At 71.7% G+C, this 57,671-nt stretch carries 40 protein-coding genes; 20 read left to right on the forward strand and 20 right to left on the reverse strand.

All coding sequences use genetic code 11. From position 1 onward, the window contains the following. Positions 1-372 precede the first annotated feature (372 nt). Positions 373-1,083 carry a response regulator transcription factor gene (locus tag ACFXHB_RS04825; protein WP_380572102.1) on the reverse strand — a complete coding sequence of 237 codons (711 nt, stop codon included), beginning with the start codon at positions 1,081-1,083 and terminating at the stop codon, positions 373-375. Between the two features lie 183 nt (positions 1,084-1,266). Between ACFXHB_RS04825 and ACFXHB_RS04830 the strand changes: the two genes are divergently transcribed. Next, on the forward strand, positions 1,267-1,851 hold the full coding sequence (locus ACFXHB_RS04830) for a TetR family transcriptional regulator (RefSeq protein WP_380572104.1): 585 nt from the start codon (positions 1,267-1,269) through the stop codon (positions 1,849-1,851). 53 nt (positions 1,852-1,904) lie between these two features. Here ACFXHB_RS04830 and ACFXHB_RS04835 read toward each other — a convergent pair whose 3' ends face one another. After that, the gene (locus ACFXHB_RS04835) at positions 1,905-2,639 is read right to left on the reverse strand and encodes an SDR family NAD(P)-dependent oxidoreductase (protein ID WP_380572375.1); all 735 of its coding nucleotides are present in this window, start codon (positions 2,637-2,639) and stop codon (positions 1,905-1,907) included. A 202-nt stretch (positions 2,640-2,841) separates the two neighbouring features. Further along, positions 2,842-3,471 carry a ScbR family autoregulator-binding transcription factor gene (locus ACFXHB_RS04840; RefSeq protein ID WP_380572106.1) on the reverse strand — a complete coding sequence of 210 codons (630 nt, stop codon included), beginning with the start codon at positions 3,469-3,471 and terminating at the stop codon, positions 2,842-2,844. A 115-nt stretch (positions 3,472-3,586) separates the two neighbouring features. Here ACFXHB_RS04840 and ACFXHB_RS04845 point away from each other — a divergent pair, with 115 nt between their 5' ends. Both ACFXHB_RS04845 and ACFXHB_RS04850 read left to right on the forward strand, forming a co-directional pair. Continuing rightward, the gene (locus ACFXHB_RS04845; protein ID WP_380572108.1) at positions 3,587-4,513 is read left to right on the forward strand and encodes a ScbA/BarX family gamma-butyrolactone biosynthesis protein; all 927 of its coding nucleotides are present in this window, start codon (positions 3,587-3,589) and stop codon (positions 4,511-4,513) included. 425 nt (positions 4,514-4,938) lie between these two features. After that, positions 4,939-6,384 carry a glyceraldehyde-3-phosphate dehydrogenase gene (locus ACFXHB_RS04850; protein ID WP_380572110.1) on the forward strand — a complete coding sequence of 482 codons (1,446 nt, stop codon included), beginning with the start codon at positions 4,939-4,941 and terminating at the stop codon, positions 6,382-6,384. A 154-nt stretch (positions 6,385-6,538) separates the two neighbouring features. On the opposite strand, the gene ACFXHB_RS04855 is transcribed toward ACFXHB_RS04850, so the two are convergent. From ACFXHB_RS04855 to ACFXHB_RS04865, 3 genes are all read right to left on the reverse strand, one after another. Continuing rightward, positions 6,539-7,807 (reverse strand): sugar ABC transporter permease, encoded by a 1,269-nt coding sequence (locus tag ACFXHB_RS04855; protein ID WP_380572376.1) that lies wholly within the window; start codon positions 7,805-7,807, stop codon positions 6,539-6,541. 59 nt (positions 7,808-7,866) lie between these two features. After that, complete coding sequence (locus tag ACFXHB_RS04860) at positions 7,867-8,646, reverse strand: ATP-binding cassette domain-containing protein (protein WP_380572112.1); 780 nt, start codon at positions 8,644-8,646, stop codon at positions 7,867-7,869. Positions 8,647-8,833: 187 nt separating this feature from the next. Further along, positions 8,834-9,946 carry a substrate-binding domain-containing protein gene (locus ACFXHB_RS04865; RefSeq protein ID WP_380572114.1) on the reverse strand — a complete coding sequence of 371 codons (1,113 nt, stop codon included), beginning with the start codon at positions 9,944-9,946 and terminating at the stop codon, positions 8,834-8,836. A gap of 458 nt (positions 9,947-10,404) precedes the next feature. Here ACFXHB_RS04865 and ACFXHB_RS04870 point away from each other — a divergent pair, with 458 nt between their 5' ends. From ACFXHB_RS04870 to ACFXHB_RS04885, 4 genes are all read left to right on the forward strand, one after another. Continuing rightward, the gene (locus ACFXHB_RS04870) at positions 10,405-12,111 is read left to right on the forward strand and encodes a glycosyltransferase family 2 protein (RefSeq protein ID WP_380572116.1); all 1,707 of its coding nucleotides are present in this window, start codon (positions 10,405-10,407) and stop codon (positions 12,109-12,111) included. A gap of 15 nt (positions 12,112-12,126) precedes the next feature. After that, the gene (locus ACFXHB_RS04875) at positions 12,127-15,180 is read left to right on the forward strand and encodes an acyltransferase family protein (RefSeq protein WP_380572118.1); all 3,054 of its coding nucleotides are present in this window, start codon (positions 12,127-12,129) and stop codon (positions 15,178-15,180) included. 204 nt (positions 15,181-15,384) lie between these two features. Next, on the forward strand, positions 15,385-16,149 hold the full coding sequence (locus ACFXHB_RS04880; protein ID WP_380572120.1) for a DUF5995 family protein: 765 nt from the start codon (positions 15,385-15,387) through the stop codon (positions 16,147-16,149). A gap of 114 nt (positions 16,150-16,263) precedes the next feature. Then, positions 16,264-16,980, forward strand: coding sequence for a flavodoxin family protein (locus tag ACFXHB_RS04885; RefSeq protein WP_380572122.1), 717 nt, complete (start codon positions 16,264-16,266; stop codon positions 16,978-16,980). Positions 16,981-16,999: 19 nt separating this feature from the next. Here the strand turns inward: ACFXHB_RS04885 and lanL are convergent, their stop codons facing one another. Beyond that, a complete protein-coding gene (lanL, locus tag ACFXHB_RS04890; protein ID WP_380572124.1) occupies positions 17,000-19,666 on the reverse strand; it encodes a class IV lanthionine synthetase LanL in 2,667 nt (888 codons plus the stop codon). Between the two features lie 2 nt (positions 19,667-19,668). Next, the gene (locus ACFXHB_RS04895) at positions 19,669-19,836 is read right to left on the reverse strand and encodes an SflA family class IV lanthipeptide (protein WP_380572126.1); all 168 of its coding nucleotides are present in this window, start codon (positions 19,834-19,836) and stop codon (positions 19,669-19,671) included. Between the two features lie 566 nt (positions 19,837-20,402). On the opposite strand from ACFXHB_RS04895, the gene ACFXHB_RS04900 reads away from it, so the two are divergent. After that, positions 20,403-20,897, forward strand: a complete 495-nt coding sequence (locus ACFXHB_RS04900) for a hypothetical protein (protein WP_380572128.1) — start codon at positions 20,403-20,405, stop codon at positions 20,895-20,897. A 66-nt stretch (positions 20,898-20,963) separates the two neighbouring features. On the opposite strand, the gene ACFXHB_RS04905 is transcribed toward ACFXHB_RS04900, so the two are convergent. The 5 genes from ACFXHB_RS04905 to ACFXHB_RS04925 form a co-directional block, all read right to left on the reverse strand. After that, the gene (locus ACFXHB_RS04905) at positions 20,964-22,202 is read right to left on the reverse strand and encodes a serine hydrolase domain-containing protein (RefSeq protein ID WP_380572130.1); all 1,239 of its coding nucleotides are present in this window, start codon (positions 22,200-22,202) and stop codon (positions 20,964-20,966) included. A gap of 464 nt (positions 22,203-22,666) precedes the next feature. Further along, on the reverse strand, positions 22,667-23,035 hold the full coding sequence (locus tag ACFXHB_RS04910) for a hypothetical protein (RefSeq protein WP_380572132.1): 369 nt from the start codon (positions 23,033-23,035) through the stop codon (positions 22,667-22,669). Positions 23,036-23,070: 35 nt separating this feature from the next. Beyond that, a complete protein-coding gene (locus tag ACFXHB_RS04915; RefSeq protein WP_380572134.1) occupies positions 23,071-25,392 on the reverse strand; it encodes a UvrD-helicase domain-containing protein in 2,322 nt (773 codons plus the stop codon). Then, positions 25,389-32,123, reverse strand: coding sequence for a DEAD/DEAH box helicase (locus ACFXHB_RS04920; protein WP_380572136.1), 6,735 nt, complete (start codon positions 32,121-32,123; stop codon positions 25,389-25,391). The genes ACFXHB_RS04915 and ACFXHB_RS04920 overlap by 4 nt, the downstream gene beginning before the upstream one ends. A gap of 341 nt (positions 32,124-32,464) precedes the next feature. Continuing rightward, positions 32,465-32,965, reverse strand: coding sequence for an ATP-binding protein (locus ACFXHB_RS04925; RefSeq protein ID WP_380572138.1), 501 nt, complete (start codon positions 32,963-32,965; stop codon positions 32,465-32,467). 258 nt (positions 32,966-33,223) lie between these two features. On the opposite strand from ACFXHB_RS04925, the gene ACFXHB_RS04930 reads away from it, so the two are divergent. Continuing rightward, on the forward strand, positions 33,224-34,105 hold the full coding sequence (locus tag ACFXHB_RS04930) for a helix-turn-helix domain-containing protein (RefSeq protein ID WP_380572140.1): 882 nt from the start codon (positions 33,224-33,226) through the stop codon (positions 34,103-34,105). Beyond that, positions 34,102-34,314 carry a DUF397 domain-containing protein gene (locus tag ACFXHB_RS04935; protein ID WP_380572142.1) on the forward strand — a complete coding sequence of 71 codons (213 nt, stop codon included), beginning with the start codon at positions 34,102-34,104 and terminating at the stop codon, positions 34,312-34,314. The genes ACFXHB_RS04930 and ACFXHB_RS04935 overlap by 4 nt, the downstream gene beginning before the upstream one ends. Before the next feature lie 73 nt (positions 34,315-34,387). Here ACFXHB_RS04935 and ACFXHB_RS04940 read toward each other — a convergent pair whose 3' ends face one another. The 5 genes from ACFXHB_RS04940 to ACFXHB_RS04960 form a co-directional block, all read right to left on the reverse strand. Then, on the reverse strand, positions 34,388-35,041 hold the full coding sequence (locus ACFXHB_RS04940) for a hypothetical protein (RefSeq protein ID WP_380572144.1): 654 nt from the start codon (positions 35,039-35,041) through the stop codon (positions 34,388-34,390). Further along, positions 35,038-36,318 carry an AAA family ATPase gene (locus ACFXHB_RS04945; protein ID WP_380572145.1) on the reverse strand — a complete coding sequence of 427 codons (1,281 nt, stop codon included), beginning with the start codon at positions 36,316-36,318 and terminating at the stop codon, positions 35,038-35,040. The genes ACFXHB_RS04940 and ACFXHB_RS04945 overlap by 4 nt, the downstream gene beginning before the upstream one ends. Further along, a complete protein-coding gene (locus ACFXHB_RS04950; RefSeq protein WP_380572146.1) occupies positions 36,315-41,768 on the reverse strand; it encodes a hypothetical protein in 5,454 nt (1,817 codons plus the stop codon). Before ACFXHB_RS04950 ends, ACFXHB_RS04945 begins: the two co-directional genes overlap by 4 nt. After that, a complete protein-coding gene (locus ACFXHB_RS04955) occupies positions 41,768-44,857 on the reverse strand; it encodes an SNF2-related protein (protein ID WP_380572147.1) in 3,090 nt (1,029 codons plus the stop codon). Before ACFXHB_RS04955 ends, ACFXHB_RS04950 begins: the two co-directional genes overlap by 1 nt. A gap of 168 nt (positions 44,858-45,025) precedes the next feature. Next, positions 45,026-46,132, reverse strand: a complete 1,107-nt coding sequence (locus ACFXHB_RS04960) for a serine/threonine-protein kinase (RefSeq protein ID WP_380572148.1) — start codon at positions 46,130-46,132, stop codon at positions 45,026-45,028. Positions 46,133-46,499: 367 nt separating this feature from the next. On the opposite strand from ACFXHB_RS04960, the gene ACFXHB_RS04965 reads away from it, so the two are divergent. After that, positions 46,500-47,186 (forward strand): Tat pathway signal sequence domain protein, encoded by a 687-nt coding sequence (locus ACFXHB_RS04965; RefSeq protein ID WP_380572150.1) that lies wholly within the window; start codon positions 46,500-46,502, stop codon positions 47,184-47,186. 145 nt (positions 47,187-47,331) lie between these two features. On the opposite strand, the gene ACFXHB_RS04970 is transcribed toward ACFXHB_RS04965, so the two are convergent. Further along, positions 47,332-48,231: a Gfo/Idh/MocA family protein gene (locus tag ACFXHB_RS04970; RefSeq protein WP_380572152.1), complete on the reverse strand. Its 900-nt coding sequence runs from the start codon at positions 48,229-48,231 to the stop codon at positions 47,332-47,334. A 139-nt stretch (positions 48,232-48,370) separates the two neighbouring features. Here ACFXHB_RS04970 and ACFXHB_RS04975 point away from each other — a divergent pair, with 139 nt between their 5' ends. The 7 genes from ACFXHB_RS04975 (at position 48,371) to ACFXHB_RS05005 (ending at position 54,899) form a co-directional block, all read left to right on the forward strand. Beyond that, positions 48,371-48,487 carry a TetR family transcriptional regulator gene (locus tag ACFXHB_RS04975; RefSeq protein ID WP_380572154.1) on the forward strand — a complete coding sequence of 39 codons (117 nt, stop codon included), beginning with the start codon at positions 48,371-48,373 and terminating at the stop codon, positions 48,485-48,487. A gap of 549 nt (positions 48,488-49,036) precedes the next feature. After that, positions 49,037-50,479 (forward strand): MFS transporter, encoded by a 1,443-nt coding sequence (locus ACFXHB_RS04980; RefSeq protein WP_380572155.1) that lies wholly within the window; start codon positions 49,037-49,039, stop codon positions 50,477-50,479. A gap of 152 nt (positions 50,480-50,631) precedes the next feature. Next, entirely contained in the window at positions 50,632-50,931 is a 300-nt protein-coding gene (locus tag ACFXHB_RS04985; protein ID WP_380572157.1) for a hypothetical protein, read from the forward strand. Next, positions 50,928-51,875 carry an acyl-ACP desaturase gene (locus tag ACFXHB_RS04990; RefSeq protein WP_380572159.1) on the forward strand — a complete coding sequence of 316 codons (948 nt, stop codon included), beginning with the start codon at positions 50,928-50,930 and terminating at the stop codon, positions 51,873-51,875. The genes ACFXHB_RS04985 and ACFXHB_RS04990 overlap by 4 nt, the downstream gene beginning before the upstream one ends. Positions 51,876-52,037: 162 nt before the next feature. Beyond that, complete coding sequence (locus ACFXHB_RS04995) at positions 52,038-52,433, forward strand: acyl-CoA thioesterase (protein ID WP_380572161.1); 396 nt, start codon at positions 52,038-52,040, stop codon at positions 52,431-52,433. 60 nt (positions 52,434-52,493) lie between these two features. Continuing rightward, positions 52,494-54,092, forward strand: coding sequence for an AMP-binding protein (locus tag ACFXHB_RS05000; protein WP_380572163.1), 1,599 nt, complete (start codon positions 52,494-52,496; stop codon positions 54,090-54,092). Between the two features lie 138 nt (positions 54,093-54,230). Then, entirely contained in the window at positions 54,231-54,899 is a 669-nt protein-coding gene (locus ACFXHB_RS05005; protein WP_380572165.1) for an enoyl-CoA hydratase/isomerase family protein, read from the forward strand. A gap of 111 nt (positions 54,900-55,010) precedes the next feature. Here the strand turns inward: ACFXHB_RS05005 and ACFXHB_RS05010 are convergent, their stop codons facing one another. Continuing rightward, a complete protein-coding gene (locus tag ACFXHB_RS05010; protein ID WP_380572167.1) occupies positions 55,011-56,336 on the reverse strand; it encodes a carbohydrate-binding protein in 1,326 nt (441 codons plus the stop codon). A gap of 482 nt (positions 56,337-56,818) precedes the next feature. On the opposite strand from ACFXHB_RS05010, the gene ACFXHB_RS05015 reads away from it, so the two are divergent. Further along, positions 56,819-57,019 (forward strand): hypothetical protein, encoded by a 201-nt coding sequence (locus tag ACFXHB_RS05015; RefSeq protein WP_380572169.1) that lies wholly within the window; start codon positions 56,819-56,821, stop codon positions 57,017-57,019. A gap of 105 nt (positions 57,020-57,124) precedes the next feature. Further along, positions 57,125-57,649, forward strand: coding sequence for a MauE/DoxX family redox-associated membrane protein (locus ACFXHB_RS05020; protein WP_380572171.1), 525 nt, complete (start codon positions 57,125-57,127; stop codon positions 57,647-57,649). Positions 57,650-57,671 lie beyond the last annotated feature (22 nt).

Genomic DNA, 57,671 nt, shown 5'->3' on the forward strand with positions numbered 1-57,671 from the left:
CCGTATAAGCCCGTGGTGGTCGGGGCCCGGCCGCCGGCTTGCCGGGGTTTGGGCGGGCGGGTCCTCCCGCTGCCCACAGCGGCCTGGGCCTCCCGCCCCAGGGGCGGGAGCCACTGCCGTCTGTCGAACCGTCCGGTCGTTCACGCCGGGTGTCGCGCTTTCGGGGGGCGCCTCGGCCTTCCGTCCGTCGACTGCCGGGGAAACAGCGGATGACGGTTGGTCGGCGGGCGGGTCGCGCTCACGGGGATCCGATCTCGGTGGGTCCTTGCGGGCTCTGTCCTTGTGAGGTCCGTCCTTGTGGGGGCGGTGCTACGGGGTCCGTCCTCCGGGGGCCCGTTCCTTGTGAGGCGGGCCCGGCCGGCGGGCCGGGCGTCAGCCGTGGCCGATGCGGTAGCCCACGCCGCGGACGGTGATGACCCAGCTGTTGGCGCCGAGCTTGGCGCGGAGGTTGCGCACGTGCGTGTCGATGGTCCGGCTGGAGTCCACCCAGTCGGTGTCCCACACCCGGGCCATCAGATCCTTGCGTGACATGACGTTGCCGGGGTTCGCGGCCAGGGTGTGCAGCAGCTCGAACTCCTTGGCGGTGAGGCTCACCCGCTCGCCGTGCAAGCGGACTTCACGCGTCCTTTCGTCCACGTGGAGGGGGCCGATGGATAATATGCGGATGGGCGCCGGTCTAGGATGAGCCCGACGAAGTACCGCCTCGATGCGCGCTGTCATCTCGCGTGGACCGCAGGATCGGACGACGCAGTCGTCCGCGCCCGCCTGGAGGGCGAGCACCCGATCCAGTTCGGTGTCGCGACCGGTGAGAGTGATAATGGGCTTGTCTCCGCTCGCCCGTATCGAACGGCATACTTCGAGGCCGTCGATGTCGGGGAGATCGAGGTCGAGCAGGATCATGTCCGAGTGCTCATGGGTTCTCAGCACCTCAGCGCCGGTGCTGACGAGTCTCGTGAAGTAGCCCTGTCGTCGGAGGTCGTGTGCCCTTCCTTCGGCGATGTCCTCGTCGTCGGCGACGACGAGGACGCGGATCGCCTGCGGCTCGGAGGTCTTCTCGGTCCGTCGGTACTGGATCGACACCACGGCCCGGGGTTGACCTGGTAGTTCGGTTCGAGAGGTTGCCGTCAGAGTCATAAAGTCCCCCCTGTACACCAGTTCTACACAGGATGCACCACGGGGAGGCGCCCCCGCTACAAAAATAGTGGCATTCTTTTTTTACACCTATGGTGCGGGTGTATGAACGCCACATCTGACAGGAGCATGATGATGCAAGAGAGGGCGGCCCGGACGCGACAGAACCTGGTCAGCGCGGCCGCTGGCGAGTTCGACCGCGACGGATACGCGGGGGCGTCCCTGGCACGGATCGCCAGGTCGGCCGGAATCACCACCGGAGCCCTGACCTTCCACTTCCAGAGCAAGGAGGAGATGGCCTCGGTCGTCAGGACCCAGGGGCACGCCGTGACCCAGGCCGTGGTGGGCCAGGTCACGGCGCGGAGCGAACCGCCGGTCCAGTCGGTCATCTCGCTGACCCTGGCGCTGGCCGATCTGCTGGAGCGGGAGGCCGTGGTCCGGGCCGCGGCCCGGCTCGCCAGGGAGCAACCCGGCGAGCCGGACTGGTCGTCGACCTGGGCCCCGGTGATCCATGAGCGTCTGCGGGAGACGCACGACGCCGAGTTGGGCCCCTACGGTGACCGGACCACCCTCGCCACCCTGGCCGGGTACCTGGTCACCGGCGCGGAGTCCTGCATCCGGCAGCGGGCCTGTCGTAAGGAGCCCCTGGACGGTCAGTCGGTGGAGCACATCAGCCGCATCTGGGAGCTCATCGGCTGCGGCGAGCAGTGTCTGACTTGAGCCCACGGGCGAGAGTCCCCCGGCCGGGGCCGGCCCCGGCCTCGCCGCCCCCGTCAGACGGCGCTGCAGCCGCCGTCTACGGGGACGGCACCTCCGGTCACGAAGGAGGCCTGGTCGCTCAGCAGCCAGGCCGCGGCGCGCGCCACCTCGACCGGTTCGGCGAGGCGGGGTTGGATGGACCGGGCCACCGCGAGCTGCTCCAGCTGCGGTACCTGCCGGATGGCGTCCTCGATCAGCTCGGTCCGGGTCGTCCCGACCACGAGCGCGTTCACTCTGATGCCGCGCCCCCCGTACTCGGCCGCCGCGGCCCGGGTCAGGCCGAGCACGGCGTGCTTGGCGGCCACGTAGGGGGAGACCGCGCCGGTGGCGAACAGGCTCGCGGTACTCCCGGTGTTGACGATCGATCCGCCCGACTCCTGACGCATCATCACCGGCACCTGGTGCTTCAGGCAGTTCCACACGCCGCGCACGTTGACGTCCATGATCCGGTCGTAGACCGCGTCGTCCGTTTCGTGCAGCTCTGATCCGATCGCCCCCCAACCGGCGTTGTTGAAGGCGCCGTCGAGGCCGCCGAAAGCCTCCGTCGCGGTGTGGACGGCCCGTTCGACGTCCGTCGTGGCCGTGACGTCCCCCGGGGCCACCTCGACCCGCCCGCCCGCGGCGCGGATCTCGCCGGCCAGCAGGTCGAGCAACTCCTTGCGCCGGGCGACGAGTACGACGGCCGCGCCCTCGGCGGCGAACAGCCGGGCCGCGGCCGCGCCTATCCCGCTGGACGCTCCGGTGATCATGACGGTCTTGCCCCGCAGCAGCCCCTGGCCGTGCTCCATGCGCTTCGCCCCCCTGCTCGCGGCGCCGACGGCCCGCGAGCCGGTCCTCGGTGTGATCGAACTCGGATGTGGATCATTGTCCGGTCCTGACGGGGGGCGCACCAGACGGGTCGGTCGACGATCCGGGAAACAGACCGGCGCGGCGGGCGGAACCGCCGGGGCGCTACTCCGGGCGTCCCCGGCACTCCGAGAGCTCGATCCGCCTGGCGGTGCTCGGCGTGGCCACGGCCGGCAGCAGGAGCTGCCAGAACTCCACGACGCGTGCCGGGAGATCGGCGCGCCTGGTCTCGATGAACGAGTGCATCTGGGCGCCGGTACACGCGTACACCACCAGCCGGGACAGGGCCTGGATGTCGGTGCCGGCCCGCAGCTCCCGCCGGCGCTGGGCGACGAGGAGGTCCTCCAGGATGATCTCGGCCCACTGGCGGTGGGAGTTCTCGTCCGGGGAGTTGAACTGCTCCTGCTCCCAGACCAGTCGGGCGCCCGCCTGCAGGATGGGGTTGTCGAGCAGCTGGCAGGCCCAGGTGAGCGACACGTCGACGACGCGCTGCAGGCCCTCCGAGGGGCGCGGGGTCACCACCCACTCGGGCTGCCGGAAGACGATCTCCCGGGCCAGTTCGCTCTTGTTGCGGAAGTGGAAGTACACCGCGCCCAGCGTCATGCCCGCCTCGTCGGCGATCTTCACGACGCTGGTCCCGGAGAAGCCCTGCTCCCCGAAGAGCTTCGCGGCGGCCTGGATGAGGGCGGCCCGCGTCCGCTCGGCCCGCTCCTGCTTCACTGGGCGTCCCACCATGCGACTACACCTCATGTTGCTTGATAAAGAAGAGTATTCTTCATTTTATAGGCTGGGGGGACGATTGCACCGCTCCCGTCCTCCGCCACACCGACTCCGGGGGGAGACGGCTCACATGGAGTCGCGTCCAACGATCCTTCAGCACGCGGCCACCACCCGGCCGGAGATACCGGCACTGGTCGGCAAGTCCGTGGCCGGCGAAGCACTCGTCACCGACTGGGGCGACGTCTCCGGCGCCACCCAGTGGGTCACGGTGCGATGGCCGCACGACCACCCCTTCTACGCCGAGGGCGGCCGCTACAGCCCCCTGCTGTTCGTCGAGAGCGCGCGCCAGGCGCTCTCCGTGCTGAGCCACGCCGTCCACGGCGTCCCGCTCGGGTACCGCTTCGGTCTGGAGCGTATCCGAACCTCCGTCAACTCCGACGAACTGTCGACCACTTCCGGACCGGCCACCGTCGACCTGGCCATCACCCACAGCTCTGTCCTGCGCCGGCGGCTCGGCTCCGCCCACGTCGTCTCCCAGGTCGAGGCCCGGCGCGCCGGACACCACCTGGGGACGGCCGAACTGCACTACACCAGCCACCCGCCGGCCCTGTACGAGCGCCTGCGCGGCCGCTCCGCCGACGCGCGCCAGGCCTTCGCCCGGGCGCTCCCGCCGCCCCCGCCGGCCCCCGCCGACCTGGTGGGCCGCCTGGACCCGCGGGACGTGGTCATCTCGCCGACGGACTCGCCGGGCCGCTGGCGACTGCGCACCGACACCGGTCACCGGGTCCTCTTCGACCACCCGCACGACCACGTACCCGGCATGGTGCTGCTGGAGGCCGTCGTCCAGGCGGTCCGCGCCGCGCTGCCGTACCCGACGGTGCCGGTCGGCTTCGACAGCACCTTCCTGCGCTACGTCGAGTTCGACCAGCCCTGCCTGCTCACCGTCACCCCCGAGCCCCCCGACACCGAGGGCCGCCCCCGCACCCGCGTCGACGCCACCCAGGAGGGCCGGCCGGTCTTCACCACCACCCTGACCACCGAGCCCTGCCGGGCCTGAGGCGGGCGGCTCGCGGCTCCAGCGGCGAGGAGAGCGGCCTGACCTCGGGGACTCGGGGGTCGAGACCTGGACCGACCGCACGGCCGTGACCGGGTCCGCGGCCCGGGGCGGCGATCCGGTCGCCACCTACGGTGACGACGGGTGGACGCCGGCGCTCGCCCGGCCCCGCCACGAGAGCCCGCCGTCCGGCCGGCCCGACCCGGTGCCCGGCTTCCGCGCCACCGCGGCCGGCACGGAGATCCCTCGGGCGCTGCCCGGTCTCGGGCGGCCCCGGAGCGGTGCGGATGGGCCCTTCGTGCGGGCGGCCGCGCGGGCCCACCGGGCCGCCGTGGAGGGCGAAGTCCCTGCTCGGGTGGGTCCGGCTGAGAGGCCAAAGTGGCCCAAAGCTAGCATGGAGGCATTCGCCTAGCTCGAAAGATGGACCTGTGACTGTCAACGAAGACGTGTTCACTAACTGGATGAACCGCGAGGAGATCGCGGAGTCGATGATCCCGATCATCGGGAGGCTGCAGCGGGAGCGGGACGTCACCGTTCTGCTGCACAGCCGTTCCCTGGTGAACAAGTCGGTGGTCAGCATTCTCAAGACTCACCGGTTCGCCCGCCAGATAGCCGGTGAGGAGCTCTCGGTCACCGAGACGCTGCCCTTCCTGCACGCGCTCACCGCGCTGGATCTCGGCCCCTCCCAGATCGACATCGGCATGCTCGCCGCGACGTACAAGGCCGATGACCGCGGTCTGTCGGTGGCGGAGTTCACCGCGGAGGCGGTGGCCGGCGCCACGGGTGCGAACAAGCTGGAGCGCCGCGGGTCGCGGGACGTCGTGCTCTACGGGTTCGGCCGGATCGGCCGGCTGCTGGCCCGGCTGCTGATCGAGAAGGCCGGCTCGGGCAACGGCCTGCGGCTGCGTGCCATCGTCGTCCGCAAGGGCGCGGGCGACGATCTGGTGAAGCGCGCCTCGCTGCTGCGGCGCGACTCGATCCACGGCCAGTTCAACGGCACGATCACCGTCGACGAGGCGAACAACACGATCATCGCCAACGGCCACGCGATCACGGTGATCTACTCCGACGACCCGACGAAGGTGGACTACACCGAGTACGGGATCAAGGACGCCATCCTGATCGACAACACCGGCCGGTGGCGCGACCGCGAGGGGCTGTCGAAGCACCTGCGTCCCGGGATCGAGAAGGTCGTGCTGACCGCGCCGGGCAAGGGCGACGTCCCGAACATCGTGCACGGTGTGAACCACGACACGATCAAGCCGGACGAGCAGATCCTGTCCTGCGCCTCCTGCACCACCAACGCGATCGTCCCGCCGCTGAAGGCGATGGCGGACGAGTACGGCGTGCTGCGCGGCCACGTGGAGACCGTCCACTCGTTCACCAACGACCAGAACCTGCTGGACAACTACCACAGCTCGGACCGCCGTGGCCGTTCGGCACCGCTGAACATGGTCATCACCGAGACCGGTGCCGCCTCCGCCGTCGCGAAGGCGCTGCCCGACCTCGACGCGAAGATCACCGGCAGCTCGATCCGGGTGCCGGTGCCGGACGTCTCGATCGCGATCCTCAGCCTGCGGCTCGGCCGCGAGACCACCCGTGAGGAGGTCCTCGACTACCTCCGGGACGTGTCGCTGACCTCGTCGCTGAAGCGCCAGATCGACTTCGTCACCGCCCCCGACGCGGTGTCGAGCGACTTCATCGGCTCGCGCCACGCGTCGATCGTGGACGCCGGCCCGACCATGGTCGACGGGGACAACGCGATCCTCTACCTGTGGTACGACAACGAGTTCGGCTACTCGTGCCAGGTCATCCGGGTCGTCCAGTACGTCTCCGGTGTGGAGTACCCGACCTTCCCGGCCCCGGCGCACTGAGCCCGGCGCACTGAGCCCGGTCCGTCGAGCCCGGCGCTCTGGCCCGGTCCGAAGGCCTCGCGGCCGGGCGCCCGCGGACGCGGCACGGAGGCCCGCTCCACCTCGGTGGAGCGGGCCTCCGCCGCAACGCGCGTGGGGTCGCGCCGCCCGGCGGTCAGGCGCGGCCGGCGGCCTTCTGGGTGCGGCGGGCGAGGGAGTCGACGACCACCGCGGCGAGCAGCACGGCGCCGGTGATCATGAACTGGATGGCGTTGCTCAGGCCCTCGATGTTCATGCCGGACTGGATCGAGCCGATCACCAGTGCGCCGAGCAGGGCCGACCAGGTCTTGCCGCGGCCGCCGAAGAGGCTGGTGCCGCCGATGACGGCCGCCGCGATGGCGTTCATCAGCAGGTTGCCGCCGCCGGAGGTCTGGCTGGCGGACTGGATCTGGGCGGCCAGGAAGAGGCCGCCGATGCCCGCCATGGTGGAGCAGATGACGAACACGCTGATCCGGATCCAGGAGATGTTGATGCCGGCGCGGCGCGCGCCCTCGATGTTGCCGCCGAGCGCGAAGATCTGGCGTCCGTAGGTGGTGCGGCGCAGGACGAAGTCCAGCACCACGATGAAGATCAGGAAGATCAGCAGGGCGAGCGGCAGCCCCTTGTACTGGTTGAGGGTGTACGCGGCGAGGAACGCGACGACGGCCAGCGCCGTCGTCCGCAGCACCAGGTCGGCCACCGGCCGGTACGGCACGCCGGCCGCCCGCCGCCGCCGGGTGTCGTACAGCGAGGCGGCGACGAAGAGCAGCACGCCGGCGGCGGCGGCGCCGTAGGCGGCGAGCTGCTGGCCGTAGATGGTGCTGTAGAGGCGGGAGACGATGTCCGTGCCGGGCAGGTTGACGGTGCCGCTCGCGCCGAGGATCTGCAGCATGGCGCCGTTCCAGCCGAGGTTGCCCGCGAGGGTGACGACGAAGGCCGGCACGCCGACCTTCGCGAAGAAGAGGCCCTGGACCAGGCCGACGACCGCGCCGCCGAGGACGGCGGAGAACAGCGCCACCCACTGGTTGACCCCGTGGGTGACGTCGAGGACGGCGTAGATCGCCGCGCACAGGCCGCTGACCGAGCCCACCGAGAGGTCGATCTCGCCGAGCAGCAGCACGAAGACCACGCCGATGGCGATCATGCCGGTGCCGACGATCTGCTGGGACAGGTTGGAGAGGTTCTGGGCGGAGAGGAAGGTGCTGTCCAGGCTGCCGAAGACGGCCCAGATCACGACCAGGGCCAGGACGACGGGCAGCGAGCCGAGTTCGCCGCTGCTCAGCCGCCGGCGGAACTCGCCCAGGTAGCCCTTGAGGCCCTCCTGGCGCACGATCAGCCGCGGGTCCACGGCCGGGGTCGCGGACGCCGCCACCGGGACGGGGGCGTTGACGCCGCCCTTGGGCATGCTGTCCTCGGGCAGGGGGTGGTGGTGGCGGCCGTCGTCGCCGCCCGGGATGTCGTCGGTCACTGGGAGCCCTCCGTGCCGCGGGCCTGTCGGCGGGTCACCGCGTTGTCCGTGGCACCGGTGATGGCCGAGATGATCTGTTCCTGGTTGGTGGCGCGCCGGTCGAAGACGCCGTTGTTGCGGCCGAGCCGCAGGACCGCGACGGTGTCCGCGACCGCCATCACGTCCGCCATGTTGTGGCTGATCAGGATCACGCCGAGGCCCCGGTCGCGCAGCCGCTCGACCAGGTCCAGGACCTGGGCGGTCTGCTCGACGCCGAGCGCGGCGGTCGGCTCGTCCAGCATCACGACCTTGGGCGACCCGATCAGCGCGCGGGCGATCGCCACCACCTGGCGCTGACCGCCGGAGAGCGAGGCGATCGGGATCCGCACGCTGGGGATGCGGATGGAGAGCGTGTCCAGCAGCTCGCGCGAGCGCTTCTCCATCTCGACCTCGTCGAGGACGGTGAAGCGCTTGATCTCGCGGCCCAGGAAGAGGTTCCCGACCACGTCGAGGTTGTCGCAGAGCGCGAGGTCCTGGTAGACGGTGGCCACCCCGAGGTGCTGGGCGTCCTGGGGGCGGTGGATGGACACCGGGCGGCCCTGCCACTCGATGACGCCCTCGTCCGGCTGGTGCACCCCGGCGATCGCCTTGACGAGGGTGGACTTGCCGGCGCCGTTGTCGCCGACCAGTGCGACCACCTCGCCGGTGCGCACCTCCAGCTCGATGTCGGTGAGCGCCTGGACGGCGCCGAACCGTTTGGAGACCCCGCGCAGGGCCAGTACGGTCTCACCTGCCACAGTGACCAACTCCCTTGCCCCGCCTCCGGGGAGAAGGCGGGGCGTGTTCGGCTTCGGGGTGCCCGGGGTTGCGGGCGACGACCGCGGCGGCCTTCGGCGGCGAGTGGGCGACCGGGTCCGACCGGTGCCGGGCCGCGGGCGGCGCCGGAGGTTGCGTGAGGCCCGGCGACCGCGTGAGGCCCGGCGACTACGTGAGGCCGGCGGCGGCGCAGGCGGCGGCGTAGTCGGGCGTGCAGATCTGCGCGACGGTGTAGAGGCCGTCGGCGACCACGGTGCTCTTGATGTTGTCCTTGACCAGCACCACCGGGGTGATCAGGTCGGCCGGCACCTTGTTGCCGCTGCCGTTGGTCACCGTGACGGGCACCAGCGAGGCCTCGGGGGACTTGCCCTGGGCGAAGGCCACCGCCATCCGCGCGGCCGCCTCGGTCTCCGGCTTGAACGGCTTGTAGATCGACATCGTCTGGGTGTTCACCAGGATCCGCTGCACCGCGTCCAGCTGGGCGTCCTGGCCGGTCAGCGGCACGCTGAGGCCGGCCGCCTTCAGCGCGGTCGCGATACCGGCGGCCATCCCGTCGTTGGCCGAGTAGACCCCGACGACGTTCGGCGCGCCGATCGCGGTGATCGCGGCGGCGGCCTCCTGGTTGGCGTTGTTCGGGTCCCAGTTCGGCGTGTCGTACTCCTTGCCGATCTTGAGCTTCCCGTCGATGGCGCTGTGCGCGCCCGCCTTGAAGTCGGCCGCGTTGGGGTCGGTCGGCGAGCCGTTGATCATGATGACCGACCCGGAGTTCGCCTTGTCGCCGACGGCCGCCACCAGGGCCTGCCCCTGCAACTCGCCGACCTTCTTGTTGTCGAACGACACGTACGAGTCGACCGGCCCCTGCGCCAGGCGATCGTACGCGACCACCTTCACGCCCGCGTCGTGCGCCTTCTGGACGGAGGACTGGATCGACTTGGAGTCCACCGCGTCCAGGATCAGGACCGTGTCGCCCTTGGTCAGCGCGGTGTCCACCTGGGTCTGCTGGGTGGTCGCGTTCTCGTTGGCGTTGTAGTAGTCGATCTGCGCGTTCGGTGCCAGTTCCTTGATCTTCTGCTCGATCAGCGGGCGGTCGAACTGCTCGTACCGGGTCGTCTTGGTCTCCGGCAGCAGCAGCCCGATCTTGACCGCCCCTCCCGCGCTCGCGCTCGCACTGCCCGAGGACGTGGTGCCGGTCGACTGCTTGGCGCTGCCGCACGACGCCAGGCCCATTCCGACGGTCACCACTGCGGCCACCGCGACGACGCGGCGTAGCCCGATGCTCATGAGGATGCCTCTCCGGTTGAGTCCACCCCCGCCTCCGAGTCTGGGAACACCGGGGTCCCGGCACGATCCGGACTGCGCCGAACGGGCGGCACGGCCGTCCGTCCGGGGGAGCGGGCGTCGGGGGTGCGGCGGGAGCGGGCGTCGGGGGTGGGCGCGGTGGAGCGGTCGGAGTGGGTGCGGTGGAGGGGGAGCGGTGGAGTGGGCGGCGGGAGGCCGCGGGCGTCGCGGCACGCCGCCGACGGGTCCGGAGGCGCGCACCCCCGTGGATGTTGGACGACTGTTAACCCCGCTGTGACCTGCTGCTTCCCGTCGCGCCCCGGCCGGGACGTTCGAATGATCAAGGGGTGGGCGCGGGGCCGGCCGGAGGGTGTCCCAGGTCACGGACGACCGGGGAAATGGTCTATACCAATGCGGTACTGTGGCCGTGGAGCTGTCAGAAACGCGGCTGTGGGGGCCTCATGACTGTCCAACATCTTCCTCAACCTCCTTCCGATCAGGAGCTGTACTGGTACTTCGGACCACAGCGCCGCTGGGTGCTCGTTCTCACCTCGCTGGCCTTCGTCTTCACTGCGGCGACCATGTTCACCTTCTCGCTGCGCACCCCGGCCCTCTGGGGCTTCCTCGCCGTCCTCGCGCTCAACGTGGTCGCGCTCGGGCTCTCCTCGGTCAACAGCCTCCGCCAGCGGCGGCTGACCAGGCAGTCGCACGAGGTCCTGGTGCACGCCTGGAACCCCGTTGAGCTGCCGACCGTCGACCTCTACCTGCCGACCTGCGGCGAGCCGCTCGACGTCCTGGAGAACGCCTACCGGGCGGTCCGGGCGCTCGACTGGCCGGGCGCGCTGACCGTCTGGGTGCTCGACGACGCCGACCGCGCCGAGGTCGCCGACCTGGCCGCCGCGCACGGCTACGCCTACGTGGTGCGCCCCGACCGGGGGCACCTCAAGAAGGCGGGCAACCTCAACCACGCGCTCACCCTGAGCCGCGCCGAGTACATCGCCATCCTGGACGCCGACTTCGCGCCCCGGCCGGACTTCCTGCGGCACCTGGTGCCGTACTTCGCCGACGCCCGGATCGGCATCGTGCAGAGCCCGCAGTGCTTCGACACCGACGAGTCGATGGGCTGGATCCAGCGCGCCGCCGGTTCGGCGCAGGAGTGGTTCTTCCGCTGGATCCAGCCCTCCCGGGACGCCAGCGACGCGGCGATCTGCTGCGGCAGCAACGCGGTCTACCGGCGCGCGGCGATCGACGCGGCCGGCGGCTTCGCCCGGCTCGACCACAGCGAGGACCTCTTCACCGGCCTCGGCGTGTACGAGAAGGGGTACCGGACGCTCTACGTCCCGGTGCTGGTCGCCAAGGGCACCTCGCCCGACAACCTCGCCTCCTACGTCAACCAGCAGTACCGCTGGGCGATGGGCAACCTGCACCTGCTCGGCTCGCCCGTCCTGAAGCGGATCCGGGCACCCTGGCGGATGCGGCTCTGCTTCTACGAGGGCGTCGTCGGCTACCTGGCCGCCGCGGTGAACCTCTTCGTGGCACCGCTGCCGCCGCTGGTGATGATGTTCTGGTACCCGGACCAGATCCGGCCCTGGCACGTCCTGCCGCTGCTCGCGCCGCTCTGGCTCTGGCACGTGCTGCTGCCCCGGATCAGCCGGACCCGCTGGCGGATCGAGGTGATCCGCTCCAACGTGCTGATGAGCGTGGCCGCCGGGGCCGCCTTCTGGCACACCCTGCGCGGCCGCAGCGCGGCCTGGGTGCCCACCGGCGCCGGCCGGGCGAAGCCGGGCGGGCTGGCCCGCCGGGTCGTCCTGGTCTCGCTCGGCTGGCTCTGCGCCTCCGTCGGCGCGGCCGCCGCGGGCCTCGCGCTGGCCGTGGCCCGCAACGGCTGGGAGCCCAACTGGGGCCTCGGCCTCTACCTGGCCGTGCAGTGCCAGATCGGCCTCCCGCTGATCCGCGACCTGGTCGGCGAACTCCGCCCGGCCGACGGGGGGAGCGCGGCCGCCCCGGCCCGCCCCGGCGTCCTGCGGCGGCTGCTGCCCCCGCGCGCGGCGCGGACCGGCATGCTGCCCAGGCGCTGGCCCGAAGCGCTGGCCGCCACCGCCACTCTCGTGCTCACCGCCCTGCTGGCCTCCGGCTGGGTCCGCCCGATGCTGCCCTGGCTGGGTTGAAAGGTCGTCACACCGATGTCCCCGACCACGGGTCCGGACCTCCTGCCGGACACCTACACCATTCCCGGTCCGCCGCGCGGCGGCTCCGGCTCCCGGGGCTCCGGCGCGCGGGCGTCCGGCAGCCCGGGGCCGGCCCCCCGCGAGGCCGGCTTCCGTCCCGACATCGAGGGCCTGCGCGCGGTGGCGGTCCTCGCGGTGCTCGCCTTCCACGCCTCCGTGCCCGGACTGGCCGGCGGGTTCGTCGGCGTCGACGTCTTCCTCGTCGTCTCCGGCTACCTGATCACCGGCCTGCTGGTGCGCGAGGCCGTCACCACCGGCCGGATCCGGCTGGGGGAGTTCTTCTCCCGCCGGGCCCGCCGGCTGCTGCCGTCCGCCGCGGTGGTGCTCGGCGCGGTCGCGCTGGCCGGCGCCTGGCTGACCGTCCCGCTGCGCCGCGCCGACCTGGAGCACGACGTGCTCGCCGCGGCGCTCTCCGTCGCCAACTGGCGCTTCATCTCCGAACAGACCGACTACCTCGCGGCCGGGCGCGACCCGAGCCCGCTGCTGCACTTCTGGTCGCTCGCGGTGGAGGAGCAGTTCTACCTGTTCTGGGCGCCGTTGGTCGCGCTGATCGTGTTCCTGGCGGCCCGGGCGGTCCGCCGCGGCCGGGCCGTCCGGACGACGGCGGCCGTGGTCGCCGGAGCGCTGACGCTGGCCTCCTTCGCCCTGTCGCTGCACTGGACCCGGGGCTCGGTCTCGCTCGCCTACCTCGGCACGCCGTCCCGCGTCTGGCAGTTCGGGGTCGGGGCACTGCTCGCCCTGCTGCCCTGGCACCGGCTGCGCGGACCGCGCCCGCTGCGCCTGCTCACCGGCTGGGCCGGCCTGCTGGCCATCGGCTGGTGCGTCCTCGCCTACGACGCCGGCACCCCCTACCCGGGGTACGCCGCGCTGGTGCCGACCGTCGCCACCGCCGCGATCATCCTGGCCGGGACGCCCGACCGGCGCGCCGGCCGGGGGGCGGCGGGCGCCCCTGGCCTCGGGGTGGACCGGCTGCTGGGCCTGCGCGCCCCGCGCGCGATCGGGCGGCTCTCCTACAACCTCTACCTGTGGCACTGGCCGGTCCTGGTGCTCGCCGAGGCCCGGCTCGGCACGCTCGGCTGGCCGGCCAAGGTGGCGCTGAGCGCGGCGGCCGCGCTGCCCGCCGCGGCGGTGCTGCGCTGGATCGAGCAGCCGCTGCGCCGCAGCCGGACCGTCTCCGAACTCCCCAGGCGCGGACTCTCGTTGGGATTGACCGCGGTGATCGTCCCGGTGGTGCTGGCGTTGGTCGTCGGCACCGGTACGCTGCGACTGCTCGGCCCGGCCGGGCCGGTGGACCTGCTCGGTCTGCCGCCCGGCTCGCCCGACGGCACCTCGCTGCTGGTCCGCACCGCCGCCGCGCCCAAGAGCGGACCGGTCGTCCCGGCCGCGGCGCAGGCGCGCAAGGACTTCCCGCCGGACGGCGAGTGCGAGGTGGCGCCGAGCGCCGTCACCAGCCCCGCCTGTCTGTTCGGCGACACCACGAGCCCGGACCGGATCGTCCTGCTCGGCGACTCGCACGCCGGCCAGTGGTTCTCCCCGGTGCTGGCCATCGCCGCCCAGCGTCACTGGGCGCTGGAGGAACTGGTCAAGCAGGGCTGCCCGCTGCCGGAACTCGACGTCGTCAACCCGCAGTTGGGGCGGACCTACTGGGAGTGCGACAGCTGGCGGACGGCCGCCCTGGAGCGGCTGAGGAACGGGCCGAAGCCCAAGCTGATCGTCGTCTCCGCGCTCAACCGCTACACCGACGACCGCCGGGTCCTGCTGGAGGGCTGGGAGCGGACGCTGGCGCCGCTGCGCGCGCTCGACGTGCCGATCGTCTACATCCAGGACACCCCGATCCCCGGGACGGACGTCCCGGCCTGCGTCTCCGGGCACACCGAGGACCCGGCCGCCTGCGAGTTCCCGCGCGGCCGGGCGCAGTGGCCGGACCCGCTCGCCGAGGAGATCGCGGCCGGACGGGTCCCCGGTGTCCGGTCGGTCGAGCTGAACTCCGTGCTGTGCCCCGGCGCGGGGCGCGGCTGCCCGGCCGTCCTGGAGCGCATCCTGCTCTACCGGGACGACGCGCACCTGACCAACGTCGCGGCCGTCGTCCTCACGCCCCGGCTCGACCGGCTGCTGACCGAGGCCGGGCTGGTGCCCGCCACCGGTGCTCCGAACGGCACCGGTACGGGGACCGGGGGCGCCGACGGCTGGACCCCGGTGCTGCGGGACGACTTCGACGGCCCGGCCGGCAGCCGCCCCTCCGCCGACCGCTGGCAGTACGACCTGGGCACCTGCTACCCGGGCTGCCCGGCCCCCCAGTGGGGCACCGGGGAGATCGAGACGATGACCGACTCGACCGCCAACGTCCGGCTCGACGGCCGGGGCGCGCTGGAGATCGTCCCCACCCTGGAGAACGGCCGCTGGAGCTCGGGCCGGATCGAGTCCCGCCGCTCCGACTTCGCGCCGCCGCCCGGCGGGGTGCTGCGGATCGAGGCCTCGATCGCCCTGCCCGACGTCACCGGGCCGGCCGCCGCCGGCTACTGGCCGGCCTTCTGGACCCTCGGCGGTGAGCTGCGCAACGGCTACACCGGCTGGCCCGCGATCGGCGAACTCGATGTCATGGAGCAGGTCAACGGCCGTGACTCGGTGTTCGGCACGATGCACTGCGGCACCCTGGAGGGCGGCCCCTGCCAGGAGCCGAAGGGCCTCGGCTCGGGTGACCAGCCGTGCGGCGCGGACTGCCGTACCGGCTTCCACCGGTACGCGGTGGAGGTCGACCTCACCCCCGGGGCCGAGCAGGTCCGCTGGTACCTCGACGGACGTGAGCACCACCGGGTGACGGCCGACCGGATGGACCGGGCGACCTGGGACAAGGCCGTCAACCACGGCCTGTTCCTGATCCTGAACGTCGCCGTCGGCGGCAACCTGCCCGCCGCGCTCGGCGCCACCCCCGGCCCGGCCACCGAGCCCGGCCACCCGATGCGGGTGGACTACGTCGCCGTCTCGACCCGGGGAGGCAGCCGCCCCTGACCGCCCCTGCCCGGCCGGGGCCGCCCCCGCCCGCCGGCGGGGGCGGCCCCGCGCGTTCCGAGCCCGGCCGCGACCGGGGCGGTGGGCGGTTCGGGTGACGGGCGGCGGTGTGTCCGGGCTGCGCGCGGGCCCGGCGGCGGTGGCCGCTGTGTATACGTGGCAGTCGGGTCCGACCCCGCACTGACCGCTTCGGAAGGGATGGCCATGACCCAGTCGCATGCCAGGGCCGCGAAGAGCATCGACGAGGTGATCGGGCGGATGCGGGCGATCGAGGCCCGGCTGGATCCGGCGGACGGCGTGGCCTGCTTCACCCGGATGTACCTGCGGGTCGCCGAGCTGACCGGCCGGCAGCTCGCCGCGGGCTCCTTCCAGGACCGGGCGTTCGTCGAGGACCTGGCGGTGTTCCTCGCCCACCAGTACGTCGACGCGGTGGACGCCGCCGACGCGGGCCGCCCGGTCAACGAGGCCTGGCAGCCGCTGTTCGAGGCCCGGGACGACCGGGCGGTCCGGCCGATCCAGTTCGCCTTCGCCGGGATGAGCGCACACCTGAGCCACGACCTGCCGCTGGCCCTGGTCGCCACCTGCATCGAGCGCCGCACCACGCCGGACACCCCGCCCGTGCACGCCGACCACCTCAGGGCCGCCGAACTGCTCGAAGAGGCCGAGACCGAGGCCCGCGCGTCCTTCGGGGCCGAACTCACCGCGCCGGACGCCCGGGCCGCCGAGTCGCTGCGGCACCTGGTCGGCAGCTTCTCCGTCGCCCGGGCCCTGGACGCCGCCTGGGCCACCACCCAGACGCTCTGGCACGAGCGCAATCTGCGCCCCTTCCACGACGCCACCCTGGCCGCCGTGACCGGCGGCGCGGTGCTGGCGGCGCGGCTGCTGGTCACCCCGGTCCTGCCGCCGGTCGAGCCGCCGGGTGGTTCGCCCGTCGAGCCGCCCGCCGAGCCGCCCGTCGCCGGGGACTGACCCCCGGCCCCGCACCCCGGCCGCCCGGCTCGCGCGGTCGGCCCAGCCCGACGGGCGGTGCCCCGGCCGGGCGGCTGGACTGGTGGGCGACCGCCTCCTCCGAAAGGGCCGCCGATGTCCGCCTCGCCCCGCACCTACGACGACCTGAGCGCGCTGGTCGTCAACTGCACCCTCAAGCGCTCGCCCGAACGCAGCCACACCCAGGGCCTGATCGACGTCAGCACCGGCATCCTGCAACGCCAGGGCGTCCAGGTCGACGTGCTCCGGGCGGTCGACCACGACATCGCCACCGGCGTCTGGCCCGACATGACCGAGCACGGCTGGGAGACCGACGACTGGCCGGTCCTCTACAGCCGGGTGATGGCGGCCGACATCCTCGTCCTGGCCGGACCGATCTGGCTGGGGGACAACTCCTCGGTGATGAAGCGGGTGATCGAGCGGCTCTACTCCTGCTCCTCGCTGCTCAACCCCGAGGGCCAGTACGCCTACTACGGCCGGGTCGGCGGCTGCCTGATCACCGGCAACGAGGACGGCGCGAAGCACTGCGCGATGAACGTCCTCTACTCGCTCCAGCACCTCGGCTACGTGATCCCGCCGCAGGCCGACGCCGGGTGGGTCGGCGAGGCGGGGCCGGGGCCGTCCTACCTCGACGCGGGGTCGGGCGGTCCGGAGAACGACTTCACCAACCGCAACGCCACCTTCATGACCTGGAACCTGCTGCACCTGGCCCGGATGCTCAAGGACGCCGGAGGCATCCCCGCCCACGGCAACCAGCGCTCCGAGTGGGACGCCGGCTGCCGCTTCGACTTCGAGAACCCCGAGCACCGCTGACCGGCCCGAACGGAGGCGGTCAGCCGATGAGGCCGATCCGCCGTCCGCCCCGCTCGTGCAGTCGGCGGAGGAAGGACAGCACGCCGGCCGAGCCGCCGGCCCAGGTGGCGCTCGACCCGGTCAGGCCGGCGTCCGGGAACACCGGGCGGGCCGGGGTGCCGCCGCTGCGGCTGAGGACGATGGAGGCGACCGTCCCGGCGGCGTCCCGGAACTCCTCCGGCCCGGACGCACCGGAGGCCCCGGACGCCCCGGCGACGTCCAGCAGCAGGTCGCCCACCCCCGACAGGCCGCAGCACTGGCCGGTCAGCGGCATGCGGGGGGCCAGCGCGAAGCAGGTCCGCGCGGCCCGACGGGCGAGGTCGAGGTGGCCGGGTTCGCCGAGGCGGTCGGCGGCCCGGACGAGCACCGCTCCGATCCCGGCCAGGCCCCGGCACCACGAGCCGTAGCGGCGGGTCGCCCCCGGGAGGCCCGCCGCCGCGATGATGCCCGGGGTGAGGGCGGCGAGGTGCGCGCAGGCCTGCCGGGCCCGGCGGGCGGCGGCGGGATCGCCGGTCGCGTCCGCGTACTCCAGCAGGAAGTAGGCGACGCCCGCCTCGCCGTGCGCCAGGCCCTCGCGCAGGGCGGCGCTGCCGCTCGTGGCGGCGCCCGCGGGCGTCAGCCGGGCCCGGCCGGCGGCCAGCATGCGGTCGCAGGCGGCGGCGACGGCGAGGTGCCGGTCGGCGAGCGGGGCGTCGCCGGCCGCGCGGGCGTGCCGGGCGAGCAGCAGCCGCCCGACGCCGATGCCGGCGACGCCCTCGATCAGGTCCGCTTCGGGCGGTCCGCCGTCCGGTCCGCGGGTGGGCAGGGTCGGGCGGCCGGCCGGTCCGGCGGTGGTGGCCGGGGCCGCGTCCGGGCTGTCCGTCGTCGTCGCTGCCGTCGTCGCTGCCGTCGTCGCTGCCGTCGTCGCTGTCGCTGTCGCTGTCGCTGTCGCCGTCGCCGTCGCGGCTTCGGCGAGGAAGAGGTCGACGCCCGTGCGGCCCGCGTAGAAGCCCGGGGACAGGCTCCGGTCCTGGCCCGCCGTCCACCGGGCCAGGGCGTCGACGGCGTCGCGCACCCCCGGTCGGTGGAGGTGGTGGAGGAGCTCCAGGCCGAGCCCGGAGCTTCCGCCGTAGAGGTCGACCGGGGTCGGGATCCGCGCGCGGGCGGCGAGCACCGGGTCCGCGATCCGGTGGGCCTCGGTGACGCAGTACGCCGTGGTGTGCTCGATGATCTCCGCGAGCAGGTCGTCGTCGAGTCGGGGCCGGTCCTGCCTTCGGGGCGCCCCGGACGGCCGGAACACCCGGGGTGCCCCGGTGCGGAGCCGGTCGGCGCCGGCCGTCCGCACGACCGGGTCGAAGCTGGTCAACTCGGCGACGGCCGCCCGGATCCAGTGGTGTCGCTCGTCCGGAAGCGCCCAGGCCAGACCGGCGAGGGTACGGTCCCGGTTGACGGCGGTGTCGGTGTCGACGACCACCGGGTCCAGGCCGGTGGCGGCGAAGCAGAGGGTGGCGCCCAGCGCGTAGTAGTCGTCGGCGGGCTCGGCCGGTCCGGTGGCGCGGCGGACCGGGGCGCTGTAGCCGGGGGTCGAGCCGTCCGGACCGACGCCGGCCAGCGCGCTGATCCCGAAGTCGACCACCTGACAGCGGCCGCGGTCGTCCAGCACGACGTTGTCGGGCTTGAGGTCGCGGACGACCACGCCCCGGAGGTGGATCTCGTCCAGGACGTGGAGCAGCCCGGCGGCCAGCCCGGAGAGCGTGCGGGCGGGCCGGGCCGGGTCCTCGCCGTACGGACCGCGGTCCTGGACGTCCCGCCGCAGGTCCCGGTCGCCGCAGCTGCTCATCACCAGGTACTCGTCCGAACGGTGCCGGAAGTAGTCGAGCGCGCGGGGCACCCCGGTGACGGTGTCGAGCGCGGCCAGCACCGTCCGTTCGTTGCGCAGCCGGTCGCGGGTGTCCGCACCGGACTCGTCCTCGGCCACGAAGGCCCGCGCCTGCTTGACGACCACCGGCTCGCCGGTGACCCGGTCGACCGCGCGGTAGACGTTGCCCTGCGGTTTGCGCGCGATGCCGCGGGTGACCCGGTAGCGGCCTCCGCCGAACCCGGGGGCGGAGAGCGGCCGGGCGGCGTGCCCGGGGTGGTGGGCGAAGGGGTCCTCGGCCCAGGGCGGGCACCGGTACGACCCGCCGGCCAGGCCGTCGAAGACCCGTCCGTCCGGGCCCGTCATGACCGACTCCAGCCGCCCGCTCCGACCGGTCCGGTAGTCACCCGTGAAGGGGCCGTAGCGGTAGTAGACGGGGGCGTCCGGGTCGACCCGCCGGTCGCTCACGATCCGCGGGCCCTCGCGGCCCCGCAGCACGGCGACGAGCTCGTCGGCGAGCCCGACGACGCCACCGGGTGCCGGGTAGACGGTGACCGCCTTGCCGACGGCACCCGCGCTCGACGCGCCGGAGTTGAGCGTCCGCAGGGTCTCCGGGCTCCTGGCCCACTTCGCGTGGCAGACGTGCCGCCGAAGCACCGGCAGGACGAGGCCGGTCACGGTGTCGAGCTCGTCCGGCCGGGTGGAGACGTGCAGCTTCCAGCCGTGGTCCATCGCCGGCATCCGCGAATCGTTCAGGTACGACCAGGTGTCGTCGGACCACCCGCCGCGGCCGGCGATGGACCCGGTCACCGCTAGGAGTTGAAGTCGCAGGCGAAACGGGTGGTCGCGGTGACCCACGGGTCGGCGAGACAGGCGGTGACCTCGTGGTCCTTGCGGTCGTCGTCCTCGAACAGGATGGCCTCGTCGTCGACCACCAGCGGACCCGCGTCGCGGATCTCGTCCATCATGGCTACGGGCATGTGACGCCTCCAGGCTCGTCGTACGTCCGCACCTCGGTACCTCCGCAGGTCTGCACGTCGGTACGGCCGTACGTCCGGCGACGGCGCGGGATGCGGCCGTCGCGGAACCGCCGGGCCGGGTGGGGCCGGGGTTCTGACCCCCGAAGGTAGGTAGGAATGATTGGTCTGACAAGGGGTCAGGACGCACGAGGTTCACAGGGTCGACACATGCGTGGAGGGCCGGTGTGCGCGGCGGGAGCCTGCGCGGACGGTCGGGCGGGCGGTGGTGAGAGGCTCCGCGGTGAGGTCGGATTCGGCGTGGAGTGCTGAACGGCTCATCTGGGCAATGAACATGACGACACATCAGATCTCACTGCGAGGCGGAAGGATGCCGCGGCGCACCCGGCTGCGCCGGGCGCCCGTCGCCGTGCTCCGGGCAGTCGCCGTCCGCCTCGGGTGCCGGGCCCTACGGCGTTGACGCCCACCGCCGCCGGGGCGGAGCGTGGCCGTGACACGGCTCCGCACCCTGCGGTGCGGCGCGCCGGACGGACGGGCCGACGCCCGGTCCCCGAACGTGAGGAACTCCCGTGCGAGCCACCGAACCCACCCGAAGAGCCCCCCTCCTCGCGGTCTGCGCCCTCGCGCTGGCCGCCCTGCTCGGGCCGGCGGTCACCGCCGTCGCGGCCCCGGCCACCCCCGCCGCCGACCCGCCGTTCGGGACACAGGCCCGGATCGGCCTGTACGCCCCCGTCCCGGCCGGGTGGGCGGTGATCGGTCAGGACCGGGCGAGCTCCCAGAAGACCGTCGAGTACCTCGGCGGAGCGCCCTATCTGGCGCGGGTCGCCGTCCTCGCCAACACCGGCGTGCCCGCCGGCTGGGTGCTGGTCTCGGTCTCCATCGACGCCCGGACCTCCCAGGTCGCCTACCTCGGGGGCGCGCCGCACGGCGCGACGGCCACCGCCGACGTCGCCTGCGCGATGCCCGGCGGCCGGGTCTACGGCTACCCCGTCCCGGCCGGCTGGACGATCACCGGCAGCGGTGCCAACTCCTCCTGCTCCTGGCAGAACCTGCGCTACCCCTGACCCGCGCTGCCGCCCGGCGTCGCGGGGCCGTGCCCGCGCCGCCGGGCGGCCGTACGGCCGTGCTCCTCAGCGCCCGCCGCAGAGCGCCTCCTCCAGGAAGCCCCGCATCGCCGCGCCCTGGGCCTCCTGGTCCGTCGTGTCGCCGCGGTCGGTGTAGGAGAGCGCGACCTGGCGGTCGGTCGTGGCCCAGAGCTGGGTGGTGTAGCCGAAGATCCCGCCGTTGTGTCCGAGCACCGGGCCGCAGGAGAGCTGGTACCGGGCCAGCCCCAGGCCGTAGTCGAGCTGGTGCGACCCGGGGTCGGTCGGCACCGTGTCGGTCATCTCCCGCATCAGCCGCGGCGGCAGCAGCCGTCCGTCGAGCAGGGCCCGTTCGAAGCGGGCCAGGTCGGCGGTGGTGGAGATCAGCTCCCCGGCGGCGCCGGCCCAGGAGGGGTTCTGTTCGGTGACGTCGACGTACGTCTTCCGGACGGGCGCCGCGTCCTCGACGATCGTCCAGTACCCGTGGGCGTGCGGGCCGGGGATCGTGCTCGCGGTGCCGGGGAACGAGCTGCCGGTCATCCCGAGCGGGCGCAGGATGCGCCGGGTGATCTCCTGGCCGTAGTCGCGCCCGGTGGTCCTCTCGATCAGCAGGCCGAGCAGCGCGTAGTTGGTGTTGGAGTACTGCCATGCGGAGCCCGGCGGGAAGTACGGCGGGTGGGCTGCCGAGGCCGCGACCAACTCCCGGGCGGTGACGGTGCGCTGGAGCCCGCCGTCGGCGTACCAGGCGCGGAACACCGCCGGGTCGAACAGTTCGGGGAAGATGCCGCCGCTCTCGTTGGTCGGATCCCACAGGCCCGAGGTGTGGTTGAGCAGCTGGCGCACGGTGATGCCGGCGCCGCCGGGCACCAGGCCGGGCAGGTGCTTCTCGACGGGGTCGTCCAGGTCGAGGCGGTGCTCGCCGACCAGTTGGAGCACGGTGGTGGCGACGAACATCTTGGTCACGCTGCCGGCCCGGAAGCGGCCGTCGGCACGGGCCGGCGCCCCGGTCGCCAGGTCGGCCACCCCCGAGGCGCCGCGCCAGACCCCGCGGCGGTCGCGGATCTCGGCGATCGCCGAGACCGCCCCGGCGTCGGTCAGGGCCCGCAGGGCCTGCCGGCGCTTCTGGGCGACGGGGTCGCGGTCGGCCCGGGCGTCGGTGGCGCCTGAGGCGTCGGCCGGGGCGTCGGCCGACGGCGCGCCCGCCGGGGCCGCCAGCGCGGGGGCCGCGGGCGCGGCCAGGACGAGACAGACCGCTGCGGCCACGGCGTAGGCGAGACGGCGCTTCATTGGGTTCCTCCCCGGCTGTGGGCGGACCGCGTCCGCCTCCGGCCCCAGCCTCGCGGTCGCCCGGCGCCGGAGCGTCACCCTGGCTGAGGAGCCGCCCCTCGGTCTACGGAGGTACCGGTGTACGCCGCCGGAAGGAGGCTGAGACAAGGCGAGTTGCACGCCGGCTGTGGAGAGCGCCGATGGTCTGGTGCGGTGTCGGCCGGCGCGTCTGCCTGGAGCGAGGCATGGTAGGTCATGCGGGTCCAAGAGGACGTCAGGGACGTCTCCGAACTCCTGCGGCTGTTGGGATCCGAACACGACGAGACTGCCGCACGCACCCCGTCCGGGTTCGTGACCTGCACGAAGTCCTCGGGCCGCCCGCTGACAAGCACTCGATCATGTCACCCGCTCCCGCCCGGGACGACTCGTTCGGCAGGGACTCCTCACCCAACCCGGAAGCTACCAGAAACGGACTTGACGTCCTCTTACAAGTCCAGGTACCACTCAGGCTGTTCGGCCTCACGGATCCGCTGGAGCGGGAATTCGTGGAGGTCGAGCCGGCGTTCGGCGCGCTCGGATTCCTCGTCCGAGAACAGCTCGCGGAACCACGGAAGGCAGACCGCGTACTCCACGCTCGCGTCCAGGCGGCCGAGCTCCCACAGCGTGGCGAAGCCTGTGGACGTACCCGCCGCGGACGAAAGGAGCCGTTTGGTCGCCTCCACAGCGCCGTGCCGGCGGACCATCTGGAGGAACAGTGTCGGGTTGTAGCCCTTGCGTTGGAGGCCGGGTATTCCGGCCAGGACGTATCGCTCGAACTCCCGTGCGAGGACTGCCTGGCGGGTCTCACCGCTCATGGTTCCGAAGCTCCTCAGAAGTGTGGATGAACCGATCAGCTGGACAGGAAGCGGCTGGGCTCGCCGTGCCAGGAGATGCGGAGGGAGTCGCGGGCCCGGGTCGTCGCGACGAAGAGCAGGGACCGCGCCTTTCGGAGCTCACGTTGGTAGCGGGCTGGGTCGGTGGTCCGGTACTGCTCGATGAAGGTACGGGGGAGGACGCCGTCGCCGGCTGCGGCGATGGCCAGCCGCTGGTATTCGAGGCCCTTGAAGCGGTGCATGGTCCCGACATGGACCTCGCCGTCGCCGCGGGCGCCGTCCTTGGTGAGTTCGGCGCAGGTGATGCCTGCGGTGGTGGTCAGGTAGTACATGACCTCGTTGACCTTGTTGCGGTCTGCGACGCAGACGGCCATCAGACCGCGGCCGTCGCGGGTGGTCCGTCCGGTCTCGTCGGTGGTGAGCTCGGTGCGCCAGGTCCGGAGGGTGTCGGCCAGACCGGCGAGTTCCTCGGCCCAGCTGGAGTGTCCGGAGAGGACGGGGGCCGGACCGCTGAGGACGGAGCGGAAGCCGGCGAGGTTGTCCTTGCCGTCGTCGAGGTCGTCGAACTCCACCTCCCGACCGGTGACGACGGTGATGGCCCTGCTGAGGATCTCTTTGGTGGTGCGGTAGCTCAGAGTGAGCCGGCTGGAGCGGCCGCGGATGTTGATTCCGACCGCGCCGAGAGAGACCTGGTTGTCGTAGATCCGCTGGTGGGTGTCACCGGCGATGAAGAGATCGTCGGGGCCCTCGGCGATCATCGCGCGCAGCATCTTCCAGTGCGCGGGGCTGAGGTCCTGCGCCTCGTCGACGACGATGTGCCGGTAGCGGTGGCGCAGGTACTGCATGCCCGATCCGGCGTCGCGGTGGATGAGGTCCTGCGCGCCGATTCCGTCCTTGTACTCGGCCCGGGCACGGATCTTGGCGGCACGTCCGATCTCGAAGCGGGCCGCGCGTTCGGCGGCCTGGCTCCAGGTCTCCAGGTTCAGCTTGTCGAGGCGGGCGGTGTAGTGCTCCAGCAGCTTCCAGACGGCGCTGCGCTCCGCGCGGTTCAGCGGCCGGCCCCGTCCGGCCCGGCGGGCCTGGAGATAGGCGGTCCGGGTCGGTACCGCCTGGCCGAGTACGACCTGCTCCCACTCCTCCAGCAGGAACTCGGGTTCCCAGGCGCGTTCGTCCATCTCCATGAGGAGATCCCGCAGCTCCCGGAGCGCGACCTGGTTGTCCACGCGGTTGCGCGCGCGGCCGGAGAGGCTGTTCTCGGCCAGTACCCGTGCGGTGAGCTGGTCGATGTGGGCGACCTCGACGCGGGCGAGCTGCTCGGGTTCCAGCAGGGAGGTGAGTCGGGCCCGCAGGTCGGTGGTGAGGTTCTTGGTGAAGGTGGTGAGCAGGATCGGCTTGTCCTGGCCGGGCGGCAGTTGTGCGGCGAGGTGGGCGACACGGTGGAGGGCGACGACGGTCTTGCCGGTGCCCGGTCCTCCCGACACCCTGGCCGCGCCGCTGTAGACCCGGTCGACCAGGCGGGCCTGGGTGGGGTGGAGGAAGACCCGCCAGGCGCGGAAGTCGCCCTCCTCGATGGCGGCGCGCAGGACGTCGTCCGAGGTGACCACGGTGACGGTGGTGCGGGCCAGGGCCGCGTCGAAGTCCTCGGGGTTGGGTCGCTGGTCGAGCTGCACCGGCGCGGTGATCTCGCGGCGGACGTCGTCCAGCGGGATACCGGCGGCGAGGCCGTAGAGCACGTCCTTGGTGAGCAGCGGGGCGCCCTGGACGAGTTGGTCGAGCTCTTCGCTGGTGGTGACGAGCAGGGCCAGCTCGATCAGGGCCCCGGTGACGCCCAGCTCGCGAAGCAGCTCGGCGTCGTAGGCGGCCAGCAGTGGCGGGGCCTGCTCCGCCGAAGCAGTGGCCGGGGTGGCTGCGGGTACGGCGGGAGGCGGAACCTCGTCCGGCTCCGGCTCGGGCTCGGCAGGTGTCAGTTCGATGCCGGCGCGGCGCAGCGCGCTCTCGCCGACCACCGAGAGGTCGACGAACTCGATCTCGCCGGTGACCCGGTTGACCGCGACGGACAACTGCTCGTAGACGTCACGGCGGTGCCGGACGGCGATGGCCAGCCAGCTCTCCTCGCCGTCGGCGCCGATGCCGGTGCGGGTGAGCAGGACCCGGTAGGAGGCGTTGAGGCGGGCGGAGAAGATCCGGCCGTCGCCCTTCAACGGCTTGAGGCGGAGCTTGGCGAGCCAGGGATCCTGCCGGAAGGCGCGACTGAAGTCGTAGAACGCACCCTTCACCTGGTGATCGAGCTTGTAGAGCTCCTGTTCGGCCTTCTGGTACAGGCTGAGCCGGGCGGTCATCGGGAGGAGCCTTCCAGGTCGTGCGGCGTACCGGTCGACGGTGCGTCGGGGAGCAGGGAGATGAGGGTGTCCAGGTGGTCGAGCCAGTCGACGGCGGTACGGGCGGTCCAGCCTTCGGCCCGGTACGCGGCGAGGGCGCGTTCGGTCTCGTCGTGTGCGGCCTGGCCGGCCCCGCCGGCCTCGCCGGCGTCGGTGGTTTCGTCGTTGCCGTCGGGCGCGGCCGCCGGAACGGGCAGGACGGCGACCTTGACGGCCTCGTCGGCCCAGACGAGGTCCGCGGGCCAGCGGCTGTTGCCGAGCTCGTACCCGAACTCCGTCGGTGCCTGCTTGCCGTGGTCGGCGATCCGGGTCGCCAGGTCGAGCAGGGCGGCTTCCTCGCCGGCGTCGATCTCGGGCAGGAAGTCGCTGTCCCAGGCGCTGTCCCGCAGCAGGCCGGCGATGTGCTCCTCGAACGGGGAGTCGGACGGCTGTGCGGCGCCGCCGCATACGGTGAGCGTTTCGAATGGGTAGCCGTTGGCCAGGCCGGTCGTCAGCTGGACCGCGTCGCCCGTGGTTCGGGGCAGGAACTGGAGCAGGTTGGACCAGTACAGCCAGGCGCGCCAGCGCAGCCGGTGCTCCTCGGTGCCGAGCGCCGCCGTGTCGTCGTCCAGGCAGGCCAGCACCGTCCAGGCTGGGGCCTCCTGTCCGTCGTCGCGCACCGCGAGCACCAGCTCCAGGCCGTTGTCGTCGGTGCTGCGCAGGACGTGCACCGGAAGGATCGGTGTGTCGTCATCGTCCGGCATCGACGCCGGTGCACCGAGCGCTGTCCGGAGGGTGTGCAGGAGCGGGCCGCGTCGGTCGGCCGATCCGGCGAGGGCGGTGCGGGGGTGTGCGGTCAGGCCGCTGACCAGCGCGGTGGCACGGCGCGCCCACAGCTCGGGTGAGGGGTCGCGCAGGTAGCCGATCAGCGTTTCGACGGGGTTGGCGAACATCGTGCCCACCAGCTGGTGCCGGCTGCCGCCCAGTTCCTCGTAGACGTTCTTGGCCGCCTCCTGGGCGGCCCATGCGTAGGGCGGCCAGACGGGGGCGTTGCGGGTGGGCCGCTTCTCGAAGAGGTCGATGTCGTCCCAGGTCAGCTGGAAGGCGATCGCGCCGTCGGCGCGCAGCCCGTTGCGGATGGCGGCGTCCTCGGTGAGGCGGTTGCGGTCGTCGCTCGCGTGGTTGCGGCGCCCGTCCATGTACACCTTCACCGTCCCGGAGGGTCCGCCGACTCGGGTGAAGGTGAAGTCGGTGCGGGTGCCGACGAGCCTCTGCTGGGCGGTGAGCCGCCAGTGGAGCCGCTCCTCGCCGCCGCTGATCTTCAGTTGTCCGCTGGCGCGACCGTCTTCCTCCAGGACGGCGTCCTCGCTCTGCTCGCTCCAGGTCCGCAGCGCGGCGAGGAAGCGGGCCTCCAGGTCGGACTCGATCTGCTTGTCCAGCCCGATCAGGGCGGTGGAGGACACCTCGGTGGTCTCCCACGCGTCGGCACCCTCTCGGTCGTAGAGCAGCGACTCCAGCAGGGCCAGGGCCTGGGCACGGGAGACCTTGGACTGGTACCGCTCGGCGGTGTACCGGTAGAGGCAGCGGTGGCAGGCGCGCCGGTGCTCCTCGTCCTTGCAGGGGCAGTCCAGCAGCGCCTCGCGGGCCTTGAGGAGGGTGGCCTTGAAGACGTCGGGATCGGTCAGCCGGTGCAGGTAGCCGGTGCCGCCGGGAAGGCCGTCGAACAGCACCAGGTACCACCGCCGTTCGCCCGCCCTCGCGTCCGGCTTCGAGGTGAGGGTGTGTTCCAGGTGCTGGGGGTCGCCGCCGAACTGCTTGTCGACGCCGAGGCGCAGCGCCGCCCGGAAGGAGTGGATCTTCTCCTCGACCAGGACCGTCGCGGCGGGCAGCAGGATGCGCAGCGCCTCCGTCCGCAGCTCGTGCGCCAGCAGGACGGGGAGCTGATCGGCCTCCGCGGCCTTCCCGCGCCGCACCGGGCACCACGGCCGGTGGTGCTTGAGGCGTGGGTCGCGGGCGGCGGAGGCGCTCAGTTCGTCCGTGTCGTGGTCGAACACCGGCCGGCCGTCCGCAGTCGCCGCGCCGCAGCCCGTGCAGACGTGGAAGGGGTTGAGCCGGACGGTGTGCCCGGCGAACTCGTCGGTGGCCGGGCTGTCGTAGCGGGCCGGCCCGACGTTGACGGTGCGGATCACGGCGGTGCGGGAGAAGTCCACGCCGAACGTCTCGGTCCCGTGGCGCCAGGAGCCGCGCTCCAGGGACTCCTCCGGGATGTCGACCGCGTGGACGATCTCGTAGGAGCGGTGGTCGCGTTCGTCCCGGTCGTCGCGGATCCTGGCGTCGTCGCGCTTGTCCCGGGCGGTCACCAGGCGCGGCTGGACGATCCTGAACAGGCAGGACCCGTCGTCCGCTATCGCGCCGGTGCGGCAGCGCGGGCAGGCGCTGCGGTCGTTCTCGGCGTCGGTGGTCCGGACGTAGCCGCACTGGGGGCAGACCCGCCAGGTCTGCCAGCCGGGCTGCGAGGCCGTGCCGATGTCGATGCCCGTGATCTCGTGCCGGTACCGGTTGACGTAGAAGGTGTTTCCCGGCGCCAGCTCGCTCAGGGCGAGGCGCTGGGGGCGCTCGTACGGGCGCAGCTCGGAGTCGTACCGGGGCCGCTCGCCCGCCACCCGCTCCTCGGGCCAGTAGAGCGTGGCCTCCAGCACGGTGGTGGCGTCCACCAGCGCGTAGTTGGGCAGCAGCCCGAGCTCGACGAGGGCGCCCTGTCCCGGGGTCTCCTCCAGCAACTTGGTCAGCTGCCGTCCGACACCGCGCCGCTCGGCCTCCAACTCGGCCTTCTGCCGGGCCTCCTCCGGGTCCGCGTCGTGCAGTTCGCCGACGGCGGCGTTGATGTGGCGGATCCGGGCCCGCAGGGTGTCCTCGCGTGCCGCCCACTCCCGTTCGGCCTGCTCGACCGTGCCCTGCAGACCGGCGGTGGCGTAGGCCCGCAGGTCGTCGGCGGACTGCTCGCTCACACCGGTGGGGAAGAGCTCCAGGAACGCGGAGACGGCCACCCCGCCGTGGGCGAGGGCCGCTTCGACGAGGTCGGTCAGGTAGCCCTCCGGCCCGAAGACGTCCTTGGCCTTCCGGGGCAGGGCGGGGAGGACGCGCCCCCCGGCACCGGTCAGCCGCCCGCGGGCGGCGAGGTCCAGCAGGTGGGCCAGGTATTGGCGGCGCAGGATCGCGACCGCCGAGAGGTGGCAGCCCGGCGGGGTGATCGGCCCGGCGATCAGGTCCTTGGGCCGGTCCAGGTAGTAGAGGTCCCGCTTGCGGCGCTCGGGGATGGTGAGCAGGAAGGCGTTGCCGGTCCGGCGCCCGGCCCGGCCGACCCGCTGGGCGTAGCTCGCGGCGTTGCGGGGCAGGGAGGCGAGCACCACGGCGGACAGGTCGCCGATGTCGATGCCCAGTTCCAGGGTGGGCGTGCAGGACAGCACGTTCGGGTCGTTGAAGGCCCGGCCCTCGCCGGGCGCCCGACGGAAGGCCGCCTCGACCGACTCGCGCCGATCGCGGTCCAGCAGGCTGGTGTGCTCGGCCGTCACCACCTGGTAGGGGCCGGCGAGGTGGTACAGCCGGCGGTAGTAGTCGTCCCGGTACTGCCGGTCCCGGGCGTGGACGTCCGACTCCCGGGCGTGGGTGCCGGCGACCAGCCGCCCGGAGGTGCAGCGGTAGGACGGGCAGGGCGCGTCGTGCCACTGCTCCAGCAGGGAGGGGTGAACGGTCTGCTCCCAGAAGCAGACCCGGCAGCGCACGTACGCGGTCTCCACGTCCTCGTCGGAGAGCAACAGCGCGTCGATCGCCCCGGGCTGGAGGCCGTGAATGCGGGTGGCGCCGTCCTTCGCGGTGCGCGCGGAGAGCAGACCGGCCTCGTGGAGCGCGGGCAGCAGCCGGCTCCAGAACTCGGGTGACTGCTCGCGTGGCAGGCCGAGGGTGCGTCCGGCCCAGCGCTCGTGCCAGGCCAGCCGGCCGGTCACCGCGTCGAACTCGCTGCCCTCCTTCGGGCTGGACAGCAGGAAGACCGGGGCCGCGACGCCCTTGGGGAACGCGGGCATGCCGGACGGGCGCTGTCCCCAGATGAAGTAGCGGCTGGTGCCGGTCTCGGAGAGGTACCTCTCCAGCCAGCGGTGCTTGATCGCGCCGCGCCAGCGCAGCCGCTCCAGGAAGATCCGCAGGAACGCCAGGTAGCGCGCGTCCTCGACCGGCTCCAGCATGTCGCCCCGGACGCTCTCCAGGTGCGCGTTCCGGACGAGCGCGACGGCGGCCTCGGGGTCGGCGAGGCGGACGTGCGCGGCGGCGGTGCGGGTCAGCTCCAGGGTGCGGCCCTGCCGGGCGCGCAGGCCGAACTCCAGCAGCGTCTGGAAGGCCAGCCGTTCGCCGATCAGCTCCCAGGTGGCCCGGTCGCCGCCGCGGGACTTCCCGGACAGCAGACGGGCGACCCCTCGCAGGTCGTGCAGGTCCGGCGGGACGACGGCGGCCAGCGTCCGGGCCCCGGTGCTGTTCGCGATCACCTCGGCGATCAGCTCGTTGAGCGCGGTGGGGCGCTTCTCCGACAGGTGCGCGACCAGCAGGGCGCGCAGCGAGAAGGTGTACGAGCGGTTGGCGACGAACCCGGCCCGGTGCGCGGCGTCCTGCACCGAGTCGTTGAACATCAGCGTTTTGCACTCACCGGTGTCCTCGTCCAGCTCGCCGCCGGTGAACAGCCTGGTGATCGACGCGGCGGCGAGGGCGGCCTGGCCGGTGCCCAGGTAGCGGATGGCGTTGCGCTCACCGCAGGCCGGGCACCAGTCCTCCTTGGCCGCGGTGTTGGCCGTGGCACCCTGGTTGACCAGGACGAAGGCGGAGTCGGGCACACCGATCCGCGGTTCGCCGGTGGCGGGGTCGAAGTCCTTCACCGGGTCCGGCAGGCGCAGTCGGTGCCGGGTGCCGTCCAGCACCATCAGGTCGCCGCCCGCGCCGTGCAGCTGCCCGCCCCGGGAGTCCCTGGCGGAGGCCGGCACCGGCGCCGTGGCCGAGGCGCGCCGGGCCTCCTCGTCGGTCGCGGCGATCAGGTTGCGGACCCGGATCCGGTCCTGGCTGGTGGAGGCCCGCCGGATCTTCGCCGGGTTGACCTCCACCTCCAGGTCGTCGCTCTCCGGGGTGAAGACCGCCCAGCCCGAGCGGCCGCAGTCACGGCAGTAGACGGCCGGCAGGAAGAGGTTGGCCGCCTCCCCGCTGGTGGCGGTCGTCACCGGGGCGCTGCGGACGTTCTCCGGCCCGCCCTCCTGCGGTGCGTCGCCCGCGTCCCACTGGAACTGGGCCTTCGGCCAGGGCAGCACCCCGCGCAGCACCCGGGACACCGAACGCGCCCACTGGTGCACCTCGATCTGGACCAGCGGCCGGGGTTTCGTGTCCCGTGATTCCGGTGCGCGCGCGGCCGACAGCACGGCGACGAACCGGGCCAGCGCCTCGGCGGCCAGCTCGGGCTGCTGCGTGATCGCCTGGCCCCACGAGTACGCGCCCGCCCGCCACAGCACTGCGAGGATCTCGTCGACGGACTTCAGCTCGCCGCCGAGCGCCAGCATCACCGCCTGGGTGAGGATGTGCACCTGGAGCTTCGCCCCGAGCGCGAACGCGTCGAGCCCGCGCTCGCCGGTGAACGCCTCCACCAGGGCCTCGAACGCCTCCTCGCTCACCGCCGGGTCGGCCATCGCGGCCAGCTTCTCCGGGGTCGGCACCGGCAGCAGGGCGATCGTGTCGGAGGGGATGAACTCCTCCGGAGTGAGCCGCTGCTCGCCGACCACCGCGTCCGCCGTGAACGGCGTGCCGAACACCTCGCCGGCGACGCGCAGCATCTCCTCCGCACTGTTGGGCCCGGCGTCGGAGGAGAGGGTGGCCGAGGTGGCGACCGGGCAGATCGGGCCCAGCGGGCGGTCCCGCTCGGAGACGCCGAGTGCGGAAGCGAGCCGGCGCAGCAACATCGCCACGTCGGTGCCCTGCGCGCCGTCGAAGGTGTGGAACTCGTCGACCACGACGTACCGCAGGTCCGCTTCGTTCCAGAGCGGGGCGTCGTCGCTGCGCTGGAGCAGCAGGTCGAGCATCTTGTAGTTGGTGATCAGGATGTCGGGCGGGGAGATCTGCATGTTCCCCCGGTTGGTCTCCACCCGCTCGTAGCGGGTCTTCGAGACGTCCCCGATGTAGAGGCCGGCGGTCACGCCGCCGAGGGCCTCGTCGTTCTCGCGGAGGTAGTCGTTGATGCGCAGCGCCTGGTCGGTGGCCAGCGCGTTCATCGGGTACAGCAGGACGGCCTTCACCCCGCGGCGGCCGGCGGCCTTCTCCCGGCGGCAGTGGTCGAGGACGGGGATCAGGAAGGACTCGGTCTTCCCGGAGCCGGTGCCGGTGGTCACCATGGTCGGCTGCGGCACGTGCCCGTGCGCGGAGGACAGGCGGTTGAAGGCCTCGGCCTGGTGCGCGTACGGCGTCCAGCCGTCGCCGGGTGCCCAGTCGAGGCAGTCGCGCCAGCCCGGACCGGCCTGGAGGAAGGGGGTGCGGATCCGCAGGAACGGGCCCCGGAACATGCCGGTGGTCTCGTCGCCGAGGAAGCTGTGCAGCGCGAGCCGCGCACCCTCGTCCGTCAGCGCGTAGGTGGTCGAGAGGTACTGCAGCAGGCTCTCCTTGAGAGCCCGCGCCTCCAACGTCGGCCTCACGGTGTGACGGTCCCCCTCGTGTTCTTCCCCGCCGGGTGTTCGGGTGGTGATCGCGGAGTGAAGTTTACGGTCGGACACGGACAGTCGTCGCGGCCGGGCCCGGGGGCGCCGAAGGGGCACCTGCCGGGCCCCGAGCCTACTGCGACGGTGGGACGGCGGGACGTGGTTGTTGCGGAACCGGAACCGATCGTTCGTGCCGGTCGGGGTGGCTCGGCCGCCGGGTGGGCGGCTGCTCTTCCCCGTGGGCTCGCTCGTAGCGCGCCTCCTGCCCGAGCCTCTTCCCCGGGCGCGGGCAGGACGGTCGGCGTTGCCTTACCGGGGGACGGGGAGGGCAGGGCAGGTCACGCGGCTTCGCTCCCGCCGGCGGGGGAGCGCGTGGGGTCGGGGGCATCGTCGTCGGGGGCGATGGCGCACCAGACGGCCTTGCCGATGCCGCCGGGTCGGGGGAAGCAGCCCCAGCTGCGGGAGAGGTGCTGGACGAGGAAGAGCCCGCGCCCGGTTTCGGCCTCGTGGTCGGGAAGGGCGGCAGCGGCCGCGGGATGGGTGGGGAGGTCGTCGCCGGCGTCGTGGACCTCGATGCGCAGCTCGGCGAGGGAGAGCACGAAGTGCACGAGCAGGAGGCGGTCGGCGGGCACCCGAGGGTGCTGCACGGCGTTGGCGACCAGCTCGCTGAGCAGCAGCTCGCCGACGTCGGAGAAGCGTTCGGCGAGGTTGGGTTGCTGGTGGAGGAACTCGCGGAGGAGGAGACGGGCGGTCCCGGCCGAGCGGCGGTGCTTGGGGAGCCAGGTCGACTGCTGGTGGGGGCCGGTGGCCGTGGGCAGGCCGTTGCAGGCTTCGGGCATGGCTGATCACCCTTCGGTGGTGCGAGTGGTGGTGACGACCGGGCGGCCGGAGATCGGCCGTTGCGCCGTGGATCGGGCATGGGGATGCCCGGCAGTAGATCGCCATGACCACTTTGCGTCGATCGAGCGACTACTGGATGTAGTCTGCTCCAGGGCGAGGGATCTGTGCAACGTTTCCTGGCGAAACGTTAACGACGCCTACTCTGTTGCTCGGCGCATCCGCCGGATAGCAGACTGAAGCCGACTCAAGGAGGTTTGGTGCCAGAGGAGAAGACGCCCAACGCACCGTCAACCGTGCTGGGACGTCAGCTGGGAGACGAGCTGCGCGCCATGCGGGAGCGAGCAGGCATGACCACTGCTGACGTTGCCGCCGAGCTGGACTGCACCAAGGGAAAGATCTCCCGGATCGAGAACGGTCGTTCGCCACTTCGTGCGCCCGACCTCACCGCGATGCTCCGCTTCTACGGCCAGGACGACCCCGCCACGGCAGAACGCCTTGCCGAGCTCGCACGTGCGGCCAACAAGCGCCGCCGCGGTGGGTGGTGGAACGAGTACGGTGGCGTCCTGGCCGACACCTACCGCGACTTCATCGCGCTGGAAGCCGTTGCGTCGTCGGTCCGCACGTACCAGAGTCAGATAGTCCCCGCTCTGCTCCAGACGCCCGACTATGCGCGTGCTCTGTCGGTCGCGAGCCGGCGTTGGTCCCGGCCCGAGGAGATCGAGCAGTTCGTCTCGGTCCGACTCCTGCGGCAGCATCGGCTGACGGACGAGGAGCCGCTGTCGGTGTGGGCGGTACTCGCGGAGGGTGCGTTGCGGCAGCAGGTCGGCGGACCCGTCGTCATGCGGGACCAGCTTGCCCATTTGGCCGAGATGTCGGCTCGCCCGAACGTCACCGTGCAGGTGGTCCCGTTCAGAGTCGGGGCACATGCCAGCATGGTCGGCCCCTATGTGATCCTGAGCTTCCCGTCCACCAGCGCGATGGACGTCGTGCTGCTCGACAATCCATCGGGTTCGATGTGGCTGGAACGGCCGCCGGAGATCGCGACCTACTCGGACCTCTGGGACGACGTACGGACGAAGGCACTGTCTCCGGTGGAATCGCTGGAGCTGATCAACTCGATCAAGGAGTTCGGTACATGACCTCAATCTCTGACGCTGCCGCTGTCGTGTGGCGCAAGAGCACCTACAGCGGGCCCGACAACGAGTGCGTAGAGGTTGCCGACGGCCTGCCCGGTGTCATACCGGTCCGCGACTCGAAGGATCCCGCCGGGCCTGTCCTCCGTTTCGCCGGTGACGCCTGGGCGGAGTTCGTCACTGCCCTCAGGGCGGGGGAGTTCCCGCTCGCCTGAGTTCCGGCGGCATGAAATCGTCCGTGCGGGCCGTGGATGATCACGGCCCGCACAGCTGTCTGTGAGCCCGGTCCTACCAAGCACCCAGATCGTCGAGGAAGTCGCGGTACGAGTGGTTGCTGCCGGTGGGCTTCGCCGGTGCGTGGCCGAGCCTGACGGCGGCCTTGACCACCGTCTGACTGTCGCTCTCCCGGTAGCGCGGTGCGCCGAGCCGGCGCTGCAACTCCTCCTTCGGGTTGCGTATCTGTGCCGTGTCCCGGTTCCGGAGCTGCTGCGGCACCTTCCAGGCCGAGTGGACCTCGGGGAACGCGTCGGGAAAGAGCAACAGCCAGCCCTCGGTCTCCCAGGTCGCCAACGCGAGGGCGAGCGGGACGGGGCAGCGGTCGGCGAACTCCTTTCGGAGCTTGGCCCGTACGGCGTCGTAGCGGTCGCGCGACACCTCGTCGAGGTCGAGGTGCATCGCCAGCCCGTGCAGGTCGGCCTTCTCCTTGGCCGCCACCGCCTTGGCCTTCTGGACCAGCCTGGTGACCCGCGAGGAGAGGTTCGTTCCCGTGGCGTCCTTCAAGGCGACCGGGTCGTTGATGGAGGCGACCTTGCCGGTGAAGGTGCTCAGCTGGGCTCTGACAAGGTGGGTGAGCGCCTCCCGGTCGTTTGAGCTCTCGCCCGCTACGACGATGATCCGGGCCGTGCTTCCGCCGCCCTTTGCCCCCTTGGACGGCTTGCTCACAGGCCGCCGCCGAGAGCCCCCGTGAACCACAGCTCGCCGAGTGGAAGTCCCTCGCTCGCCGCCCGGATGCTGTGGACCTCCTCGGTGCTCAGCGACGGGATCAGCGAGGCGCCGTTCTGGTCGCGTTCGCAGACCACGAACTCCTCCGGTTCGAGCCGGTCCACCAGGGCGGGGGAGTGCGTCGTGACGATGAACTGGCTCCGCTCACTCGCCTCGCGCAGGCGCTCCACCAGCAGTTCGAGCGCCTGCGGGTGCAAGCCGTGGTCCAACTCCTCCACACAGGTCAGCGCCGGCGGCGCCGGGTCGTAGAGCATGGCGAGCAGGCTGAGCAGGCGCACGGTGCCGAAGGAGGCGTCGGCCAGCGGCGTCGGGCGGCGCAGGCCCCGTTCGATCAGGTCAACCGAGACGTACTGGGCAGCTCCACCGAACGAAGTGAACTGGATGTCCTCCAGATTGGGCAGCACTGTCCGGGCATCGTCGATGAGACGTTCCCAGATGACTACGTCCGATGACAGGTCGACCAGGAACAGCGCCAGATTTCCTGCGTCGTCGGCGAGTTCGACTGGTCGGCCGCGAGGGGAGGTCCGAATCCTGATCTCCCGACCGGTCTCCCTGCTGACCAGGATGCGGGCCACTCTGTTCGGACGTCGGGCGGCAGTGACATCGACATCGAACACACGGAAGGACGACAGACGCCGGGCCATGGTGGCCACTTCCTCGCCGCCTTCCGCAACGGCCAGCCGCGGGAGTGTCGACAGGCCGCTGCTGAGCTTGCTGATGCCCAAGCTGCGCTCGCCCGAGTCGTCGAGCTGGCCTTGGCTGTCAGCTGCGATGTCGGTGACCAGAGCCTCCTCACCGGCAACGGTGATGCGGCGCCCGCGCCCCTTCGTCCGCTTGAACCGGAACGACTCACTGCGGGAGATGGTGAAGCCCTCCGCCGCCCGCTTGTCGCTCCGTCGTCGGATGGTCAACTCGTACTCGTCGGGCGCGGCTGCGGACGCGTGCGAGGTCCAGCGTGCCTGCAAGCCGATCCGCATCGTCGTCGGCGGCCGTTCACCGCCCCAGAACGCCAACTCGTCGAAGCCTCCCCGAGAGGAGAGAGCCGGGTCGAGGTCGGAGTTGATGATGTCCGAGAGGAAGCGGAACACCTGGAGGACGTTCGACTTGCCCACACCGTTCGGCCCGACCAGGACGGTCAGGTCGCCGAGGGGCAGGGAGATCCGCTGAAGGCTGCGGAAGTTCTCCACGTCGAGTCGAAGAAGCCGACGGTCTGTCATGGCCCGACCCTACTGTCGTCGTCAGCGGCCGTGGCAGAGGCGCCCGGAACCTCCTGACGGACCGGATCCCACTTGCCCCGGGCGACCTCCGCATCCAGGCGCGCCTGGAACACGGCATGCGCCTCACGCATCTCGCGCTCGCGGTCGGCCTTGTAGAAGGGCGCGGTGTAGCCGGTGGGGACGGGAGAGGTGCCCGGGTCGGCCAGGTACTTCTGTAGCTGTTCGAAGTGCTCCTTGGTCTGGCCGTGGCCGAAGGTGTGCCGGCTGCCCGCGATCTTCCGGCCGTTGGCGTCGAACCATGTAACGGCGTCGAAATCCTGCGTAATGGGGAACCGGGCACGGTACATCGCTGCCAGCGCATCGGCACTGACACCGAGCCATACGGCCACGAGTGCGTCGATCTCCACGAGCGCCGCCCGGCGAGCCTGTTCACCGCGAAGTGGGGTCTCGTATTGCCACTGTGGAGTGACCTCGTGCAGTGGTTGCAAGTTCGGCCAGTCGATAGCCCACGGCTCGTAGCCTGGCCACCTTGAGTCGTACAGCTCAGCCCAGAGATCTGCATAGGCGGAAGTCAGGCAGTTCAGGCGCAAGGCGCGGAGGAGTAGCGCGGAGGCAAGGGGATTTCCTGAAACGGGCGCTGGCATAGAGCGTGCGCCAGAGCTTTGCAGGTCGCTCTTTCCGGTTGTGCGAATCAGGTAGTCGACAGGGATCGAGGACCAGAAGCCAGCCGTCAAACAAGTTTGCCGGGCATCGTACGCAGTCAGACTGTGAATGGCATGTACGTGGCTTGCTCCGGGTGGAATGATCGCGCTGTACAAGCTCCGCTCACTATTGGGGGCGATCTGGCGACGCCATGCAAGTCGATAGAATTCCGTGTACGGCCGACGAGATTTCTCTCCAAGGAATACTCTAACTTCCTTGGCTGTGACGAGGTCGGTATCGACCCCTTTTTCCAAGGCCACGGCGGCTCGCGCCGCCTCAAATTCGACGGGGTTGGCAAAAAGTCGATCACGTTCCGCGTAGTCAATCCAACGGTCTTGAGCGCTGTGGAATTTATCGTTATCGCAGGCGCGGATATACTCAGTTTCTGGTACGGCATCTATGGCGGCCTGTTCCAGATCGATACCAAGAACCTCGCCGTGTCCTTGGCTGGGTTGCTTACCTAGGGGTGTAGCAACGCTGATCTGAGATCCCTTGAGAACTACCTCGGACCATCGAGTAGGAAGTTGGGCTGAGCCATCCCGTGCGTCGATGTGGTTATACTTGATAAGCCCGGAGATCTTTGCGGTTGCTTCATTGTAGCCGCTGGAAATCTGCGGCTCCAGCGTGGAAAGTTTTACCGGATAGAGTGCGAGTGCGGAGATCGCATCAGCTTCCGCTGTGCTTACGGGGGAGAGGAGGCGGGCCTGTGTGACCGGCTGATCCTCATTACCTGTCAGCTGCTGCCAGCGTGCGAGGGTTGTCTCATTGACTCGGACAATTCGTCGGGGATCGGGTCGCTCGTCCCAAACGCTGCCAAAGCGTACGCCTGGTGCCGGCGTCGCCGGGTTGGGAAGGGCTGAAGCAGATGCCTGAAGAGCTGCGGCCGAGAACAACCACGAGAGATGGTCGAATCCGATCTTTCCAGGTCTTCCGTAAATATGTACGCCGAAGTGGCTGGCGCGCCCGATGGGCGGTGGGAAGAAGCGGTTTCCCGCGTTGACGAAATCGGCATGGACGCGTAGACGCTGGTAAGCCGCCTCTCGAAGAGCCGCCTCTTTATCCCCGGCGAAGTGAGTATCGGGGTGGATGAGTCCTACGACGCCGCTTTGCGAGGCGTGTGACCAGGTCTGGCACATGAATGCTCGGTACAGGTCCGGGCGAGTTCCCTCTAGAAAAGGATAAACCGCCCGGGATCCCAGGAGTGCGACAGTGGCGCTGGTCGACGTTCTCTCCTGAAGGTAGAATGGGCGCGCGGCTGGCATCGAAAGGATGTTTGCCTTTCGCTGCGACCACTCCTCCATCGATGCCTTTTCCGTCAACTTGAACCACGGCTCGTGCTCCGCAAGTACGGCTGGCTCGTCCCAATCCGGCCGAACCCATGGCGGGTTGCCCACCTGGAGGTCGAATCCGCCGTGCCGGGCGAAGACGGCGCCGAAGTCCAGCTCCCAGTGTAGGAAGCCCTGGCGTTCCGCGATCTCCTGGGCCACCTCCAGCCATGGGAAGCGTTCGTGGAGTTTCAGCACCTCGTCCATGCCCATGAATCCCGGCAGCCCCTGCTCGTACCCCTCGATGGTGTCGAGCGATCCGAGGTCGGCGACCAGCGTGCCCGCAGGCTGGTCGTACGTGCCGAGCAGCGCCTCGGCGAAGTCCAGCCAGTCCGCGAAGTCCGCCAGCGCGATGACCGGCCGACGTACGGGAGTCGGCATGCGTCGCCGCGTCCCGGTGGGGGCGGCCCTGCGCGCCGCCGCGACGGGCGCGGCCTCGCTGAGCGCGGACAGCAGCGACTCCTGCTCGCCGCCCACGCTGAACAGGGACGCCTGCTCCGCGAGCAGCAGCCCCGGTTCGGGCTTCAGTTCCGTCGGCGGCTCGGTGCCGCCCACTTGCGGCAGCTCGGCCAGTGCAGCCCTCGCAAGCTCGTCGTCGTGCGCCTCGTACACCGCCGCGCTGCCGTCCAGCAGTCCGGCATGCTCCACCGGCCAGAACCAGAGGGCGCACCACGCGTCCATCATGGTCTTGAGTCGCCAGTAGGGAGACCCGGGATTCTCGAAGAGGTCCCGGTACACCTTCTCCTTCGGCACCGCGCCCTCGGGCCGATGCAAGAAGTCGTACTCCTGCTGGTCCTCGCCGTCCGCAGGCTCCGCGCCCCACACGTCTATCCGGCGGGAGATCTCCTTCTCGGACTCCTCCATCCGCCGGACGACCACCTCCCACAGGAATTCCGCCCGCCGCGCCACCGCCTGGAGCCGTGCCAGCTGCGAGAGTTTCTGCCCCCGTGCCGCCTTCACCGTCGGTGGCTTGAGGATGCCCTTCTTCCACGCCCCGAGCTGCTTCGTCTCCTCCGGAGCGAGCGCCCGGGCCTCCTTCTCGCCCGCGACCGCCGCCCACCCGGGTGCCGGCAGCAGGAACTGGTGCACCGCACCCTCCGGCAGCTCCTGCCGCGTGACGCCGTCCTCGCCGAGGAACGGCAGCGGCGTCGGCCCCAGCGCTCCCTTGGCCTTCAGCCAGAGCTTCTCCTTCGCCCCGACGTCCTGCCCGCTGAACACCGCACGACGCCCGCCGATCAGCGAGTTGCCGCGTCGCAGGTGCAGGCCGAACCAGGGGGCCTGCATGCCGGGGTGCATGGTGTTGAGCCAGAGCGAGACCTCCGCCAGCTCCACACCTGTCGCGTTGAGGTCCACGCCGTACGCGTTGTGCAGGGCGATGTACGCCTTGGCCCGCTGCTCCTCCTCCAGCGCCCGGCTGGTGGGGATCGAGACGCCCAGCTCGTCCTGGCGGCGGCGCAGGTACTCCTTCGCGACCTGGTTGATCGCCTCGTTCAGGAAGGCGCCCGACCCGAGGGCCGGTTCGCAGATCCGGTACTTGAGCAGCTCGGACGCCCGCGTCGGGATCGTCTGCCCGTTCTCGTCCTTCTCCTGGTCGAGCCGGTGCTTGAGCGTCAGCTCGACCGTGACCTTCGTCAGCGACTCCGGCGTGTAGTACGAGGCGGAGGTCTGCCGCTCCCTCCCCGCCAATCGATAGACGAACGAACCCTCCGAGTAGACCTTCCGCCCGCGTAGGCCCTTCCGGGCATCCCGCTCGTCGTACTCGACGAAGACGTCGTCCGGGTACTCGCCCTGGCGGTCGGCCGGGATCATCCAGGAGCCGTCCTTCGGGTCGCCGCCCTTGGCGACCTCGCGCAGTTCCTGGTCGGCGATGAAGCCGGTGTACGACATCAGGCCTTCGTAGACCGCACCGAGCTGGTTGATGCCCAGGTTGCGGTACGAGATGAAGCCGCCACGCTCACCGCGCTTGGCGTTCTTCATGGTCAGCAGCCGCAGCACCTCGTGCAGGGCGGCGTTGCGCAGCCGCAGGTCCAGCCAGGCCGGGCAGTCGTCGTCGGCGCGCGGGTCCAGGGTGTTGCCGCCGATCAGGGTGACCGAGCGGTCCTCGAAGAGCGTGCTGTGCAGGGGCTCGAAGCGCAGGCCGCGGTCCTCGCTGCGGCGGGCGGCCTTGGCGTTCCTGGTGTCCTCGTCGTCGCCGGGGAGTTCGTCGTCCGGCTCGCTGCCGTAGCGGCGGTGGCCGTGGTTGACCTTGTGGAACAGAACGTCCAGCGACGCGTACAGGTGGTACCCCTCCCGCGCGGCAGGCTCGACCAACTCCTCGTCCCGGGCGACGAGTTCGCGCAGGCGGGCCATCGAGTACCCGGCCTCGTAGCTGCCGTCGTCGGCCGGGAGGATGCCGAGTTCCGGCCGGGCTTCGGCGTAGAGCAGGAAGAGGATCCGGTACAGGTACCGCAGGGTCTCGCGGGTGAGCCGCTTGGCGAACGGGGTGCGGCCGTCCTCCAGGTCCGCCGGGGCCAGCCCGGTGTCGGCGAGCCGGTCCAGCACCTCCTGGGCGATGATCTCCACCGAGCGCTGGAGTCCGCTGCGCAGTTCGCCGCTGACGCCGACCGCGTTGGTGGCGGAGGCCTTGAGGAGGGTGTCGAGCAGCGGCTCGGCGCCGTTGTCGCCGGGGCGCAACATTTCCTGCCCGAACAGGGCTGCCAGCATGGCGAGTTCGCCGCCCTGCCTACGGTCGTTGCGTTCCAGTGCCGCATCCAGGTTGACGGCCGGGTACCGGCCCTCGCCCCAGCTGTTGCGGTCGGCCAGGACGAGCACGCCGCCGATCAGCAGCAGCACGAACCGCGGCGGGCTTCCCTCGGGCCCGCCGATCTTTCCGGCAAAGAGCCAGGAAGCGAGTGCGGCGCCGTCCGTGTAGCTCTCGGCGGCGCTCACCCGCAGGGGTGCCAGCAGTCGGCCGGGGCCAGCCGCGTCGAGCGCGGCGTCGTTCTCCGCGGCCCACCCGCAGTCCAGGGCGACGACGCCGTGCCCGTGGTAGGCCACCTGGACGCTGTGGTCCTTGCCCGCCCGGTGGACGGTCAGCTCGGTGGGGCCGCCGTCGTCGTACCCGAGGGCGCGCAGCACCTCCTGGTGCCACTCCGCGACCCGCTTCGTCCAGTCGATGTTGCCGTACGTGCGGCGGACGTACGCGTCCTCGGCGTCCGCGCGGTCGGCCTCGGCGAAGTACGGGCGCAGGTCGTCGTTGAAGTAGGTCGCGCGCAGGGTCCGGACCCGCTCGCGGGCGGTGGTCCGGCGGTCGTGCTCGTCGCCCTCGCGCAGTGTCCAGGTGTCGAACAGGTGCTTCTTGAGGTCGGCCGGGAGCTGCTCGGCGAAGTAGTGCGCGGCGAAGTACTCGCCGCGGTTGCCGAAGGAGTCGTGGACGGTGCTCATCAGTGCGAGGTCTCCAGGTGCGAGGGCCCGACCGGTGTTGCGGCACCGGCGTCCGTGGGCTCCAGGACGGCCAGCAGGCGCAGCATCGGCGCGCCCGCCGTCTCCAGCGACTTGACCAGGTCGAAGCGGCGGCTCGCGGTCAGTGCGGCCTGCTGCTTGCCGGCGGTGCCGCCGGTGAACAGGGCTTCCTGCTTCCAGTGGGTGAGCCGCTTGCGGTAGGGGGCGAGGGTGGCGTCGACCTGCTGCCGGTAGGCGTCCTCGCGGGACTCCAGGTATCCGGTCGCAGCGTCGATCGCGGCCGGTACCAGGTGCTGGAGACCGGGCAGGTCGCGCGGGGCGGCGCGGCCCGGCATGGTCGGGACGACTCCGGCCCGGGTGAGGAATCCGTTGTCGAGCGGCTCCACCACCGGCGCACCGGGCAGCCCGGAGACGGCCATCCACTCGACGACGGTCGGGCGGCCGAGCGCGTTGGAGTAGATGCCCTGAACGAGGAAGACCGGGGCGGGGACGGCGGCGGCGAGTACCGGCGCCTCGTGGCGGCCGATCTCGACCAGCACCTTGTCGGTGAGCCAGTCCATCACCGGGTGGATGTCCGTGAGGTACGAGACGTTCGGCCACAGCGACTCCGAGGAGTCGCGGGCGACCTCCAGGCGGCGGCCGGCCAGGTCCTTCGAGAAGGTCACCCGCAGGCGTCCGGGCTCGTCGCGGCGCGGAAGGATCCGCTGCTCGTCCAGATAGGACTTCGGTAGCGCCCGGAACCGGTAGGCGAGGTCACGCGGCGGCTCGAAGGCGATGGTGCCGTCCGGGTCCCGGCGCAGCGACAGCTCGTCCTCCGGGTTGGTGCGGCAGATCTGCCGCAGCGCCGTCTCGAAGTAGGCGGCGGTGTCGGGGAACAGCCGCAGGATCTGGGCGCGCGGCACCTCGTGGCGGGTCGGGGCGGCACCGACCTGGGCCAGCAGGCCGGCGAGCATGCCACCGCCGGCCTGGCGGGAGGCCTTGATCGACTGCTCGACGGTGCGCCCGGCGATGAGGTCCTTGGTGAGGCGGTTCTCCTCCTCCTGGGCGCGGTAGAGGCCGGTGGCGGCCTCGGCGGAGCCGTCGATCTTGTGGGCCTCCTCCTCGCGCCGCAGCAGCTTCTCGCCGACCAGGCGGTCGTCCAGGGTGCGGGGCTCGCCGGTGACCGGGTCGGTGCGCCAGGGCAGGTCGCTGGTCAGCACCAGCGCGCGGAACTGCGGGGGGCGCTTCTGCCCGTACCGGTCGATGCGGCCGTTGCGCTGCTCGATCCGGATCAGCGACCAGGGCAGGTCGTAGTGGATCAGCAGGTGGCACTGCTGGTGCAGGTTGACGCCCTCGGACGCGACGTCGCCTGTGAAGAGCAGCCGGACGGGGTCGTCCCGCAGGCCGAAGGCCTCGATGATCTTCATCTGCTCCTGATCGCTGGTCGCCTCGCCGTGCATCACCTGCACCGCGTGCGTACCGCCCCGGCCGTGGCCGTAGGCGAGCCAGGGCTTCCGGTCGTCGGGGCTCGGGCCCTTGGTGAAGCCCAGCGCCGCCGGCACCGCCTCGGCCAGCCACTTCAGGGTCGGGATGCGCTCGGAGAAGACCACCACCCGGACGTCCGAGCCGGGGCCGACACCCAGCTCGCGCAGCTCGGCGACGAGTGCTCGGAGCTTCGCCGAGTCGTCGTCGCCCACCTGGCGGGCCAGTCGCTCCAGCTCGGTCAGGGCGGCGAGCTCGCTCGCGGTCTCCTCGGTAGTTCGCTTGCGGCGCCCGGCCCTGGGGGCCTCCTGTCCGGGCTCCGCCGACGGATCGGCGGCCGCGCCCAGGGTCTTCTTGCGGGTCCCGATGGTCTGGAGGAGGGCGCGGTGCGAGGAGAGGAACGACTTGAGCAGGTTGTAGGCGTCGAGCTGGCTGAAGGCCGCCGACTCGTCGGCGCCCTCGCGGGGGATCCAGCGGGTGGCCAGCTCCTCGAAGACGGCGAGTTCGGCCTCGCTCGCGGCGGCGTGCACTGGCACCGATGGCCCGCGGTCCGCCCAGGCGCCCTTGAGCGAGTCACGGACCTCGGGCGTGGTCTTGGTCCGGCGGATGTAGAGGTGCTCCAGATCGGCCACCTCGTAGCGGTCGGGGTCGACGATCGCCGCCGGGTCCAGCAGCTTGATCAGCTCGGCGAAGGAGCGGGCGTCACCGTTGTGCGGGGTCGCCGAGGCGAGGATCAGCGCATCGGTCTGCCGGGCGAGCAACTGGGCCAGGGTGTTGGTGTCCGTCCCCCGGTTGACCAGGCGGTGGGACTCGTCGATCACCACCGCGTCCCACTCCGTCCGGTCCAGGTGGTGGGCGTACTGCCCGTCGCGCTTCAGGGTGTCGACGGAGACGATCACGCGTTTGAAGTAGGCGAAGGGGTTGCGGCCGGAGGGGATCTCCTGCTGGATCCGCTGGATGCCGGTCGAGTCCAGCCGCACCAGGGGGATCGCGAAACGCGTCCACAGCTCCCGCTGGAACTGCTCCAGCACGTGCTGCGGCGTGACCACCAGGATCCGCTCGCCGCGGCCCCGTCGGATCAGCTCCGCCAGGACCAGGCCGATCTCCAGCGTCTTGCCGAGGCCGACCACGTCCGCGATCAGCAGACGCGGCTGCGGGTTGGCCATCGACAGGGCCAGCTCGGCGGGGCGCAGCTGGTGGGTCTGCGCGTCCATGAGGAAGTTGTCGGCCAGACCGAGGCCGTGCTCGGTCTGGGGCAGGAAGGACTTGCGGACCACCGCCTCCAGGTACAGCCGGGCCCGGCGGTGGTTGGGGGAGTCGTCCGGCACCAGGGTCGTCTCGCGCGGGTCGAGGACTTGGATGTCGTCCAGACGGCTGTAGAAGACCGCCTCGGTGCCCCGGACGAATGACGAGATGCCGGTGACCTCGACCATGTAACGGTCGTGAGCTGTCAAGGTGACCTTGCGGACCAGCCACTGTTCGTCGCGGACGAGGACCTGCGAGCCGGGAGCGAACCCCGGCCCGGCGGCGCGGTCACCAGAGGTGGGTGCGGGCTCCGGTGCCGGCTCCCAGGCCGTCCACCCGGGCCCCGTCGATTCGGTTGCCGTCATACCGCCGGACTCCGCGTCGACCGCCACGCCGCACTCCCACTCACTTGCACTCGCCATTTGCCGGGCACCGCCACGCCGCACAGACCTGCGGCGTGGCCGATTCCACGGTGCCATCCAACCAGGCCGGCGCCCGCACCGGCACCGTTCGAACGATTGTCCCGGGGCGTCCTACAGGGCGGGCATCCATGCGTAGGCCTTGCGCAGCTCCTCGGCGACCCGCTGTGAGGCCGGCACACGGGGACGGGCTGGTGCGGCAGGTCCGACCGGGGCCGGCTCGGCCTCCGGGGCCTCGGGCAGATTGGCCGCCTCGGTGGAGTCCACCGGGACTTCGATCGCATCCGGGGTCGGCGCGGGGACCGTCGGGAGGCGGTCCTCGACCTCGACTGTGAGCCGGTCCGCCCCTGCTGAACCGCTGCCCGTTCGTGCGATCAGTGCCTGCCTGGCCACGGCTGGTGCGATGCCGAACGAGGTCATCAGGGTGCCGCACGCGTCGGCGACCTGGGCGACGGTCGGCCGGTCCTGCGGCTCGTGCGCGAACATGGAGGAGAGGAGCGGCAGCAGCGACTCGGGCACGCCGCCCAGGTCCGGTGCCTGGTTCGGATTGGCCACCTGCGCGACGATCGACTCCCACCGGGTGCCGTCGTAGGGGTAATGACCGGCCGCCGCGTAGAGCAGGACGGTGCCCAGGGCGTACACGTCGGCCGCCGCCGTGACGTGCGGGTGGCCCGCCGCCTGCTCGGGCGGCATGCACCGCACCGTCCCGACGATCATGCCGCTGTGCGAGAGGGATTCGTGCGTCGCGTCGGTGAAGGCGGCCAGTCCGAAGTCGATGATCACCGGCCCGTAGTCACCCATGATGACGTTCTGCGGCTTCAAGTCACGGTGCAGGAGCTCGGCGGCGTGGACCGCGGCGAGACCTTCCGCAAGCAGCGCCCCGAGGCTCGCGACCTGCACCGCGGGCAGCGGACCGTGGGCGTCGGTCTCCTCCAGCAGCGTGCGACCGGGCACGTAGTCCATGGCCATCCAGGGACGGTCCGCGTACGGGTCGGCGTCCAGGAAGCGCGCCACCCGGCCGGTTCCGACCACCTTCCTGGCAGCTCGCGCCTCCCGCTCGAACCGCACACGGGTCACCGGGTCCAGCCGGTCCGCGCGGATCAGTTTCACCGCGACCGGGTCACCGGCCGGGGAGAACGCGAGGAAGACCTTCCCCATGCCGCCGGACCCCAGCGTGCGCGCCACCGTGTACCGGCCGATCCGCTCAGGCGTTCCTGACATGAACACACGCCCTCTCGTGTCTCCGTGGCATCTCCCGACACCGTGGACGCCGTCGGCCAGATTAGTGGTAGGGGCCACCTGTCGTGTACGTAGGGTGTCAACCGGTAGTGGGGCTATCCGTCGTCGGCGAGGCTGCCGCTACGTGCCGTGATCGTCGTCAGGTGTCCCGGCGTCGTGGCGGTGAGCTCCTACGTGCGGGTGCCAGGCGCGGCCGTTCGTTGCTGACTTTTCGTCAGCAAGTTGCCCCGCACTGCCTTGACGGTGCATCGACACGGCTCTACAACGTAGTCAGCTCCCCGATCCCCCACCCCGGGAGCAGCGCACGTTCGCCTTCTCCATTCCCCCTCACCGAGGAAGAGGCCCTCCCATGCGCCTTCGTCGTCACCGTGCGGTCGTCGCCACCGCCGCCTTCGCCGCCACCGCCGCTCTCGCGTTGGGCGCGGCCCCCGCGTCGGCGGCGCCCGGTCCCGTCGCCGCCACCGCGGTGCTGACCGCGGGCGGCGCCGCGGTCGGGGTGGGCGACGCGCTCGCCGCGCCGCTCGCCGCGAACACCCGTGCCACCTTCTACTCGACCGCGACCAGTACGACCGGCGTCACCTGCGCCACCTCCCAGCTCGCCGCCAAGGTGCTGACCAACCCGGCCGCGCCCGGCACGGCGACCGAGTCCCTGACCGGGCTGACCTTCGGGTCCTGTACCAGCAACGTCACCGGGGTGACCTCGGTCCGCAGCCTGACGGTCGGCAACCTCCCGCACGTCGTCGCCGTCGACGACGGCCCGGGCCTGCCGGTCACCCTCACCGGCGGAGCCGCCGGACCGATCCAGGCCACCGCCGTGCTCAACAGCTGGTTCGGCACCCTCACCTGCACCTACCAGCTCAGCGGCGCGTTCACCGGCAACGCCGACAACGCCACGCACGGCATGGCCTTCCGCAACGAGCACTTCGCCAAGAGCGGCGGCTCGTCGCTCTGCCCCGCCGACGGCTACTTCTCCGCCGCGTACGCCCCCGTCACCGACACCACCCTGCCCGGTGGCCCCGCGGTCCTCGTCAACTGACGGGGGCCGGCCCGATCGGTGGCCGCGGGAGCCCCGGTGGCGGGGCTCCCGCGGCCGTCCGGCCGGTGCGCGTGCCAGGGCCGGTGCGGCTGCGGGCTACCGCGCCGACCGTGTCTCTGGCCGGTGGCGCCGGCGGTCGGAACCGTCAGCGGACCTTCGCCGCGACGCCGGTCTCGGCGGCGCGTTCGATGGCGGCGAGCACCCGGTGGTGGGCCGCCGCGGTGTGGAAGTCCGGGTGGGGCCGGCGCCCTTCGGCCATCGACCGGGCGATCTCCTGGTAGACGGCCGCGACATTGGCGACCGGTCCGGCGGCGGGGTCGAAGGGGACGGTCCGGTAGTCGTCGGGCACCCTCACCCGCTCGCCGTCGACCCGGATGACCCAGTCGGTCCAGTGCAGGTAGGTGCCAGGCCTGGGCTGGGTGACCGTCACGGTGCCCTCGGAGCCGACCAGCTTGACGAAGAATCCGTCCGGGCTCCCGCTGCCGCCGTGCACGGCTACGGAGGCGGTGGCGCCGTTCTCCAGGACGCCGTGGAGCAGCACCTGCGCGGGTACCCCGTTGGGCACCGTCCCTCCGGTGCCCGTGACTTCGACGTGGTCGTGCGGGCGGGGCAGGCTCGCGGAGACCTCGACCAGCCTGCCCGCCATCCGGTCCAGGGTGGCCAGGAAGTGGCCGGCCATGACGGTCAGGAGCGAGGTGCCCGCGGCCGGATCGGTGGACCACGCCAGCTCCGGCGCGATCCGGGGGCCGCCCAGCGGGTCGCCGGCGGCGACCAGGACGGCCGATTCGAGTCGGCCGATGGTGCCGGCGGCGATCAGGTCGGCGACGTAGCGGGCGTCCGGTGACTGGTGTCCCTGCAGGTTCACGACGTGGACGACGCCGGCCGCGGCGGCGGCGCGGGCGAGGTCCTCCGCTTCCGCGACGTCCACGCCCAGCGGCCACTCGGAGAGCACGTGCTTGCCCGCCGCCAGCGCGGCCCTGATCACCTTCGCGTGACCACCAGGCCGCACCTGCCCCACGGGTGCCTGAGTGTCAACAGCGTCCATGCCTGCGCTCCGGAGTCCGCGCCGATCCGCCAGGAGGTGATCGCACGGCGGATGGCCGGCGAAGCCGCCCTGCGCCGGCGCTTCGAGCAGGCGCCCGACCTGCCGGCGGACCCGCGATCCGGGGGTCCTCGCCCAGCTGGTGCACACCCTCACCGACGGCATCGCCGTGCAGGCGGCGAGCGGCCACACCCGCGACCAACTGCACCGGGTGGCCGACCTCGCGCTGCGCACGCTGTTCGCGCCGTCGAGCCGCTAGGGCCGCACCGCTCGGCCGTCCGCGCCGGGCCCACTCCGAGCGCTTCGGTGGCTGCTTCGCCTGCGGGCCGCCGGGCGTTCGCCGCCGGCGGCCGGCGTCGTGGCCGGTGGGCGGGGCGGGGAGTGGCCGACCGGACGTCAAAGAGGCCTCCGTCGGGGGTGCCCGGTGGCCGGGAGGGGATTGACACTGGCGGGTAACAAAGCGCAATCTGATCAGGCCCACCGGCGTGGGCGGGGTTCGAACGCGGCTCAATCATGACCAACACGCCTCTTGGTACGAGGAGTTGAGGCGTCGCGCACTCGGCCCACAGGTGGCGGACGACCGGTTCCGCCTGCCCGCACACGCCCGCGGGGTGTGCGGTTGGGGGCGTGTCGGACAGGCGCGTTCCGAGGGGGAGAGGCGCGGGCTGGGGAGCCCGGCGGCTCGACGGCGGTGTGCGGGGCGCGGTCCGCGAAGGGCCCGGTCCGCTGCGGCGCGGTGCCCCGGCGGCGCACGATCACCCGTACCCGTACCCGTACCCGCCGCCGTCGCCCAGGAAAGGACGCCCGGATGGCCGACCTGCCCGCCGCGCCCGTCAAGGGCCCCGCCGCCGTGGCGAGTCGGCCCGCCGCCCCGCCGGTGGGAGCGGTGCTGCTCTGTTGTCTCGGGGCCTTCGTGGCCTTCCTGGACAGCACCATCGTGAACGTGGCCTTCCCCAACATCGCCAAGACCTTCTCCGGCTCCGATCTGCCGACGCTCTCCTGGGTGCTCAACGGCTACAACGTGGTGATCGCGGCCTTCCTGATGCCGGCCGGCCGCGCCGCCGACCGGCTCGGCTGCCGTCGGTCCTTCGCGGTCGGGCTCTCGCTCTTCACCCTGGCCTCGGTGGTCTGCGGCCTCGCCGGTTCGGCGGCGGTGCTGATCGCGGCCCGGCTGGCGCAGGCGGTGGGCGCCGCGATCCTGGTGCCGACCTCGCTCGCCCTGCTGATGCCGATGTTCCCGATGGCCCGGCGGCTGGTCGCGATCACCATCTGGGGCGCGGCGGCGGCGCTGGCCGCCGGTATCGGGCCCGGCCTCGGCGGGCTGCTCGCCGAGCACTGGTCGTGGCGGGCGGTCTTCCTGGTGAACATCCCGATCGGGGTGCTGGCCGTGTGGGCCTCCCGGTCCCTCCCCGAGCAGCGCGAGCGTGGTGGTCCGACCCCGGACGTGCTGGGCGCGGCCCTGCTCGGCGGCGCGCTCGGCCTGCTCGCGCTGGGGCTGGTCAAGGGCCCGGACTGGGAATGGACGAGTGCCGGCACCGTCGGTGCGCTGGCCGGTGGCGCGCTGCTGGCGGTCGCGGCGGTGCTGCGCAGCGGCCGCCATCCCGCGCCGGTCATCGCGCTGGATCTGCTCCGTTCGCGCGGCGCGATCGGCGGAAACCTCGGATCGATGCTGTTCTCGGTGACGTTCTACATGGTCATTCTGAACAACATTCTCTTTCTGACCGGGAATTGGCACTGGTCCCTGATCACGGCCGGGTTGGCCACCACGCCACCGCCGATCGCCACCGCGCTGGTCGCCCGTCCGGCGACCGGGCTCGCGGAGCGGTTCGGCGACCGGCCGGTGGTGATCGCCGGTTGCCTGATCTACGCCTGCGGGACACTGCTGTTGCTCTGGGGCGGCGGCCGGGGGCCCGACTTCCTCGCGCACTGGCTGCCCGGCGCGGTGTTGATGGGCACGGGGGCCGGCCTGGTCTGGCCGGTGCTGGGCGCGGTCGCGCTGGCCGGGGTCGAACCGGCCCGGTTGGCCACCGCGAGTGCGGCGAACGCGGCGTTCCGGCAGCTCGGCGCGGTACTCGGGACGGCCCTGGCCGTCTCCGTGGTGACCGCCTCGGCGGCCGACACGCTCGGCGCGGCGCGCGAGACCTGGTACCTGGCGATCGGGTTCGCGCTCGCGGTCGCGCTGCTCGCCGCGGTGACGATCCGCCGGGGCCCGGCCGCGGCGGCGCCCGCCGACCTGGCGGGCGCCGGGTAGTTCCGGTCGAGTTCCGCGGCCCTCCGACGCGAGCCCCCCGTTCCGGCAGGGGCCCAGCGGTGTTGGCATCGAGTGTTTCTGACGCTCCATTAACTACGTTGTAACTATGGTTATTTGGCCCATTCAATCGCCAACTTGTATGATTCTGAGCCATGGTGACGCCCGAAGTTGAGACCTACATCCGGCAGAAATTCGGCGAGCATGCCGGCCTCGCGGACGAGGAAGTGTTCGCCGACGACGTGACGCTGGCCGAGGTGATCGGCCGCAGCCCCACGATGACCAACAGCATCGACCTGATGGAGGCGTTCGCCCGGACGGCCAACGGCCTCCGCAAGGACTACGGCGTGCGGGTACGGCTGCCCGCGCTGCCGTTGGACACTCCGACCCCGATGGTGCTGAAGGTGTTCCTGGAGGAGTTCGAGAAGCAGCAGGCCAAGGAGGCGGCCGCGTGAGCGTCATCGACACCGACCTCGCCGTTCCGGTGGCCCGGAAGGCCGTCGTCCCCGCCGAGCCGCCGGCCATCATCACCGACCTCTGGGACGCGCTGACGGTGCGCCGGATGTCCCTCGTCGACGTGACCTGGGAGCAGCAGCGGCTGCACGAGTCGCGCCGCTGGAGCGTCGTCGAGATGCTCGCCGCGGTCGACCTGGACAACCTCACCGCGCTCGACCGCAACCTGGTTTGGAACGCCGGCCGGGCCGAGCTGACCACCAAGCCGGGCGCCGACCGCCTGGAGCGCCAGGCCGAGGCCGAGGTGCGCCGTTGGGAGAAGACCAACCCGGCACTCGCGGCGGTGATGGAGTCGTGCGGCACCTGGAGCCGGTACTGGAACGAGGAGGAGGCCCACCACGAGACGGTCTTCAACCGGCTGGCGGACGTCAGCGGGATGGAACCGATCGACGACGAGACCTTCCTCGCGTTCCGCAAGGTGTTCCCGGACGACGACATGCTGCGCACCCTGGTGCTGCTCGCGATCTCCGAGATCACGGCCGCCGTCAACTACGGCCAGTGCCAGCACGTGATCCAGGACGAGGGCCTGCGCCGGATCTTCAAGCAGGTCGCGGCCGACGAGATCCAGCACCGCAACTACTTCGTCTCGTTCGCCAAGGCCCTGGTGGACAGCGGCGAGTACCACGCCAAGGACGCCTTCGCGGTGGCCCACCTCTTCCTCCGCGAGGACGGCGAACTCCTGGGCAGCGCCCGGGACCAGAAGGAGGACCGGGGCACCCACGTCAACTGGTGGGACCACCTCGACACGGCCGAGACCGGCTACCGCCCGGAGGCGATCGAGAAGAAGGAGCAGCTGGTCTGCGGCGCTCTGAAGAAGATCACCGGGATCGAGGTGCACTCGCGCGAGGAGGTCGAGGACACCTGGATGGACCTCCTCGACAGCTGACGCCGGACCCCTGCGGCCCCCGGACGGCGCCCCGCGCGCCGAGCGGACCCGCGGGGCGCGGCCGCCCGGCTCGGCCCACCCGCACGCTTCCCGGCCGCCCGGCCGGTCCCTTCGGCACGATCAAACGGACGGTCCGACGTGTTCTTCGGCGAATCACGCCTCATGCTCCCGGTGCGCCCCAACGACCTCGACGCGCTGGGGCACGTCAACAACGCGGTCGCGCTGGAGTACCTGGAGGCCGGTCGGTGGGACTGGCTCGGCGGGCAGGGGCTCGTCCACGGCGACCGGCTGATCGCGGTGGTCGCCCGCACCGAGATCGACTACCTGGCGGAGATCCCGCGCGGCCGGGTCGAGGTGCGCACCGCGCTCGCGTCGCCCTCGGAGGAGGAGTGGGACGAAGAGGGCATCACCTTCCGGGCCCGGTTCCGGCAGCGGATCCACCTGCCGGAGGCGGACCGGCCGGCGGTGGACGCGCTGGTGACGGTGGCCTTCCTGGACGCGCGGGAACGCTGCCTGGTCTCGCTCCAGGACTTCCTGGAAGCCTCCACGCCGGTCTGACCAGGTGCCGGTACAGCGCGCGACGCAGTAGCCAATCGACGAACGACCAGGAGGGGTCCGGTGCTCGAACACATCCAGCGCAACCAGGAGTGCCCGCCCGAGCGGGGGCTCCATCTGTACGAGAAGTACGGCGAGCCGGCGGAGTTCACCTCCTACCGGGAGTTCCCCGAACGGATCGCCGCCTGCGCGGACTTCTTCCGCGAGCAGGGCGTCGGACCGGGCACCCGGGTGGTCTTCCCGTTCGAGACCTCCGTCCCGGTGGTCCTCGCGTTCCTGGCGCTGATGGAGATCGGCGCGGTGCCGCTCTCGGTCAAGCCGTTCGTGCTGAACACACCGAAGGCGGGCTACCAGGAGTTCCTGGCCCGGGTCGCGGCGGACTTCGGGGCCGCCCGGATCCTCGACGTCCCCACCCTGGCCGCCGTCGACCTGCCGGTCGAGGTGCTGGCGATGCCCCCGGCGGGCCTGCGCCGGACCGGCGCCCGGCTGCGGACCCCCGGTGACGACGAACTGGCCTTCGTGCAGTTCTCCTCCGGGTCGACCTCCTTCCCCAAGGGCGTCCCGGTGACCCACGGGCGGCTCCGGGCCAACCTGACCATGATCACCCGTACCGACGGCCGCCGGCCCGAGGAGCGGGTCAGCAGCTGGCTGCCGCTCTACCACGACATGGGGCTGGTCGGCGGCATGCTGTCCTGCTTCGCGGTCGGCTGCGACCTGCTGCTCGCCGAGCCGGTGACGTTCCTGTTCGACCCGCGGGGCTGGTGGGAGCACATGGGCCGGGAGGGGGCCGTCGGCACGGTCATCCCGAACTTCGCCGTCGACTACTCGCTCAAGCTGATGCAGGACCTCGACGCCGAGGAGATCGCCGAGATCGACCTCTCCGGGATGCGGTCGATCTACCTCGGCAGCGAGCCGATCAACCTGCCGAACCTGGAGGCGTTCCTCGACCTGATGGCGCCCGCCGGTCTGCGGCGCGACGTCTTCATGCCCTGCTACGGCATGGCCGAGGCGGTCCTGCTGGTGGCCAGCCGGGAGGTCGGCAGCGAGGTCCGGGTGGCCACTTCGCCGTCCGGGGTCCCGGCGATCTCGGTGGGCCCGCCGATGGCGGAGTTCACCGTCCGGCTGCGCGGCGAGGACGGGCGGGTCTGCGGCGAGAACGAGCTGGGCGAGATCGAGCTGGCCGGCGGCAGTCTCGCCGAGGCCTACTTCGACCGGCCGGGGTCGATCGGCGGGCCGGACGGCTACTACGCGACCGGAGACATCGGCTTCCTGGACGCCGGGGAGCTGTTCATCACCGGCCGGATCAGCGACCGGATCAAGGTCGGCGGCCGCAGCCTGTTCGCCGCCGACTTCGAGCAGGCGGTCGAACAGCTGCCGTTCGTCCGCGAGGGCCGGACCGCGGTCGCGCAGATCGGCACCGACATCGTCGTCCTGGCCGAGGTGGACCGCGAGGCCCGGGAGGACGTGCCGGGCAGCCGGGCGCGGATCGTCGAGCACCTGGTGCGGGCGATCGGCGTCACCGTGCGAGCGGAGGACGTGCACTACCTGAAGCCCGGGCAACTGCCCCGCACCAGCAGCGGCAAGCTGCGGCGCCGCGCGATCGTGGCCGCCTACGAGCAGGGGCAGCTGCAGGGGATGACGCTGGCGGGGCCCGGGAGCTGACCCGGCGTTCGGTTCGACGGGCGCGGCGGCCCTCCCGGCCGCCCGTTTCCGTCGAACCGGCCGCCGACGGTCACCCGGACGCCCGCCCGCGGCCGCGGGCGGGCAGGTCACCACGGAAACGACGCGAAGGAGCGACGCATGCCGAAGCTGGAGCGGGACGGCGAGGTCTTCGTCCTGCATCTCGACCCCGACGACGAGAACCTGTTCCACCCGGACCGGCTCGCCGGGCTGGAGGCGGCGCTCGACGAGGTGGAGGGCGCGCAGGGGCCGCGCGCGCTGGTCACGGCGGGCAGCGGCAAGTTCTGGTCGAACGGCCTGGACCTCGGCTGGCTGCTCGACCACGGCGACCAGTACACCGGCTACCTGGACCGGGTGCACGCGCTGCTCGCCCGGACGCTGGCCTCACCGGTGGTCACCGTCGCGGCGCTCAACGGGCACACCTTCGCGGCCGGGGCGATGTGGGCGCTGGCCCACGACGTCCGGGTGATGCGGGCCGACCGCGGGTACTTCTGCCTGCCCGAGGTGGACCTGGACCTGCCCTTCCAGCGCGGCATGTCGGACCTGATCCGGGCCCGGCTGACGCCGCGGGTCGCGCACGAGGCGATGACCACGGGCCGCCGCTACGGTGGCGGGGACGCGCTCGCGGCCGGGATCGTCGACGAGGTCGCCGACCACGACGGGCTGCTCGGGCGCGCGGTCGAGCGGGCCCGAGCACTGGCCGGCAAGACCCGGCCGGTCCGGGGGCAGATCAAGGAGACGCTGTACGCGGAGGCGCTCGCCTCGCTCCGTACGCCGACGGCCGGGTGAACGGCTGACGCCCTGGTGAACGGCCGACGGCGGGCCGGTCCCCGTGCGGACGGGTGCCGGGGGAGCCCGCCGCCGCACGCGCGGCGGCGGGCCCACTGCGGGTGGTCCCGGTCAGCAGGGGCCGTCGTCGGACCAGACGCCCCACTGGCCGCTGGCGGACGGGTTCTCGTTCAGCGTCCACCACTTGGCGTGGTACTTGTGGCCGCTGTACGACACCTTGTTGCCGCTGGTGTAGGTGGTGGTGGCGCTCCACGCCGGGTCGGTGCAGGCGCCCGGCGGCCGGCTGGTCGGCGGCGTCGTGGGCGGTGTGGTCGGGGGCGTCGTGGGCGGTGTGGTGGGCGGTGTGGCGCCCGCGAACCGCGCGGTGAACTTGGTGAAGTCCCAGTCGCTCTGGGCCACGCTGGAGCAGGAGCCGGACAGCCCCGGGTCGACCGTCCCCGGGCACTGACGGTCGCGGTTCACCGACCAGTAGGTGTACCGGGCCAGTTGGTGGGCGAGGGCGAAGTCCAGCACGGTCTGGAAGTCCGCCTGCCGGAAGTACTCGGCGGCGTCGGTGCGCCCGTTCATCAGCGAGACGCCCTCGTGCGCGTAGGCCTGGGCCTCCGTCCAGCCGAAGGTGGTCCGGAGCAGCCCGTTGAACTTGACCAGGGCGTCGGTCTGCGCGGCCGCGCCGTTGAACCCGCCGTCGAACGGCATGATCGAGTAGTTGTCGGGCGTGAAGCCCTGTGCCTTCGCCTCGTTGAGCATCTGCTGCCCGAACCACCCGGTGCCCGCCCCGGTCCCGGCGGTGGTGATCGAGACGTAGAGCCCGGGGTTGTTCTGCTGCAGGATCCTGGCCGCGCCGATCTCGTTGTGGATGGCCGCCGTGTTCTCGTACTCCGGCTCCTCCAGGTCGAAGTCGATGGCCTTCAGCTGGTACTTGGTGACCACCTTCTGGTAGCCGGCCGCGGTGGCCTCCGGCGTTCCGCAGCCCTGGCCGAGCTTGTTGCCGCCGTAGCCGCCGACCGAGACCGAGACGTCGCCGCCCTTGGCCCGGATGGTCTGGATCACCGCCGGCATGGTGGTGTCGGTGTCGATCGGCGAGGTGCCGCCCCAGGCCGGGGTGCAGCCACCCTTGTCCAGGATGAAGGCCAGTTGGAAGGCCTTCTGGCCGGTCGCGTCCATCACCGCCGCGGCGTCCGGCGGGCTGTTGTCCTCCGGCATCAGGTAGGGCGCCGAGGCGTACCAGTTGCTGCCCAGGCCGGTGGCGGTGGCCGTGACGTCGGCCGAGGCGGCACCGCCGCCGGCCAGCGTGGCCGCCGCGCCGGCGATCAGCCCGAGCGCCCCGGCCACCGCGATCGCGGCCCGACGCGCCCGGGGTCCGCGGTGCCGGTGCCGGTCGGTCGGTGGGGTGGGCCGCTGGGTGGTGAACCGCTGTGGGGGAAGAGCACGTTCCATCGGAAACCTCTCCAGGAAACGGCGGGGACGGTCCGTCCGCGTCGAGGTGGGGGAGACGCGCCGGACTCGCCGGCCGTGCCACGAGGGGGAGCGTGCGGACGGCCTCCACTGGTATAGACCTGTCCGGAAACCGCAGTCAACCAATGGGACGGTCAAGCCTTGACGGGCCGTCCGTGGCGGGGGCGGGCCGGTCCGGTCCGGTCTCCGGCCGTTCGTCCGGGGTGACCCGAAATGCCGGACCGTCGGGCGTTCTTCTTTGTCGCCCCCCTCCCGATTCCTTCTCCATGCCCGCTCTGCCCCCCTCTCGGCTCATTCGCGATTTCCTTCGGTCGGAACCGGAAGATCCTGTTCCGAATTCGATTCGACTGTGCTCGAAGTTGGTCTAGACAAGCTGTTCATGTTTCGGTTACGTTTCCCGACGCGAGATCTCGTCAGTAAGTGCACAGCCGCTCGTATCCATCTACCGCAGTGTGGAGGAACAAATGGTTCAGGCGATTCTCAACCTGGTGGACCGCACCTTCTCCCGGGGGCTCAAGGAGGAGGCCGCGGACGCGTACTGCCAGTGCCCCGCCGGCACCAGCTCGTGGTGCTCGAACGAGATCCTGTACGTGCGCACGTGCTGCTCCTGGAACTGCGCCGTCGCGCCGTCCTGTGAGACCTACGGCATCATCGGCGGCTGCTGATCCCCGTCCTGGCGATTCATTCGTCCTGACGACATCGGTCGACTGACACACAAGTCCGCCGGTGCCCCCGCCCACCCGGGCGGGGGCACCGGTGACGGGGGAGCCATGACTGCATACCTGCTGCTCGGCGGCCGCTGCGTGCTCGCGGCCGTGTTCGCCGTCTCCGCCCTGGCCAAGTTCCGGGCGCCGCGCGAGTTCGCCTCCGCGCTGCGCGCGATGGCCGTCGTGCCCGAGCGGCTGGCCGGTGTCACCGCGGCCGCCGTGCCAGTGGTGGAGGTGGCCGCCGGCCTCCTGGTGTGGGCGCCGAAGCCCATCGCGACCTGGGGTTTCGTGCTCTCCGGCGTCATGTTCGCGATCTTCGCGGTGGTCCTGGTCTCCGTCCTGCGACGCGGGCTCGACGTCTCCTGCTCCTGCTTCGGGGCATCCGGAGTGCCCGTGAGCCGGGCTCATGTGGGCCGCAACCTGGTCCTGCTCGGCATCGCCGGGGCCGGCCTGGTCGCGAGTGCCGGCTCCTCTCCCGGCGACCTCGGAGCCACCGGCGTGGTGGTGGTCCTGCTGGTGGCGGTCTTCGCCAGCATCCTGATCATCGCCACCGACACGCTGGTCGAACTCTTCTCGACCGCCCGCTGATCCGCTGTTCTCCCGGCCTTTC

This window comes from Kitasatospora sp. NPDC059327 (assembly GCF_042752535.1).
Lineage (GTDB): Bacteria > Actinomycetota > Actinomycetes > Streptomycetales > Streptomycetaceae > Kitasatospora.

Bases quoted from the DNA above. Each gene is read 5' to 3' on its own strand.
- ACFXHB_RS04830 (WP_380572104.1), top strand. From the start codon at position 1,267: ATGCAAGAGAGGGCGGCCCGGACGCGACAGAACCTGGTCAGCGCGGCC.
- ACFXHB_RS04835 (WP_380572375.1), bottom strand. From the start codon at position 2,639: ATGATCACCGGAGCGTCCAGCGGGATAGGCGCGGCCGCGGCCCGGCTG.
- ACFXHB_RS04840 (WP_380572106.1), bottom strand. From the start codon at position 3,471: ATGGTGGGACGCCCAGTGAAGCAGGAGCGGGCCGAGCGGACGCGGGCC.
- ACFXHB_RS04845 (WP_380572108.1), top strand. From the start codon at position 3,587: ATGGAGTCGCGTCCAACGATCCTTCAGCACGCGGCCACCACCCGGCCG.
- ACFXHB_RS04855 (WP_380572376.1), bottom strand. From the start codon at position 7,807: ATGCCCAAGGGCGGCGTCAACGCCCCCGTCCCGGTGGCGGCGTCCGCG.
- ACFXHB_RS04865 (WP_380572114.1), bottom strand. From the start codon at position 9,946: ATGAGCATCGGGCTACGCCGCGTCGTCGCGGTGGCCGCAGTGGTGACC.
- ACFXHB_RS04870 (WP_380572116.1), top strand. From the start codon at position 10,405: ATGACTGTCCAACATCTTCCTCAACCTCCTTCCGATCAGGAGCTGTAC.
- ACFXHB_RS04875 (WP_380572118.1), top strand. From the start codon at position 12,127: ATGTCCCCGACCACGGGTCCGGACCTCCTGCCGGACACCTACACCATT.
- ACFXHB_RS04880 (WP_380572120.1), top strand. From the start codon at position 15,385: ATGACCCAGTCGCATGCCAGGGCCGCGAAGAGCATCGACGAGGTGATC.
- ACFXHB_RS04885 (WP_380572122.1), top strand. From the start codon at position 16,264: ATGTCCGCCTCGCCCCGCACCTACGACGACCTGAGCGCGCTGGTCGTC.
- ACFXHB_RS04895 (WP_380572126.1), bottom strand. From the start codon at position 19,836: ATGCCCGTAGCCATGATGGACGAGATCCGCGACGCGGGTCCGCTGGTG.
- ACFXHB_RS04905 (WP_380572130.1), bottom strand. From the start codon at position 22,202: ATGAAGCGCCGTCTCGCCTACGCCGTGGCCGCAGCGGTCTGTCTCGTC.
- ACFXHB_RS04910 (WP_380572132.1), bottom strand. From the start codon at position 23,035: ATGAGCGGTGAGACCCGCCAGGCAGTCCTCGCACGGGAGTTCGAGCGA.
- ACFXHB_RS04915 (WP_380572134.1), bottom strand. From the start codon at position 25,392: ATGACCGCCCGGCTCAGCCTGTACCAGAAGGCCGAACAGGAGCTCTAC.
- ACFXHB_RS04925 (WP_380572138.1), bottom strand. From the start codon at position 32,965: ATGCCCGAAGCCTGCAACGGCCTGCCCACGGCCACCGGCCCCCACCAG.
- ACFXHB_RS04935 (WP_380572142.1), top strand. From the start codon at position 34,102: ATGACCTCAATCTCTGACGCTGCCGCTGTCGTGTGGCGCAAGAGCACC.
- ACFXHB_RS04945 (WP_380572145.1), bottom strand. From the start codon at position 36,318: ATGACAGACCGTCGGCTTCTTCGACTCGACGTGGAGAACTTCCGCAGC.
- ACFXHB_RS04950 (WP_380572146.1), bottom strand. From the start codon at position 41,768: ATGAGCACCGTCCACGACTCCTTCGGCAACCGCGGCGAGTACTTCGCC.
- ACFXHB_RS04955 (WP_380572147.1), bottom strand. From the start codon at position 44,857: ATGACGGCAACCGAATCGACGGGGCCCGGGTGGACGGCCTGGGAGCCG.
- ACFXHB_RS04960 (WP_380572148.1), bottom strand. From the start codon at position 46,132: ATGTCAGGAACGCCTGAGCGGATCGGCCGGTACACGGTGGCGCGCACG.
- ACFXHB_RS04965 (WP_380572150.1), top strand. From the start codon at position 46,500: ATGCGCCTTCGTCGTCACCGTGCGGTCGTCGCCACCGCCGCCTTCGCC.
- ACFXHB_RS04970 (WP_380572152.1), bottom strand. From the start codon at position 48,231: ATGGACGCTGTTGACACTCAGGCACCCGTGGGGCAGGTGCGGCCTGGT.
- ACFXHB_RS04980 (WP_380572155.1), top strand. From the start codon at position 49,037: ATGGCCGACCTGCCCGCCGCGCCCGTCAAGGGCCCCGCCGCCGTGGCG.
- ACFXHB_RS04985 (WP_380572157.1), top strand. From the start codon at position 50,632: ATGGTGACGCCCGAAGTTGAGACCTACATCCGGCAGAAATTCGGCGAG.
- ACFXHB_RS04995 (WP_380572161.1), top strand. From the start codon at position 52,038: ATGCTCCCGGTGCGCCCCAACGACCTCGACGCGCTGGGGCACGTCAAC.
- ACFXHB_RS05005 (WP_380572165.1), top strand. From the start codon at position 54,231: ATGCCGAAGCTGGAGCGGGACGGCGAGGTCTTCGTCCTGCATCTCGAC.
- ACFXHB_RS05010 (WP_380572167.1), bottom strand. From the start codon at position 56,336: ATGGAACGTGCTCTTCCCCCACAGCGGTTCACCACCCAGCGGCCCACC.
- ACFXHB_RS05015 (WP_380572169.1), top strand. From the start codon at position 56,819: ATGGTTCAGGCGATTCTCAACCTGGTGGACCGCACCTTCTCCCGGGGG.
- ACFXHB_RS05020 (WP_380572171.1), top strand. From the start codon at position 57,125: ATGACTGCATACCTGCTGCTCGGCGGCCGCTGCGTGCTCGCGGCCGTG.